Raw genomic sequence first — 51,995 nt, 5'->3', positions numbered from 1 at the left:
ACGTGCCCGATACCTTCGCCGACACCTCGGCGCTGGAGCAGGCGGTCGGCTACCGCCCGACGACGACAGTGACCGAAGGGGTGGGGCGGTTCGTCGAGTGGTACCAGGCGTATTTCGGGCGGGGATAGACAAAGTCTTTGCAAGATCACGGCTGGCAAACTCGCCTCAGGCCACGGTCCAGTGATGCTCGATGGCTGCGCCAGCTCCTGCCAGCACGACACCCACGGGGATTGGCCGCCCCCGCAATTCGCACCACAGCAACATTGATCTTTGATGGGTGATGTTGCGGTTCCGCTCGCCCGCCATCCGCCATTCGCGTTCGTTTATTTCATTGGGCAAAAAACTACCGACAGCGGACAAACTGCCTCGCTATTCGAATGATGCGGTAGCGTCACATAACGCGCATGTTTCCTCCAGCCGGAGGCGCTTCATCCCCGCGCCGCCGGTTAGGCTCGACGGCCGCCCGCCCCCAAAAAGCCGTCGGGCCGCCAGAAATCCCGATATCCTACTCGCCTCCCCTCCTCGCCATCACTGCGTAAACGCCTTGGACATCTGATCCGCAAAGGGTTTCAACAGATAAGACCAGACATTGCGTTCATCGGTGCGGATATGAACCTCGGCGGGCATACCTGGCCTCAGCACCTTCGCTTCGGTCAGGCAGTTCGATTTGCTTTCGACCTTGATCCGCGCCGAGAAATAGGAAAGCTGACGTTGCGGATCTTTAATCAGATCTGCCGAGATGTGTTTCACTGACCCTTGGCAGACCGGAGTGGTTCCCACGTCGAACGCCGGAAAACGGATCGATACCGGCTGCCCTGGCCGGACGTCGTCGACCCGCGACGGAGGGATCAGCGCGTCCACCACAAGATCGTCGGCATCAGGCACGATGGTCATGAGCATCTCGCCAGGCGCGATAACGCCGCCGACGGTATGGACAGCCGATTCCTGTATTGTTCCGGACTGCGGCGCGCGGATCGTTGTCTTGGTCAATTCATCCTGGGCCACAATCCTCCGTTCGTTGAGTTCGGTCTGCTTGGCTTCCGTCTCGCGGAGTTCGGTCGTCACGTCAGTGCGCCTTTGGTCATCCAGCTGCAGCATCTGCAACCCCGTTTCGCTAATGCGCGCCTGCGCTTCAGCTACTGCGGCAGCGAGGCGCCCCGATTCTCCCCTGGCCCGGGTGGCATCCAGCCTGATGTTGCTCACCCTCTCCTTGGAGACGAGTTTTTTGGCGTAGAGGGAATCAACGTCGGCGAAATCCTTATTCAGCAGAGCAACCGATTCATCCACCGCGCTCTGTTGCGCTTTAAGACCGTCGATCTGACGTTCAAGTTGCTGGGATTGGCTTCTCAACTGTGCCTTCTGCCCAGCCAAAGCCGAGGCGCGCGTTTCAAAGAGGGCGCGCTCGCCGTTGACGAGCGCAGCCAGCTCCGGTTGGTTCATTCGCGCCTTCAGGCCGACCGGCAGCTGCATTTCCGCCAGGCCCGTGCGCTCGGCCTCCAGCCGGGCGAGGCGGACGGTCGCGCGATCGAGATCCTCACTAATGATTTGCAGGTTCGCGCGAGTCAGCGTGTCATCCAGCCTGACCAGCACGTCGCCGGCTCGTACATGATCTCCGTCCTGCGCGAAGATCCCGCCCACTGTGCCTCCGGTTTGATGCTGGACCTTCTTGACGTTGGTTTCCACCACCACGGTGGCCGGTGCAACCACAGCGCCGGCGATGTTGGTCAATCCCAGCCACAGGCCGCCGCCAAGGACCAGCAGACCTGTAATCACCAAACCGAATATCAGGTTGGCCCGTATACCGTCCGGCAGATCTGGCGCGCTCACGGCAGCCCGTTTGCTGCCACGAAGGGTCCGAGCATACGATGAGAAAGCGACGAATGTTTCGAGCAGAGCTTCATGCATGTCCGGCAACACCCGGTATCGGCGCCAAAGAAGATGGCCGAGGTGAAACAGGCGGTGAAGGTCGGAGCACGTTCGCCAAGACCTGCTCGCGCGAGCCAAAGGCATGAACCGTCCCATTCGACATAACCAATACCTGATCGATGTTGGCGAGAGCCGAAGGACGATGCGCAACGACAATGACGATGCCTCCGCGCTGACGCACTGCCCGTATGGCGCCCGCCAGGGCAGCGTCCCCATCTACGTCGAGGTTCGAGTTCGGTTCGTCGAGCACGACAAGAAACGGCTCGCCATAAAGTGCTCGGGCGAGACCCACGAGTTGCCTCTGCCCTGCCGACAGGGCCGCTCCGCCCTCGCCGATGCGGGTCTGAAATCCCTGAGGGAGTTGCATTATCATTTTCTCGACGCCGGCTGCTCTTGCCGCCGCAAGGACGCCTTTTGGATCCGTCTTGCCTCGGAACCTCGAAATATTGTCTGCTACTGTGCCGTCAAACAACTCCACATCCTGCGGCATGTAGCCGATATGGGCGCCGAGCTGTTCCGAGTTCCATTGATCGAGAGAGGCGCCGTCCAATCTCACCGAGCCATGGAGCGGCTTCCACACCCCGACCAACGAACGGGCCAGCGTCGTCTTGCCGGAGCCGCTCGGGCCGACGACGGCCATTCCAGCACCCCTCGACAGGTGGAAGCTTACATTTACAACGGTCGGTCTTGTCAGGCCGGGCGGCGCGACTGTCAGTTGCTCGACGGCAAATCGTGTCTGTGGGCGAGGCAATTCCATCGGGTCGTCCTGACTGCCAAATGCAGCCATGACAGCTGCTAGCTCGCTATAGCTGCGCCGGGTCGATAGAAAGCCTCTCCAGTTTGCAATCGCCGCGTCAACCGGGGCCAAGGCCCGGCCGAGCAATATGGAAGATGCGATGATCACCCCAGGAGAAGCTTCACCGCCGATGACCAGGTAAGCACCGAGCCCCAGAACGCCGGATTGCAGACCCATGCGAAGCGCCTTCGAGAAGGAACTGGCGCCACCGACGACATCCGAGAGGCGTTCCTGCTGACCAAGATATGCGCGGCTGACGTCGCTCCAGCGTCGAGCCAGTCGACCAGAAAGCCCCATTGCATGAACGACCTCGGCGTTGCGCCGGGCGGAGTCGGCAAGCGCCCGTTGCGACGACAACTCCTCGGAGGCGCGCGCGGCCGGACCACGGCTAAAGACTTCCGCAACCGCCGTCAGGAGGACCACGGCGATCGCGCCGACGGTTGCCAACAAGCCTAGCAAAGGATGGAGCAAATAAATGATCACCAGATAAAAAGGAATCCACGGAGCGTCGAAGATGACCGTCGGTCCCGTTCCGGAAAGAAAGCCGCGCAGTCGGTCAAGATCGTGCAAAGGCTGCAGACGGCCTGCATCACGCCCTGCCTTGAGCGGCAAGGATAGGGAGATGGAGAACACCTTTTGCTGCAAATTCCTATAGAGACGGCTACCGATGCGGACCAGCACGCGAAGCCGCACGAAATCCAGGAGCCCGTGGACCGCATACAGGCCCAGCATGCCGATCGTGAACCCCACCAGGGTGGGAACGCTCTGCGACGGGAGAACGCGATCGTAGATCTGCAACATATAGACCGAACCGGTCAGAGCGAGAATGTTTATCACTGCCGAGAACAGCGCCACGCCAAGCAGCCCAGGCATGCAGGCGAGAATGGCGGAACGTAGCTCGGGAGAACCGGCCCCCGATGTTTTCATGACCAGCGGTCGTTCGCGCGACACTGCCGCGCCGTTACTTCCGTAAGTTGTGATGGCTCAAACCTTTCTTGATGCGCATAGCAGCCGCTATCCGTCGCCCCCCTTATTACGCTCTGCTTACATACGTCGACTTTGAGGAAAATGCAGCGGATTCGTGGCGCAGGACCAACAAAACGCGACCCGCAGCGTGCACAGGCTGGGGATAACTTCCCCAAAAAATGGCAATTCGCGCTAGTAACGCAGTCCAGAATCGAACACGCAAAAAGGGCTTATGTCCTTGCTTCCACACACTTTCAAAGACGCCGCGGTGGTTGGCACAAAATACCTGATGCGGAGCAACAACTTAGATCAATCAAACCTTTTATCGTTCTGTATTTTGTATTTGATTTCGTCGTGATTACACCAATCACCTGAGCAGACGTTGGGTTTAACCGAATCAACCAAATGATCTTTGGTTGACACTCCATTACGTACGATAGGGCCATGGGTGCGGCAGTGAAGTCCGGCATCCAGTCCCCCAGACTTCAGCGGCGGCAAGTGGACGACCGTCAGGACGGCGCGCAGCATGCGTCATTCAAACGGACGAGGACAGTGATCGAGCCTGACCGTATTCTGGGTTTAGCTCATGCGCAGGATGGCGACTGGATAAAAGGCTCGTTCACCTCGGGGCGCGCTGGCCGACGGGCTCGAACCCGCCTCGGCTGGCGGACGGCTGCCAATCTGCCCAAGAAGGCGGATCGCGCCTTCACCATCGTCGTTATCAGAGCGGAGGCTGCGGTAGTCGGTGCGTTATCCGCAAACAATGGAAGAGTAAATCGAGGCGACCGAAATGAGAATTGCGACTGCGCTTCGGTTCGCGATTTCCTATTTCAAAATGTCTTCGAAGGGTCGCCTAAGCCGATCGCATGGCGATATCGGGCTGAATTCGAAACGTAGTGGGGTGTTGCGTGGAAAAGAAGTATCGAAAATTAAGAAGAGCTGTCTGGGAAACTATATATAGGGTCAGCTTGATAACCCCGAATTTTTACGTTCTGAACTACCCCATAGCAGCCGCCGGATTCTTTAACGGAAACCACAGGTTCCCAAGACGGGTTTCCAGCCAATCTGCTACGATAAATGACTTTATCTTTGACAGAATGATACGGAATAGATGGGGTTATCTAGAGAAGATATGCGTTGATAAGCATTATGCTAAGTACATAGCTGGTGGAATCGCAGGTCTGAAAATCCCAAAGACGATTGCTGTATTCAAGATAAATAGAAATACAACGGCAGATGATATCCTACTTTGGATCGAGCCTTTCATCGGACGTCATTTCGTGATGAAGCCGACCCATTCCTCCGGAAAAGTTATGTTCCTCGACAAGCCGCTCAATAGGAAAACCATAGAGGAATTCTTAAATTTTTCTAAGAGATCGTACTTCAATGTTGGACGAGAGACGCAATATTATAAAATGGAAAAGAAGATAATTATCGAAGATAATATTTCTACCGGAGGAGAATTAAGTGATTACAAATTCTTCTGTGTTTGCGGTAAAGCAGTTTATCTTCAGGTCGACGTCGGTAGATTTGTTGATCATAAGAGAGCTGTCTTTTCTCTTCCGGATTTTAAGCAGATTGATGTCATGTACGGTTATGGCATACCAGGAAACGTAGAAAGGCCGGAAAATCTCGAAAAAATGATTGAGATTGCGGAGAGGATATCTAGAGATGTTGAGTTTGTCAGGGTTGATTTGTACAGCGTTAATGGCGACATATATTTTGGAGAGATGACTTTTTCTCCATGCGCTGGATCGGATTATATTTCAAACGAGAGTTGGGCCATAGATTTTTTAAATAGGGTCAAGGCAGAAAGTGTTCCTAAAGCAGCGATAGGTGGCCGCTTCACGCCGCAAGCAGCACGATCTTTCGACCGCCAAGTCGGCGGCTGAGCCGCAAGGGCTTAGACGAAAGCCTCGGTTCATGTGCCGAGGCCCCCCCATCGGCTTTCCTCTAATTGGGGATAACCCTGTCGGGAAAGGCGCATATTTCCCCAATCACGCGGCTCAACAATGAGCCGGATGAGAGGGGCTTATGTTGTTGTTGCGGCACCGTTTTAAAAGACTTCGGTTGCCCGAAGCGGGACATTTCCTGCTATGCAGCAATCCTGTCGGCGATCAAAGATTCTATCCAGCGTGTGTCGTATTTGATTTGGGCCTAATATGCGCCGTCAACTAAGCAGACATGGGGCATAACCGAATCAACCAAAGGATTTTTGGATGACACTCCACTACGCGTCCGGTGGATCAGCCGCCGAGATCGCAACCGCCGGATTCAATCTGGCTGATGTTCAATACGTTTCGCAAGTCAATGCTTTACCGGATGGCATGAAAGGCTTGGTTTATCTCGGTGAGCACGACGGAGTAACTTCGTCTTTCATCGATAAAGTCACTCCCTTCATAGGTAATCCGGATGTGTTCGGGTTTTACCTTAGCGACGAGCCTGATCCGACAGGCAAGTGGGGCAGCTACGCAACCGCTGCAAACCTAAAGGCGGAATCCGACTGGATCCATTCTCATTTTCCCGGCGCCAAGACCTTCATCACCATGATGAACTTGGGCACGGATGGCTCCCCGAGCTACATGAACCCGAACGACCCGGCCCACGCCGCTTACAATCCGGCGAATACGGGCATCGATTTCTACGGTATTGGCTATTACCCCATCAACAACACTTCGGCTCCAGACTACAGCCATATCGACAAGATGGTTGCGGCTGCCGGTGAAGCGGGCATCCCGATCGACAAGATCATCCCGCTTTATCAGGGGTTCGGCGGTGGCAACTGGGAAACCAGCGCTGGCGGCAAGTTTGTCATGCCCACCGCTGCCCAGGAGCAGGCCATGATTGATCGTTGGGCCGCACTGGTTCCGTCGCCGGCCTTCGACTATACCTATAAATGGGGAACGCAGAATGGCGACACCGCGCTTGAAAGCGCCTCGGAACTGAAAGCCTTTTTCCTTCAGCACAATCTCGAGGGCACCCATGCCCCGGTCTCGCCCCCGGTTAGTGATCCTGTCACGCCGCCGGTCAGTGATCCGGTCGGCACACCGACCACGCCTCCAACTCACGCCGGCGCCCCTGCTCCCGCCGCGCCGGCCCCGTCGGGCAGCGATCATGTCTTCCATGGCACGCGCGGCGCAGACGTCTTTCACGCAACCACGGGCAATGACAAATATCTTGTCAACAATGCTCATGACAAGGTGATGGAAGCGCCAAACGGGGGGTTCGACAAGGTCGCGGCCTCGGTGAGTTACGCTCTTACGGCGGGATCACATGTCGAGCAGCTCTCCACCGCCAATTCGGGTGGCAGGGCGTCCATCAACCTGACCGGCAACGAATTCGGTCAAGCCATCTATGGGAATGGCGGCGCCAACAAGATCAATGGTGGCGGTGGCGCCGACAAGATGACCGGCTATGGCGGCAATGACACCTACTCCGTCGACAATGCTCACGACAAGGTGGTGGAGCAGAAGGGCAGCGGCATCGATAAAGTCCTCGCCTCTGTGAGTTTCGCCCTATCGGCTGGCTCGCACATCGAACAACTCGCGACCAGCAAGGCGTCCAGCAAGGCCGCGATCGACCTGACGGGCAATGAGTTCGCTCAGACCGTCAAAGGCAACGCCGGCGCCAACAAGATCGACGGTGGTGGCGGAGCCGATAAGTTGACCGGGCACGGGGGCAGAGATGCCTTCGTGTTCAGTACCGCCCTTGGCGCTGGAAACGTTGACAGGATCACTGATTTCAACAAAGCCCAGGACAAGATTCACCTCGATCATTCCATCTTTGCCGGTCTCGATCAGGGGAGCCTTTCGTCGGATGCTTTCTTTGCCGGCAAAGCCGCGCATGACAGTTCCGATCACATTATCTACAACAGTTCGACGGGAGCTCTTTCTTTCGACAGCGACGGCGTCGGAGGCGCAAACCAGATCCATTTCGCGAGCCTCTCTCCGCATCTGTCGATTACCGCATCGTCTTTCCTGGTCACCTGAACCAGCCCAACGAAGAACTGCTTTAAGAAGTCGGCGAGGCCCCTGGGCCTCGCCGTCAGATATTCCGCTTGTGCGGAACAGGGGCTGACGTGCGGATTCGGTACTGAAAATCCGACGACGCAGGCCGAGGGCCGACTCATCGCGTGACGGCCCGGCGCAATCAAGTGTCAAAACTTTTGCCCATCGGCGAACCGCGGGGAGCTCAGGCACCACGCCGCCGCAATTGGACACTCGGAACCTTGGACAGCCAAGGTGATGCGGACCAGCCACTCGTACCGGCTCAGGCAAATGCCGCGCCCACGAGTCACATGAGCGCTCCGATAACCGCGAGGGAATCTCGCCTCGCTGGTCGCTGCCCTTCCAAACATCACGGGTGTCATTCAAACGGACGAGGACAGGCATCTGGTGTCCCCCTAGCGTGCACTCGGGCGGCATGCGCTCAGAGGTGGTGAAACCGGGCGATGGCAGCATCGAGAGCCGATCGGTTCCTCGACTTGACTGCCATGTGCGTGGGAGAGGCAGATGAACCCGCACCTGGTCTGCGTGGGAGGCGAGGATCACGCCTTGAGAGTTCCCTTCCTCATCGCGCTGCGAGAGAAAGGCTTTCGCGTTACGGCGGTCTCGAGCGGTTCTCCCGTACCGTTTCTGCGGCATGACATTTCGCATCACAGGTTCTCCTTCGATCGGTTTGCATCTGGCGGCGGGGAATGGCACGCTCTAGGAACGATGCGCCGATTGATGCGGGAGCTTCGGCCCGACATCATCCAGAGTTTCGACACCAAGCCTAATCTGTTGACGCCCCTTTCCATGCGGGGAACAATCCCGGTCATTCGCACCATCAACGGGCTGGGCTGGACGTTCTCATCGCTGGCGCCTCGCGCTTTGGCTCTGCGTCCGGTCTATTGCGCACTGCAATGGCTCGCGTCTTCGTGGACGGCAGCGACCGTTTTCCAAAATCGCGATGACCAACTGTTCTTCGAGCGCTTTCGGCTGATCGGTCGCGGGAGCGCACGACTGATACGCAGTTCCGGAATCGATGTCGATGCGTTCGCAACGCTGCGTCATCTCGGGTCCTCGGCAACGAAAATGCGTAGGGAACTCGGTCTCCAGTCCGCCGAAGTGGTGATCTTTGTCGGCCGCTTGACCCGTCAGAAGGGTGTGGGAACCCTCCTCAAGGCGGTTCCTCGCATCGTGGCCGAAAGACCCGCAGCACGGTTTGTGCTTGTCGGTCCGCGAGAATCCGAAGGCTCATTCGCAATCGACAAGTCCGAGATCGACCGGCACGCACCTCATGTGCTGGCCTTGGGTCCACGACGCGATGTCGCTGATCTCCTTGGCATGGCCGATGTATTCGCCTTTCCCACCCAGTATCGCGAAGGAGTACCGCGTGTGTTGCTGGAGGCAGGGCTTGCGGGACTGCCAATCGTGGCTTCCAGGATGCCAGGCTGCAGAGACGTCGTCGAAGACGGGTGGAATGGCTACCTGGTTGCACCGCATGATGCCGATGCCCTTGCCTCGCGAACAATAGACTTGCTGTCCGACCGCGCGGCGGCCAAGGCAATGGGCGCCCGTTCCGCTGAACTTGTGCGGGAGCGATTTGCCCTGCCGTTGGTGGTCGATCAGTACTGCGACCTGTACGAAAACACACTCCGCGCGGGGCTTCCGCGACCGCTCCCTGCTGTCGCACTTGAGGGCAGCCTCGCAGATCACCGGGGCGGAGCACGTCAATGATCCGGGACGCCTTGCTCGCCCTGGGAGTTGCGATGTCCTATGCGACGCAACTCGGCGTTCCAGGATTGCCGCTCGGCTATGGCGAATTGTTCATCGCGATCTGGATCGTTCTGGCGATTGGACGAATATTCGCCGGGGGTCGTCTCCAGGTCACACCCGCTTTTGTCCAACTGGCGAGCTTCTGGCTGATCTTATCGCTGGCTTTGGGAATCGGCACGATCGTCGGCTACCTGACCACCGTCCTTTACCTGACCGGGCTGGTACATGACGTGATGGCCTACATGCTGCTGGCCGGCTTCACATGCCTGGCGGCCGCGGAGCCCGACGCCGATCGTCACCTTCGCCGCAGTGCATGGTGGGTGATCGCCATCGCCAATGGGAGCTTCGTGATTCAGCTGGGATTGGCATTTGGGGTAGCCCACCAGTCCGGCGTCGACCCCTGGTTCTGGGACAGGTTCCGTGGCTGGTCCGAGAACCCGAACCAACTTGCGCTCTATTGCGCGCTTTTTGGCCCCCTGGCTTTGCACCTTGCCACGACCACCCGCAACCCATGGCGCCGTTTGCTCGCACTCTCCAGCCTGATCCTGACCTTTTATGTCGGCCGGCTGACGAAGAGCGACACCTATCTCTACACCAGTATCCTGAGCTGCCTCGTCTTTCTCGGATTGCGGCTTCGTGCATGGATCGAAACGAGCGGTCGCGCCAGCCTGTCTCGCCTGGCAGCAATTGTGCTGTTGTCGGGTTCCTTGCCTCTAGCGCTGGCGATGACGCCGTACGCGCTCACCGAAGAGGCCAGCGTCGCCCATTTTGCCAAGAGCCTTACCAAGGACCAGGGTGGGGAAGCGACACTCGAAACGTTCGAACTCCGGCTCTATCTGTGGGAGGAGGCCGTGGAAAAAGGGTTGAAATCCGGGTCCCTGGGACTGGGCCCTGGGCCCCACCTCGAGCGCCCGCCCGTCGCCGACCGTCAATTTCTGCAGCGACCCTTCGAGGCCCATAATACCGTTCTCGACCTTTACCTGCAGGGCGGATTGCTTGCTGTGATGGCATTGGTCTGGATCGTGGGAGCCGCAATGTCGCTTGCCTGGCGAGCGGGATTCGACGCGTTGCTGGTGCTCTGTGCGTCGACGATAATCTTCAGCATGCCTCACCTGATCATCCGCCATCCGATCGTGTGGTTTTCGCTGGCTTTCTGCCTCGTAGCCGGAAATCCGACCGCACTTCGGCGCCAGCTTGCTGAACCGAGGGTGTCCTAATGTGCGGGATCGCGGGAATTCTATTGGCTTCCGATGCCCCAGACATAAAGCCGCTCCAGGCGATCGGGCGGATGACCGCGTCGCTGCGTCACCGGGGTCCGGATGGAGAAGGGCTCTGGGCGGATCGCGAAGCTGGAATCGCACTGGGCCACAGGCGATTGGCAATTGTCGACCTGTCAGCCGCCGGGCACCAGCCGATGCATTCCGCCAGCGGCCGGTACGTGATCACCTTCAACGGTGAGATATACAATTTTCGCGATCTGCGTTGCGAACTCGAGGGTGCGGGCCAAACCTTTCAAGGTGCCAGCGACACTGAAGTGATGCTCAGCGCAATCGAGCATTGGGGGCTTGAGACCTCCCTTAAACGCTTTGCCGGAATGTTCGTGTTCGCGTTGTGGGATCTGAAGACAAGAAGCCTTTATCTGGCCCGCGACAGGATGGGTAAAAAGCCCCTCTATGTTGCTTCGACCCGAGACGCATTGGTTTTCGCCTCTGAGCTGAAGGCGATCAACTGCTTTCCGGGCTTTTCTCCCGACCTTGATCTTGATGCCGCGGCGGCAATGCTTTCAACGGGATGGGTGCCGGACCACCGCTGTATCTGGCGAAGCGTGTTCAAACTGCCGCCCGGTTCTGTCCTTTCCGTCACCGCGGCGAATTTTGCCGAAGACCGCAGCGCGGACCGTCTTTCCCAACGCGTTCACCGCTGGTGGTCACTGGCTGACGTTGCTGCCGATGGGCGACGGAACCCCGCCACCGGCACCGACGAAGATCTGGTTGACGAACTGGACAACCGGCTTCGGCTGGCCGTGCGGGAACGCATGATCGCCGACGTCCCTCTAGGCGGCTTCCTGTCGGGCGGGATCGACAGCTCAGCCGTGATCGCCTTGATGCAGGCTCAATCCTGCAAGCCGGTTCGCAGTTTCACGATCTCGTTCGCAGAGGGCGGTTTTGATGAAGCTCCATACGCAGCGGCCGTTGCCCGTCATCTGGGTACCGACCACTCCGAACTTCACCTCTCGCCCAGCGCTGCACGTGACGTCATTCCCGAGTTGCCGCAGGTCTGGGATGAACCCTTCGCCGATGAATCGCAGATACCGACCTTGCTCGTTGCCAGGCTCGCTCGTCAGCACGTCACCGTAGCGCTGTCGGGCGACGGCGGTGACGAATGCTTCGCAGGATACGGCCGCCACTTCATGGCGGAGCGGCTGAAACGACACCTGCGCCTGCCCCGACAACTGCGCCGAACCTTGGCGGCGGGGGCAGGTTTTTTCGCACGCGCAGGACGTGACGATGTCGTTGGCAAACTGCCGCTCTCTGCGAGCGCGAGGCATTTTATCCGGAGCGACCGACTGGAACGTCTCGCCCGGCTGCTCACGGCATCGAATGAAGACGAATTGTTTCAGCGGCTGGCGCGGCCACAGGCTGAAAACCTGGGACGTCAGCGGCCGACCGAACCAATCCACGGCTACGGCGGTCCGCCGCTTGACGACCTGCTCTCCCGTCTTCTGTGCGATGACATGGCGGGATACTTGCCTGGCGATATCTTGGTGAAGCTGGACCGTGCCACCATGGCCAACAGCCTCGAGGGCCGGTGTCCTCTGCTTGACCACCGCGTTGTCGAATTCTCCTGGCGGCTGCCATCCAACATGAAAGTTCGTGATGGCGCCGGCAAATGGATCCTTCGTCAACTGCTACGCCGCTATCTCCCGCAGCATCTGATCGAGCGTCCGAAACAGGGCTTCGATGTCCCTATCGCTGCATGGCTGCGGGGTCCGCTGCGCAACTGGGCCACCGATCTTCTCGCCGACATGCGAACCGAAAGCAGTGACGTATTGGACGCTGCGAAGATCGACGCCTGCTGGCGCGATCACATTGATGGCCAAAACCGGTCGCGCGAATTGTGGTCGGCGTTGATGTTCCAGGCCTGGCGGAGCAACGCCAACCGGCAAGCACAGCAAACCGGCCCAATTCATGAACCCGATCTGGCAGGAGTATAATATGGTAGGTTCCGCAATCAGCCCGATCCAGCTGCCACGAGTCAATCAACCACCAGCACCGGTTCTCGAAGGCAGAGTGCACGTGCGGTCATTGCGCGAATATGTCGAGCCGCCCACCGCGTCGCGCCAACTCTTCGTCATCCTGGCAAGGCGAAAATGGTCTATTGTTGGCTTCGCTGTGTTGGGCGGCCTGCTGGCGGGGTTGCTGGGAAGCCTTCGACCGGTTCTCTACGAGGCAACTACCCAGCTTATCATCGACGCCCCATCGCGCGGTTCACTGCCCGTCGGCGCCCCGTCTTCGCAGGACCTCGTTGATTCAAGCATAGATGACCACATCACGATGCTATCGTCGCAAGATCACCTGCGCCGCGTCATGGCGGCACTGCGCAAGACAGGTGCGGCGGACACCGGACAGGACAATTCCGCCACCAAGGATTCCCGGCTTGAGCCGTCTGCCATCCCTCCCCCGAGGACACGCTCACTTGCCGGTGGTCTACTGGACCGGCTGTGGCCAGGAGCGGACAAAACAATCAACGATTCACAAGCCGAGGATGCCTCCGAGTTGAGAGCTTTGCGGCGAGGAATGCGGGTCGGGCAGGAACTGCGATCGAGAGTAATCTCCGTCGCTTTCGCCGATGACAGTCCCGCGCGGGCGGCGCTCGTGGCCAACACATTCGCTCAGGTCTATGTCGACAATCTAATAAGGAGAAGGCAGGCGTCCGACCAGCAAGAACTCGATGCGATCACCACCAGCCTGCCAAGGCTGCAAAACGATCTGCAGGCAGCGGCCGACCGCCTTGAGAAATATCGGCTGAGCCACGGAGCCATCGACCAAGGCTCGGCGGACAATGCAGCCAGGGAACGGGCCGACCTCAGCCAGCAATTGTCGATGTCAAACGCGGATCTCGCCGCTATGGAAACTCGGCTGCGACATGTTCAGGAGCTTCGAGAGCAGGGAGCTTCTTTCGCCTCCGTGGCCGAAGCTATTGGCGGGCCTGAACTTGCCGACCTTGCGGCTCGACAGGCTCGCGCGCCTGCGGACCCGGAACTCAGAAACGCTACTGAAAGCAAGGTCGAACAAGGCATAGACAAGATTGCTGCGGACGCGAACATTTTCCGTGCCCAGATCGCCACTCTTGAAAGCCGGAAGGCCATTTTGGATGCGGTCATGGCCGACACCGCCAGCCGGCTTTCCGGGTTGCGGGCTCTCGAGCCGCAGGTCAGTTTGCTGACCCAGCGATACAACGAACTTCTTGGCCGGCAACAGGATTTGACGCGGCGTATCGGAGTTCCTTCGGCTGGAATTTCCATCCTATCGGCGGCGTGGCCGCCGACCATCCCGCAGACCTTGCCTGCCATCTTCCTTGTCCCGCCAGGGATGATTGTGTTCGCTATTCTGGGGGCGATTTTCGTCACGATGCGCAATCACTTCGATCGGACTTTCCGCGGCGAGGCCGAGGCGGAAGCGATCCTCAAGGTTCCATGCATGGGGCAGATTCCCGAAGCCGGCAGGGTGCATGCCAAACGACTGCGAACCCTTGTCCTGGGCGAGCGCAGCTCCGCCTATAGCCGCGCCGTGACGTCGTTGCTAATTGCTGCGGCGCCCAATGCGCTGAGGGCTCGTTCGTCGTACACGGCGCTTGTCACCTCCAGCGTCCCGGAGGATGGGGGGACCGAGCTCGCATGGAGTTTAGCGCTGGCCGGCACGCGGATGGGCGGTCGAGTCCTCTTGATCGATCTTGAACGCAAGGGCGTTCAACTCACGCTCGAGTTCCTGCATCAGTTCAGCGAGCGCAAGAGCCGCCATTCCTTCGCTGACTATGTCTGCAATCGCAGCAACCTGGAAAATGCCGTGGCCAGTCTGCATGAAATCGGCATCGACGTGATGACCGCTGCTCCGTCGGACGATCTGCTGGCGGTGTTGTCCTGCGAGGATGGGGGCAAAGTGATGGCGGATCTGCACTTGACCTACCGCATCGTCATCATAAACCTGCCGTCGGCGCTCGGGCGGCCGGAAGCCAAATTTCTGGCTGGATGGGCTGATGCGGTGCTTTTCGCCGTCCGGTGGAGGAAAACGCCACGCACTCTCGCTCGCGGGGTGCTGGAACTCCTTCAGGGCAGCGGTTCTCTGGCGATACCTGTCGGCAGCGTCCTCACGCAAGTGAACTTGAAAAAACATGCCGGATATCGGCTCGAGGATAGCGCCGATCTCTTGCGCGAGCAAATAGCATGATCAAGCACAGGCTCGTCCTTGGGCTGCGGACGATCCGGGGCGGTTCATCCAGGGAGCGGCCAGGACGATTCACGGTGCAGCCTGTCCGCAGAGCGCGTCATTCAGGTGAATGATGGCAAGGTCCGGTGTGCATCGTAGGCTGCGGCAATCCCCGATATGTCTCCCTCGGAAGCGCGAACCGATGGCACTAAGCGACCTTCTGAGACCCAAGATGGTTCCCGCGGCCGAGACAGCCATCATCGCTGTTCGGCCGAGCACGATCGGTTCGATCATTCGTGCAGCTGGTGAAGTGTCGGCGATGGCAATTGCCGGCCAACTCACTCTTCTTGCTGCAATTCCGGTTTTGGCGCGGCTCTATTCGCCTGCGGATTTCGGCATCTTTACGATTTATCTGTCGATCGTGAACATCCTCGCCGGGGTCGCAGCATTGCGCTTCGAGGCGTCACTCTATGGGGTGAAGGGGAGCGCGCAGGCCTATGTGACGGTCAAGCTTATCCTTTTGGCTGTCTTCGTGACGACCGTTCTGGCCTTTTCGGCCGGACAGATGCTGTCGAACCTTGCTCCCAATCGCCTCGGCTCGCTCGCCTGGCTCATTCCGATCGGAATGGGAGGCGCAGGTCTGGTCGAGGCCATGAACTGCTGGAGCCTGCGTGCCGGCCTTTTGCGTGACTTTGCCCTTGGGCGGCTGATCCTGCCGGCGAGCATGGCTGCACTGCAATTGGCTTTCGGCTTCGCCAACCTCGGCGGTGAAGCGATGATCCATGCCCATATTCTGAGCCAGTTCGTCTTTATCGGGTATATCGGTTATCGGGTGACGAGCTGGGAGGATATGCGCGGCATCGCACGGGCACCTTGGCGTGCGGTGTTCGAAAAGGCTCGGCGGGAATACAAATTTCCTCTGTTCGATATTCCCGCAACACTCGCGAGCATAGCGATCAACAATCTTCCGGCAGTTCTTGTCGGTGGGCTGTTCGGCACCGCATTTGCCGGATATTTGGGCGTAGCAACGCGCCTGGTTACCGGTCCAGTGACGCTGATCGCTTCACCGCTCAGCAATGTTTTTGTCGCCGAAGCAAACCAGAACAACAATCGTGGACACCTGCTTGGTGTGGCACGCGGGCTTCTCCTGCTGGCCGCCGGCTTTACCGCCGTGCCGATATTGCTGCTTGGACTCGCTGCGCCCTATGTGGTCGTTCCGCTCCTGGGCGAGCCTTGGATGCCCACTGCGGAAATCATGACCGCACTGGCGCTGATGGGCGCGGCACAAGCGTTGTCGACTCCGCTTAGCGATGTTCCCGCTCTGTTACGTCGGCAAGGAACAAGACTGGTCATCGACCTCGCACGAGCGGTTCTCGTGTTTGGCCCGCTGCTCGCCGGCGCCCAGGCGGGCTGGCAGCCAGTCACCGTCATCTATTTCATGGCCGCCGGCGGCGCGTCGGGTTTCGCTCTGAAATTGGCAGCATCGCTGTATCTGCTGACTCACGACCCTCAACCAGCAGGCGCTGCAACGTGCATCCAACATGAATGTCTCGAGGAAAAAACACCATGAATTCGTCGTCGGTTGACAACCTTCAAACGGCAGTTGCGGTCACCCAGCATGACCGTGCCGATGTCTCATGGTCACGCCCTTTTATCTCGGTCGGGATACCAACCTTTCGCCGACCGGATACGATCCGCAGGGCGATCGACAGCGTCTTGGGCCAGGATTACTCCGATTGGGAGTTGGTCGTGAGCGACGACGAGGGACCGGAGGGCGAGACCTGGGCTATCGTGACCGACTATGCACGAAGCGAACCTCGCATCCGCATCATCGAAAACAGCCGAGGTCGCGGTCAGGTAGAGAACACCAATAACGCTATGCTGTCTTGCTCCGGGCGATGGATCAAGTTGCTGCATGACGATGACTGGCTTGCGCCAGGTGCACTCAGGACATTCGCCGAAGTTGCCAAACAGTACCCCTCAGTCGCCTTCATGACGTCAGCCGCAAACATAATCGAGGACAAGCGAGTGCGATTTCGCCAAGTCCCCAAGGAGCAGGAACCGATCTCGCTTTATTCCAGCCAGCAGTGCCTGATGGACCTCTATCTGGTGCGCGCGACACGCTGCCTGGGGATTATTCCATCCACATTGTTGATCAACAGCGACGTCATTCGTGCCGGCTGCTTGATGCGCACGCACAAAGAGATTCCGGCCGGAGTGGATCAACTGTTCTTCGTGGATCTAGCCAGCCATGGGGACATGGTGGCGATAAGCGATCCGCTTACCTTTTACGATGCAACGAACCATCCAAGCATTACAACGTCAAAGAGTTTCCGCGAGGTCGACGAAGTGACCCTCGCCGTCAAACAGCTTAACTGGAATCTCATCAAGGACCGCAACCATCTCCCGCCTCCCGAGACATTGCTGCGGGCATTGCGGGTTGCTCGTATTCCCATGAGGTTCCACCAGCAGTCCTGGTTGACCACGTTCCTGGATGGGATTCAGATCTTCCGACCTTCCGTCATGAAGGTGGCGGGCTGGCACGTGCTTAACCACGTGTTTGCAATCCGCCCAAGATTGGGCCGGGTGCGCACACGACGGCGGTAGGGTGAGGCTGGCGGACAAGCGCGCCGGCAACAGATTGCGCGCGCACAAGCCTGTGCGCGCGCATGGTACGGCCGTTACCTCACGGCAAGACGCATATGCGCCCAAGAAGAGCTACCAGTTCCGCCTGGCGCCGTGTATCGGTCTTGGCGAACAGCGACGCCAGCTGCGACCTTATCGTGGTCCGGCTCAAGCGCCGCTTGCGGGCTATTTCCAAAGGGGCATCCCCCTGCGCCAAGCGCAGCGCAAGCTGCGTTTCGGCACTCGTCAGGCCAAACATTCTTTGCAGCGTCTGGGGATTTGGCCCGGACCTGTTTTCACGATCCAGCAGCGCCACGATACTTGTCGCGTCAGGCGTTGCTATGCCCTTCTCGTTCAATATCAGAGGCCTGTCGCCCATGCCGCGGATCACCACCCATGAAAGCGTGCCAGGAAGAAAATTGCCCGGCACGTTTGCGATCAGCCGTCTCAGAGCAACAGACACTTTGCCGGCCGTATCAGCTGCCTCGCCCTCGCGCTCCAGGGTGTTTTGAGCAGCTGAATTCCACTCCATGACCTTCCTGTCGCTGTTCAGGATCAGATAGCCACAACCGATGCGATCAAGCATTCTCACAACAGATGCAAGGCTGCTCTGCCGTGATTCGACAGCCACGCCGTCGAACCTTTGTGGTGCTTGATGCCAGGCGGAACTATGGCCACCCTGCGTTCTCAAGGCGGAAACGGGCTTTCCCCCGAAACTTCCATATTGGCGACCAAGAACTCCATCATCCTGCCTACCAACCAATGCCATTTTCTTACCTCCCGCAAAACGGCAACGCCTCCCAGTCAAAAGGAGGTGCCTTAAACATGTCAGTCAGGTCGCTTGGAGAGTTGCGGTCCGATCCGCCCCCGACATCGGACAAAATGCGCGCTACAATCCCGGGGAACAATCCTGCGGTCGGACTAGTCTGTACGCTTTTCGGTCTAATCTCGACGGACTAGTCAGAAGGTTATAGTCTGGCATATGCGTTTGCATTCGCTCAGTTTGCATCCGAACAGCTCAGGCAAGTTGCTAACCCACCTTGCCTCGATGTCGCTTCTGATCGCGACACTTGCGGTCGAGACAGCGCTGCCCGCCTCCATGGCATACGACGTCGGTTTTTTTGAGTTTATTCCCACCATTATTGCCATCTCATATCTCGAAGATCGCCTGATCGCCCTTGCGGCAACGTTTGTGATGGTGGCCGTCGGCTTGTTGGCGCGGGATATCCTGCACAATCCAATCGACGTGGACGTTTGGATTCGGGCCATTCTGCTGCTGGTTGCAGGGGGGATGATCGCCCTGACTTTCCACCGGCAGAGGCAAGACTACCGCACCCTTTTGCAGGTTGCCGAGGATAGACTCGTGGCCTTGGAGGCAACCGAAAACAGTTATCGCTGGGCATTCGAACGTGCCGCCATTGGCTTTGCCAACATGAGCGAGAACGGAGAGTTGCAACGGTCCAACAAACGTCTTTGTGAGATGACAGGGTATGCCGAGGAGGAGCTTTCTAGTTTGCCAGTCAGGACACTCATCCATCCTGAGGACAACCACACTTTGGCGGAAGCGTTGACTCGCCTCAAAGACACGACTTCGTTCGGCTCGGAGATCCGTCTCCTGAGAAAGGACGGCACGGTTTTGTGGACAAGATTGGCACTGTCTTTAGCCGTGCCAGCCGATGCTCTCCCTCAAAGCATCTTTGTAATGGTGGACGACATATCGGGAGAGCGAACCGCCCGCGAGGCACTCCGGGCTCAGAAGGAATGGTTGGACCTGGCGCTATCGTCCAGCCGGTTGGGAACATGGCGCATAGATTTCGAGAGCGGGTTCGTGAACGGCTCAGCCGCGTTCTGGGAAATGATGGGACTGGCACCCGCGCCGAGCCGTCCATTGCAGGAATTGGCCGCGGTCGTTCACCCGGCCGATTTGCCTAATCTGACGGCCCCGCGAGAGCTTGCATCAGGCGCCAACTATGACGCGGAGATCCGCATCAGGCGAGCTGGCGGGCATATCCGCTGGATTGCTCTTCGGGGACGGGACGAATTGCGCGATGGTCGTGCACAGCGAATAGGGGTCGCCGCGGATCTCACCGATCGGCGCATAACCATTCTGCTGCGGGCTGCGGCGAAGAAGCGAGAACGGGCCATGCTTGAACAGCGCCATAGGCTCAACAATCTGTTTCCGGTGATCACGGCGCTTGTGAATATGGTTGGTGCCCCCGACAACGATATCGCCCGCTATAAGCAGACACTGATCGAAAAAATCGGCGCACTCCAGGCGACGCATCTGCTTCTTTCACGCGATGGCAGCCTGTCGGCTTCCCTGCGCGATCTCATCGTTCAGGAATTGCAGCCCTATATGGGTACGCACAACATTTCGTTCAGTGGACCAGAGGTTAAAATGGCTGAGGGTTCGGCTGAGAGCTTCGCAATGATCGTTCACGAGCTTACGACCAATTCCGTGAAGCATGGGGCTCTCGGCACTCCGGCAGGCCGCATCGAGGTCGTGTGGCAATTCGCAGCCCAGGAGCCCGGCGCCGACATAGTGTTTGAATGGTCGGAATCGGGAGAGCGCCGGGTCTCCACCTCGGCTCGGCGCGGTTTTGGGTCGTTGATCATTGGAGTCGACGGTGAGCCTATCGTGGGCCACTCTTCCAAGCTTGAGATGCTGGATCACGGACTGAAATATTCGGTCCGGCTGCCGCCAAAAGCAATCGGCGCTAGTTGATGTCTCTGGCGGCCCATGTCTTCAGCAACACCGCGGCTTCCGTCCGATTTCGTGCTCCAAGTTCGCGCAGGACGGCGGCAGCATGAATCTTCGTCGTCGCTTCTGCAATTTCAAGAGAGCGGGCAATCTCTTTGTTCGAGTAACCTTCGGCCATCAATCTGAGGACTTCCTTCTGTCTAGACGTAAGCCTGCCCAGATTGTTGGCGCTGATGGTTCTGTGGGGCATTTGCGTGGGAGCCCCGGATGGAAGGCGTACCGGCTCCTTCGACCTTTGTGAAAGAAGTGCCGGGACGTAAATACGGCCGGCCAGGATTTCGTTCACCGCCAGGACCACCTCCTCGTCCGTTTGGGACTTTACGATATAGCCATGAAGTCCAATCGAAAGGGCAGTCAGAATCTCGGCGCGTGAATCGGTCCCCGAGACAATTGCAAACCGTGTGTCGGGATGAGCCGGTAAGACGTCGCGAAGATCATCCTGACCGGACAGTCCCGGCATGTTCAGGTCGAGGATGGCGAGATCAACGGGCGCCTGATCTTCAAGCAGGCTTATGACGGTATCAAAACACGCCGCTTCGAATATTTCCAAGTCTGGAATGCCGGCCATCAATGCCAGCCGCAGCCCACGACGATACAAGCCGTGATCATCGGCGATGATAATACGATACATGAACCACCCACCTTTGGCAGCCCGCATGTGTCCCTAGCTGCCGAAACCTCCCTTTGGATGGACTGTACGGTGACCCAACATAGATCAGCCGCCCGCTGATCCCCCGTATGTCGACGCTCGCGCCGCCCATCTGCACATTTCAACCTGCTAATGTAGCTTACAATCGCACACATTTCAGGCCAGATAGCAAAGTGTTTTTTTCGTACGAACGGTAGCGATGCCCTTCCGAGAAGGTCGTTACCGGCGCGGACATGCGCACAGTGGTTGCCAATCGAGCGGCTACAGCTCCCGGCTCTGATTGATCGCCCTGCCGCGCCCATGCCCTGCCAGCTGGAATATTGAAATCAAAACGCCGGGAAAGTGCCATTCAAATGCACGACGACGCCTTCTCGGGCGCCACTTACCATCGCTGCACTCCGGAGAGGCGAAACCAACACTGGCGTACCTTCCGGCCGGTGGGGCTGGACCCATCACACCGCGACAGTCGTATCAATAGGAGGACGAGATGAAAGCGGTCATTCAGTGCGGTGGAATGGGAACACGCCTTCGGCCGTTCACATCCATTTTGCCCAAGCCTCTCATGCCGATCGGTGCTCGACCGGTTCTTGAATTGCTTTTGAAGTGGCTGCGACGGAACGGCATTCAGGAAGTCTACGTCACGACCGGCTATCTGGGGCATTTGATCCGCACCGTATGCGGAGACGGATCACAGTGGAATCTAAGGATACGCTATACCCAGGAGCTGGAACCTCTCGGCACTATCGGCCCGCTCTCCCTGATCAGGGAGGAACTGGACGAACCGTTCATTGTTCTCAATGGGGACGTACTTACCGATCTCAGTCTCAGCCGGTTTGTGGCGTCACACCGCACTCACACCGATCCAGTCACCATAGCCACTGCTTCCCGCGTCATCAAGATGGACTTCGGCGTAATCGACGAGATCGACAATACTGTGAAAGTATTTCGTGAAAAGCCGACTCTATCTCATCTCGTAAGTATGGGAATATATTGCATGAATCCAGATGTTTTCCGCTTTATACCTGACGGCATCGCCTTCGGATTCGACGACCTCATGCTGCAGATGATGCAAAACGGCACGAATGTGCACGTCTACAAACATGACGGGCTTTGGCTGGATATCGGACGCGTTGAAGATTTCCAAAACGCACAAACCATTGCCTGGGAAGAGCAGTCCGCATCGATCGAGGTCTCGGCAGCGGCCGCTTGAGGGCTGAACGCTCGACCGCGCCAACATGAGGAGGTCGTAATGCTCTTGGTCAGCGCTCCTATTCTTGGCTTTCCGGAAAAGGCGGCCCTGGCCAAAGTTGTCGACAGTGGGTGGCTGACGATGGGGGACCAGGTACGAGCCTTTGAAGAGGCCTTCGCGGCCGTTCATGATGCGGTCGATTGCGTTGCCGTCAGCTCTTGCACCGCCGCCCTGCATCTCATTCTCCATGCACTTGGGATTGGGCCTGGAGACGAAGTGCTGGTTCCCTCGCTGACCTTCGTGGCGACCGCGAATGCAGTGCTCTACGTAGGAGCAACACCGGTATTCGTCGACATAGAGTCGGCCGAAGTGCCACTGATGTCTCTAAGCGACGCGGAAGCCAAGTGCACTGGACGCACCAAGGCTGTCATTCTCGTCCACTTTGCCGGCTACCTCGCCGACCGGGAAGAATGGCAGAGATTTGCCCGTGTGCGAGGACTGCATATCGTCGAAGATGCCGCGCATGCTCCCGGCCTTAAGGAGGTGGGGAGTTACGGTGCGGCCGCGGCCTTTAGCTTCTACGGCAACAAGAACATGACCACCGCGGAAGGTGGGGCCGTTATCGCCCGGGATGCACAGCTCCGTGAAGCGATCCGCCAGGCTCGCGGACATGGGATGACCAGTGGCACCCATCAGCGGCTGAACAGCCGCACGCCGCAATACGATGTGACGATGCTCGGTTTCAATTATCGCATGGATGAATTGCGCGCCGCTATTGGCTTGGTCCAGCTTCAGAACCTGCAGGAATGGAATGAAATCCGGCGCATATTGGTCGTCCTCTATCGACGTCTGATCGCAGACTATTGCTCAGCCGTAACAGTCCCGTTCGGCAAACCGCGGACCTCGGCCTACCACATCATGCCTGTCCTCCTGCCGCATGACGTCGACCGGCAAACGGTGATCGACCATCTGCGAACGAAGGGGATACAGACCACAATCCACTATACGCCCGTGCACCAGATGACGCTTTATCGCCAAATGTTCACTGAAATCCATCTGCCGAAGACCGAGGACTTCGCGCAGCGGGAATTGACGATTCCACTACACCCGCAAATTACGGCAAGTGCGATCGAGTCGGTGGTTGTTGCACTAGCCACCGCGATTGAAAGCAGCGGGCGTGCGGGAGCCGCGGCATGAACGCACTCGACGTGACGATGCATCGGCCCGCCGTAGCTGGAACCAGCCACGGAATTGCCAGACGCGCGATGGACATCATCCTCGCTGCAGCAGCGGGAATGGTACTCGCTCCACTGATGCTCCTGATTGCCGTTGCACTCTTTGTCGAAGGTGGTTGGCCGGTGTTTTTCGTACAGACGCGCCTGGGTGCCGGCGCAAAACCGTTTCGCATGTACAAGTTCCGCAAATTCAAGACAACAGCCGATCCTTTCGGCCTTGCGCTGACCATGAACGATGACAGCCGCATGACGCGGGTAGGCCGTTTTCTCGCGGCAACGAAACTTGATGAGCTGCCCCAACTGTGGAACGTTTTCACGGGGGACATGGCAATTGTCGGGCCGCGGCCGGAAAGCCTTGCCTTCGCCGATTGTTTCCGCGGCGGCAATGAAGCTGTCCTACAGTGGAAGCCTGGCCTGCTCGGCCCAACCCAGGTTCTCTTCCGTCACGAAGCCTGTTTTTACCCGCCCTCCCTTGATCCGCTCCTGTTTTATCGAGAGGTCCTGTTCCCGGCCAAGGCAACGATCGACCTCGCCTACTATCCGCGGCGCACGATTGCATCGGACCTCGTCTGGATAATGCGGGGCTTCAGGGCGGTTTTCGGCGTGTCCCTGCCTCCCGCGGCAAGTGGGTAGAGTTGGCAAGTGAGGAGAGTTTGGCATGAATGGATTGTTGTTCGTTCGCCAGTTTGACGGCTCACATGATCGAAGGAGTGCACGGTCGTGAACTATCACGGCAGGAAGGTCCTGGTCACGGGTGCGGATGGATTTATCGGATCCCACCTCACGGAAGGGCTGGTGCGCGAAGGTGCCGATGTCACGGCACTGGCCCTCTACAACTCGTTCGACAGCCATGGCTGGCTGGATGATTTGCCCGACCACGTTCGAAGCCAGTTGCAGTGCATTCGTGGGGACGTTCGTGACAGCGCCTTCATCAACCGGATCGTGCGCGGCCAGGCGGTGGTGTTTCATCTGGCTGCGCTGATTGCGATTCCCTATTCCTATGCGGCTGCCCAATCCTATGTGGAAACCAATGTTCTGGGCACCGTGAATGTCCTCGAAGCGGCACGCCACTGGGAAACCGAGCGCATTGTGCATACGTCCACGAGTGAGGTTTATGGCACCGCTCTGACCATGCCGATCCACGAATCCCACCCGTTGCAGGGACAGTCCCCCTACTCTGCATCCAAGATCGGGGCGGACATGATGGCGGCGTCCTATGCCAGGTCCTTCGATGTGCCGGTGGTCATCCTGCGACCCTTCAATACATACGGGCCGCGCCAGAGTGAGCGGGCCATCGTGCCGACCATCATAAGGCAGGCTCTGGACGAGAACTGTCCGGCGATCATGGTCGGCGATACCAGCCCTATCCGCGACCTTACCTTTGTGGAAGACACTGCGGCGGCATTTGTGGCGGCAGGGGCGGCCGAGCTTGAATTTGGCCATGCTTACAATGCCGGCAGCCAGCGCGCCGCCAGTGTCTCGGACGTTTTGGAGTTGGTGCTCGAGTTGAGTGGCACCAGGAAACCGGTCCGCCGCGATGAAAGCCGGATGCGGCCGCAGAACTCCGAGGTTCGCGCGTTGCTCGCCGATTCCTCGAACCTTGAAAGTAAAGTCGGATGGCGGGCACGTACGAGCCTGCGTGATGGTCTGGAAAGGACCATCGAGTGGTGGCGCTCGCGCCTCAGCGAAGGCCGCGTCCGGCGCGAAATGGGCTATATGACATGACCTTTCCGCGGCTCATACCAGCCATGCTGTTGATGGCCGCTCTGCTGGCACTGCACACAGCCGGAAACCGGCCGAGCGGTGCGGCAGGCACGGAGCCGTCAATGGATCTGCCCGCTTACCTGAAACCTGTCACTGATCCGGCGACGGGGATCAGCTTCACTCGGATTACCCGGCCCGGAGCTCTTGGCAGCGGAATTGTCTGCGGCAAGATATATTGCAGTCATCGTTACTCGATCGCGCAAGCCTGGAATGCAGATCAGAGCCTCCTCGTCCTCATGAACGGCTGCAACGGCATGTGTTTCCTCGACGGGAAAACCTACCTCCCTTTGTTTCATCGCAACAAGTCGGGTGAGTGCGAATGGCGCCCTCGAAAGGCGGAGATGATGATCTGTGTCGACGGTCAAAAGATCTCGACCTGGGCTCCCCGCACCAATCGTGAGGACATAGTGTATGCCGCAACGAAATATCGGGATCTCGAATTCGGCCCGTCCAAGGGAAATCCTAGTCGTGACGGCAACCGCATTGCCGTACGCGCGACCCGCGATGACGGAGCTGCCGTCGTCTTCGCATACGACATCGACCGGCGTCTGAAATACCCGGACATCGATCTCGCCCAGGTTGCCGGAACGACCAGTTCCTGCACCATTTCTCCGCTTGGAGAGAACATCCTGTGTTTCCAAAACCTGGTCGACGGCACCGAGCAGCGAGCCATTTTTGCAGTCGACGGCACCCTGCGCCAGAGGTGGAAGGACCATCATCGGCCCGGCCATGGCGATTTGACTCTCGATGCGGATGGCAGCGAGATTTACGTCGGAACCAGCAAATCCGCTCCGGACGAATATCAGGTGATCAAGCGTCGGTTGTCCGATGGAAAGGTCACGTCGCTCACGAAGTACGGTGAGGCCGAGCATACGTCGCTGCGTGCTTTGGACAGGCCCGAATGGGCATTTATAAGTTACGGGGGCAATCCCGATGAGGTTCGGAGCCATCCAAACTGGGCGCCATACACGCGCGAAGTGATCGCGCTGCGTGTTGACGGCCGTCAGGAGGTACGACGCATCGTGCAGACGCGAAACGCTCCATTTGACTATTGGAGCGAGACACATGCCTCACCGTCCCCTGATGGGTCGCAAGTGATCTGGTCGAGCAATTGGGGGGTGCCTGGTGGGCCGGTCTACGAATTCGTCGCCCGTCTCGATTGGCCGCAGCAGCCGAGCTTGAATTAAAGGGAGATTGCCATCAATGGCCTTCGTTAGCCGAATTTTCTTTGCAGCGCTTGCCGGCTGCCTGGCCCTGGATATCGCAGCCGCGGCTGAAGCGCCGGTGGCCTACAAGCTTTCCCCCGGCGACACGGTGGAGATAGGAATTGCCTCCATAGCGGAACGAACGCAACGCGCGATCGTCCAGATGGATGGCTCGATCGCGCTGCCCGAGTTCGGGATGATCCCGGTTGGCGGGTTGACGCCGGCCGAATTGCAGACACGCATGGAAGCGGTGCTGCCAACCAAGATCGTCCACCAGCGTCTGCCTGATGGACGGGAGCAAATGATCGTCATCAAGCCGAGCGACGTCACGGCCGTGATCGCGGAGTACCGGCCGATCTACGTCACTGGCGATGTGCTGACGCCAGGGCAGCAGGCTTACCGGCCACTCATGACAGTCCGGCAGGCGATTGCGGTCGCCGGCGGTTTCAGCCTTCTGCGGTCGCGGGCAAGCCAAAGCGGACCTGATCCCGTTGATCTGCGACGCGACTACGAGTCGATCTGGGGGGATTACATCAGGGACTACTTCCATGGCGCCCGTATCCGCGCCGAACTTCAGAACCAGGCAGAATTTGACATGCAGCCGCCGCAAGGTTCGCCCCTGTCGAATGCATTGATATCGGCGGTCGCGCAGGCGGAAGCGGAGGGCCTCAGAATTTCGCTGAACAATTTTCAACAGGAGCAAAGCTATCTCGACAAGACCGCCAAGGATGCCGAGGCTGAGGTCGAGGTTCTGCTCAAGCGCGAGCAGACGGAAGCGGCCGCGGTGAAACAGGATGAGGACGATCTGGCGCGGGTCACCAAATCGTTCGAATCGGGCAACCTGACCAACAGCAGGCTCGCCGACGTCAGACGTGCCGTGCTGATGTCGTCGAGCCGGGCGCTCGAGACCTCGGTTGAACTCATGAGAACGCGGCGCCAGCAGGAAGACTTCGTCAGGCAGCAGGAACGCAATGAAAATCAACGAAGGATCGGCCTTCTGAACGAGTTGAGGGACACCGACCTTCGCCTCGCCGAGACCACTGCAAGACTCCACGCAGCCAGCCAGAAGCTTCAGCCATCAGGGGCGTCCGCTCTTCCACTGCCGGTCGCCGGCGAAACCTTCCAGGCGCGGATCACAATAACCGGCGGGGCCGGCGACGCGTCGAGAAGTCGACCGGTCGACCAGGACACTGAGGTCGCGCCTGGAGACACCATCGAGGTGAGGTTCAGCAGCGAACTGCAGAGCGCGGCGATCCAGTAGTTGCGCGGACATGAAGCGAGCCGGAACCACGTGGTTGATGGCTCGCCTCACGGCATGGGACCGGGCGCCTGAGAAATCAACATGGGAAAATCAAGAAAGCAGGTTTGTCGTGATTGGTGAAATAAATGTCGCCAGCGCCTACAGCACCGGCCGCACCGACTTCATGGGACTGAAGTTGGTTGTCGCGCCCGGCGTGCTCGTCCCTCGCCCGGAGACGGAACTGCTCGGTAGCACCGCCCTCAATGTGCTTCGTGAACTTAATCGACCGGTACCGCGTGTCGTGGACATGTGCTGCGGGGCAGGCAATCTCGCCTGCGCCATTGGATACAAGGTCCCCACCGCGCGCGTCTGGGCGAGCGATCTCACTGACAGCTGTGTCGAAACCACCTGCCGGAACGTCGCCCATCTTGGCCTGGCCGGACGCATTTCGGTGCTGCAGGGCGACCTGTTCAATTCCTTCTCGGGTCTGGAGCTCGAAGGCACGATCGATCTGGTCGTCTGCAACCCGCCTTACATCTCCGAGAAGCGGCTCGAAAACGACCGCGCGCATCTGATGGAACTTGAACCGCGTGAGGCCTTCGCTGCCGGGCCCTACGGCCTGAGCATTCATATGCGGGTGATCAAGGAGGCGCAGCGCTTTCTGCGGCAAGGTGGCATGCTGCTTTTCGAGGTCGGGCTTGGCCAGGACCGGCAGGTCATGAGTTTGGTTGAGCGTTCCAAAGCCTATGAGAGCATTCGCGCGATTGCGAACAAAGCCGGTGAAGCCAGGGTGGTTTGTGCACGGGCCAAGGCGCCAGCGTGAGCCGCGCCATGGGTTTGCGCGCTCGGTTGGGACGACGCCCTTAAACCGTAGCCCGGCAATCAGTTTTCCTTGCTCACCACGTAACGTGCAATTCCCTGGATGGAATCGAAATTCTCAGGCAGAAGTTCACTGTCCTCGACAGTGATGCCGAATGTCTCCTCGACGAAGCCGATAACTTCAAGCACTCCAGTCGAGTCTATGATGCCCTGGTCGAGCAACGACGTTTCAATTTCCAGCGCACGCGGGTCGGCCACGTAGAAGTTTGACGCCAGAAAGGCGCGTATCTGATCGCTGTAGGTGTCAATTCTGTTGTTCGTGCTCAGCATTGAATTGGCCTCCGATCCAAATGATTTCCAGGTATCGCTTTATGACAGCGCTATTTTCTTGAGCTTGCCCGTGTCCGTCATCGGTAGACTGGACACAATTTGGATGGACTTCGGAATCATGAAGTTCTCCAACCGCTTCTGACATTCCATCCGCAGCTGCTTTTCGCCCATGATCGTTCCTTGCTCCATGACGACAAACGCTTTTACTGCTTGCCCCAGCAGGTCGTCGGGAACTCCAACGACCGCGGCTTCCCGTACTCCCGGGATTTCCATCAGCACGTTTTCGACTTCCCTAGGCGCCACCTTTTCTCCCCGCGATTTTATGATCTCATCGCTGCGACCGACAAAATAGAGGTAGCCTTCCTCGTCCATTCGGCAGTAGTCGCCGGTGTACAGAACCTGCTCGCCGGGCAAAGGGCCAGGCTTGAGCTTCCTCGCGGTAGCCTCCGGCTTACCCCAGTAGCCCTTCATGACCGTTGCCCCGCGGATGACCAACTGGCCGACGACATTGGGACCGACCTTTCGGTCATCCTCATCGACAATCCACATTTCGGTGTTCGGGATGGCGATCCCCACGCTCAACGGTTTTCGGGCAAGATCGTCCGGGGGAAGATAGGTGCAGCGTTTGCATTCGGTCAGGCCGTACATCGAATAGATGCGGGCGTCAGCAAACAGCTCCTGGAGCAGGCGAATGTGCTTGAGCGGCAGGGCCGCGGCCGTGTTCGTGACATACCTTATGCTTGCAAAATCATCTGCCTTCAGCGTCTTGAGATCCGACAGCGCGGCAAAGATGGTCGGCACGCCGGGAAAGCCTGTAACTCTCTCCCTTTCGATGATCGCAAGTATCTGTGCGGGGAAGGCAAACGAGCGCTCGAGGACCAACCGCGCCCCGGTACGGAATGCCATTATCATCTGATAGAGGCCGTAATCGAAGGCCAGGGGCAAGACATTGAGGATCACGTCGTCTTCGCCAAGCTCGAGGTACGAGGCGATAGACGTGCAGGCTGCCATCATGTTCCTGTGTGTCAGCATCACGCCTTTGGGTTCGCCGGTCGAGCCCGACGTGTAGATGATGGCTGCGAGATCGATATCGATGCGGCGGCGAGCCGGCGCTTTGCCGTGGCCGGCAGCCGCCTCATCCCAGCGCACGGCATGCGGCAATCCCCGGAGCTCGGCGTCGTCCACCTGACCGGAGACGATGAGCCGCCGCAGCGACGGACAGTTACGCGCCGGCTCGGTAAAGATCGGCTGCAAATGTTTGTCGGTGATCAATGCCGCCGGCAGGCAATCGTTGAGCAAATACCCCAGCTTGTCGCTCTTGGTGAGCGGATTGACGACGCACACAACGGCGCTCGCCTTGAGAACCGCCCAGAAGCTGACCACGGTCTCGACGGTGTTGTCGGCGAAGATCATGACGCGGTCACCGGGGGCGACCCCGGACGTGACGAGATGATGGGCGACCGCGTTGGAACGTGTCTCAAGCTCATCATAGGCGAGCCGGTGCCCGCCGCACACCAGCGCCACCTTGTCGCCGAGCCGGCCGGCCGAATGGCTGAGGTAGTCGTGCAGCAGAGGGACGGCGCCATGCATCATACCAGCACCTCTTCCCTGCGCAGGTGATCGACATCTATCCTGAGGTCGACCGCACGCCCGCTCGAAGGGCGGCTTGCGACAAACTGCTGATGGAGGAGTTGCGTCGACAGCACGCCGACCAACGCCATGTTGTCCGAGTTGGACAGATCCCCATCGCCGGTCTTGGCAGCGCATTTGCCCAGCAGGCGCGCGACCGAGTTCGGATCAAAGACATTCGCCGCGCGCAGGGCAGTCTCAGAGAGTGCTTCGCGGACATAGGCGGGTGCGCCATCGCCCATAAAGCAAAGTGCGTTGGGCGCCCGGTAGGGTTGCTTCTTGCGGGCCACGACTTCCGCGGGCACGATCGATTTCGCCACACGCTTCAGCACGTGTTTCTCATCCAGAATGCGCAGCTTGTAGTCGGCCGGAAGCGAATTCGCCAAGGCTACGAGCTTATCGTCCAGGAACGGGAAGCGCCCCTCGACGGAGTGGGCCATCAGCATCCTGTCTCCTTGCGAGGAGAGCAGGTAGCCCGACATCAGCGTCCTGATCTCAAGATACTGGTCCTGCGCGAGAGGACCCCATCGTTGAAACTCTTCGGGCAGGCGGCAGAGCAGGTCCGCCACCACGTCGTGACGCGCCGTTTCGGCGTGCATGTCGGCCGAGAACAGCCGTTTGATGGCGCTGGTGGTGCGCCAGCGGGTATCATGCGCGAAGCCGGGCGCGCCAAATGCATGGATACCATGTCCAAAGAACTGGCGCGCCATCGCCTGCTGCTTGACCGGCGAGCGGCTCAGATAAGGGTAGAGGCGTTCCAGCAGTCGCGCGCGGCGGGCGGATGCGGGCTGCCGCCCCCAGAAGCGGCGGACCTTGCCTTCACGGAACAGGTCGTAGCCGGCGAACATCTCGTCGGCCCCCTCGCCGGTCAGCACGACCTTGATGCCATGTTCGCGCACCAGCCTTGAGAGAAGGAACAACGGCGCCGGCGCGGTCCTGAGCATCGGACGCTCGGCGTGACGGATCACATCTGGGAAGATGTCGGCGATGTCACCGCGCGAAACCATCACCTCGTGGTGTTCGCCGCCACTCGCACCGGCAACCAGCCGCTGGTAACGGGTTTCATCATATTCGGCGTCAGCAAAACGCAACGAGAAGGTCTGGAACGGCGCGCCGGCGAAGCGCCTCCCGAGCATGGCGACAAGTGAGCTGTCGAGCCCGCCGGAAAGGTAGCAGCCGACCGGCACATCCGCCTTCACCATTCTAAGCGCCGTCGCGGCCTGCAAGGCGCTGCGCACTTGGTCCACCGCATCGTCCAGTGAGCCCGTGAAGGTGCCGTGGGCCGGGTCCGCGAGTTCGGGATAGCAAGGTTTCCAGAAAGCGTGCTCGCGAACGCTGCCATTGTCGTACATGCGGACATGGCCGGGGGTAAGTTCCTTTACTCCCTGAAATACGCCTTGCGGCGGTACGACCGTCCAGAGCGTGAAAGTCTGGTCGACCCCCACCGGATCGAAGGCCCGCGGTATTGCGGGGTCGGCTGCGAAAATGGCCTTCACTTCGCTGGCGAAATGCAGGCGGCCAGCGTGTTCGCACAAATGCAGCGGGCAGATGCCGAACCGGTCGCGCGACAGGACGAGGCGGCCCGTCAGCGAGTCCCAGATGGCGAGTGCCCACTGCCCGTTCAGCCGCTCGAACGCGGCCACGCCCCAGGCGCGGTAGGCATGCACGACGACCTCCGTATCGCTGCGGGTGCGGAAACGATGTCCCAGGGCCATGAGTTGTTCACGCAACTCGACGTAGTTGAAGATCTCGCCGTTGAACACGATCCAGGTGGTATCGCCTGTGTCGGCGAGAGGCTGCTGTCCGGTCGAGAGATCGATGACCGACAGGCGGGTATGCGCCAGCCCCGCTCGCTTGTCGCGGTAAAGGCCGCTTTCGTCCGGACCTCGATGGGAGAGCGCGGCCGCCATTCTCAGAAGCGCGGCTCGTGACGGAGGCTCCGCAGCCGCGTTCAGCGCCACAATTCCGGCGATGCCGCACATGGGTCAATCCCTGTCCATCGCAGCGGACAGCTGCGGCCGTGCGTGAAGGTAGCGTGCGGCGCGGCGTTTGCTGACGATATCCTTATAGACCTTCTCGACCTGCTCGGTCGTGAGGCCGGCGGCGGCGGCGACCGCGCCGGCCGAAATTCCGTGATTCATGCCGTAGAGGCACAAATCCATCAACTGATAGGGCAAGGCGAAGTAGAACTCCTCCTGGGTTTGCGCCATGGAAAACGTGTCCGTGGTCGGCGGCCTTGTTCGGACCTCCGTGTCAATCCCGAGATATTCCGCCAGCTGGTAAACCTGGGTCTTGTAGAGATGGACGATAGGCATCACATCGGCGACGCCGTCGCCCTGCTTGACGAAGAAGCCCTGGTCGTATTCGAGCCGGTTTGGCGTGCCTGCCACTGCATAGTTGAGGCGGTCCGCGTGATAGTATTCAGTCATCTTGCGAACCCGCTGCTTGTAGTTGGTTGCAGCGACGATCTGCAGGTAAGCCGCCGGCGACAGACGCACGGTGTCGATTTTTCCGTGCGGATCCTCGACCGTAAGGCGCGTGATATTGAGGCCGCTGCTCTCCAGCACCGATGCCATGACCAGCTTGCATTTCCAGCCTTCGCCATATCCAGGGACGGCAGTTCGGATGGCCTCGATCTGTCGGGCGTAGGCGCCAATGCCTTCGAGCGCCGGCTCGATATCTTCAAGGATGGTGTCGATGCCAAGCTGCCCAGCGACGCTGCGGCCAAGCCTCAACGAGTCGCCTGACGAATCGCGCTCCGGCATGAACAGGCCCAGTACCTTGTCCTTTCCGAACGCCCGTGCGCACACCGTTGCGACGACCGAACTGTCGATGCCTCCGGAGAGCCCGACGACCACTCCGCGACGCCGTTGTGTGCCGAGAACCTGTTCGCGCAAAGTCTCGACGATGCGATCGATCTCCAGCCGGGCATCGAGCGCCAGCACATCGCTGCTGAATTCGCTTATCAGGTCGATGACACTGCCTCCTGTTTGCGTGACTCGATTGAAGAGTAGGTCTCGGTCACAGCGTTTTCGATGAGTGGGCGATTGACGGTCAGATGAGGCTCCACGACCATGTCGATGTGGGTGCCGGCGATCGGAATGACGTCCAGATGGACGAATGCCCGATCCCACCCGAGTGCAAGGGGCATTCCGGGCCGCGCGCAACGGAACAAGGTGCCGGTGATCGGCAGTATCGGCCTAGGTTCTGTCAGCCATTGGAAGAAGGCGCGCGCGCGCAGAACTTCCTGCAGTTCCAGTTTGGTTCTGAAGCTCGTCGGATTGAACTGACCCTCGGCATAGCGGTCGAGGAAGCCGGCAAGCCGGGATTCGCAGTGCATTTTGACCGCGACCTTGGCAAGCGCGCGGCACGCCACCCGACTAGCCGATATACGATTGGTTCGGATCCGGTGAATTGTCCGGGTAATGGTCTCCCAACGCTTGCTGCGCTCGCCAACCAAGCTGGTATCCAGAATGCCCGTGAACGCTACCGCTCGCCCTTGATCAAGCAGACGCGCGGCAACCTCAAAAGCGACCGCTCCTCCGAGCGAGTGGCCAAGCAGGCGAACACAGCCGGTCGGCTGCACGCGGTTAATATGATCAATTGCAGCTTCGACCATTGCGGCGACAGTGTTCTGACCTTGCAGGATCATGCCCAGGGCCGGATATCTGATGGGAGACACCCTGGCGACCTTGCTTATTGCTGATGCGAACGACGCAAGGCTCGGACCATAGCCGACCGACCCGGGGAAAAGGAAAAGCAGCGGAGGCTCGTGTTTCCAGGCGGGCGCGTGCTCTCCGCCTCCTTGAGCGGAAATGACCGCTGCAACCATCTCATCGAAGCTCATTCCAACCGTGAAGGCTTCCAATCCGAGCTCTTGCCCGATCGCGCTTTCGATTTCCATCACGCAATGCAGCAGCTTCAGCGAATCTCCCCCCGCTTCATCCCAGCACCCCAGGGCGACCCGCGTTTTAAGGACCTTGGTCCAGGCACGCCGTACGATCTGATGAGCAGGAACTTCATTTCCCGCATGGGCGATTTGCGGTAGGGGCGTTGTTTCCCGCACCGAAAGGTCGATTGCAGCCAGCATTGCCATGTCGATCTTTCCGCTGGCCAGTCGCGGTATCTCGGCGCTTGCATGGAGCCGCAGCGGGCAAAGCGCCGGCGGCAATTTTGTCCTGGCAAGTTGGCGCAACTCGTCGCAAAAACTGGCTCCCGTCCCGCCGTGCGGGACGGCGAACGCAACCAGTTCATTCGCCGGGGTGACGATAACGACGGCATCCTTCACCGACGGCGCGCCACGCAGAACCCGTTCGAGTTCGGCCGGCTCAACGCGCCGCCCATTGACCTTTATCTGGCGCCCTTTGCGACCGATGATCCGCAACAGGCCATCACTCCCAATTTGCACAAGATCGCCCGTTGCAAAGATACGAAGCGTCTGGTCGGCGGGATCTATTTCAAACGGAACAACTGCCCCGTTTTCCCAATATCCGAGTGCGACATACGGGCTTCTGATCAACAGTTCTCCGATCTTGCCGGGCTGAACCGGGTAACCCTCTTCATCGACAATTGCGAAGCTGATTCCCGGAAGCAGCCAACCGACGGGAGCTGAGGAATCGAATTCCGGCCAATCGTGCGGCAAGAACCACTGCGATCCAGTCGTTTCCGTCGATGAATAGCCGATCTGCACCAGGCAAGTTGGCGGGACAGCCTTGCGCACCAGGCGGATGTCGGCCGAGGACACCTTCTCGCCTCCAATTCGGGCAACCCTGAGTGAACCAAAGGCGTCTGCGGGCTCATCCGCCAGGAGAGCGCGAAGCAATGCCGGCACTAGATACGTGATCGTTACGCCTTCCGATTGCATGCGGCCGCGAACCGCGCGCAGGCCGACGGCTTCGACCTCCACAAGCTGCAACGTGGCACCCGTCAGAAGAGCAGCAAGGATTTCCCGGCAACCGGCGATGGTTGCCGGGCCGGTCAGGGGCAGGAAAACATCCTGCGCATTGATGTGGCACGCGTCGACATATTGCTGCACTCGGCAAAGCAAGCTCCGCTGGCTGTTGACAATCCCCTTGGGGCGGCCCGTGCTGCCGGAGGTATAAAGCACGATTGCCGGTGCATCGACAGAAACGGTACGGTGTCCAACTGGACGAAGCGTTGCCTGCAACGATTGCGCTATCTCGATCCGGGCAACGTGCTGGGGCAGATCAAGGCCGTGGATGCCTTTATCGCCAATTATGGCGGAGAGCCTCGCGTCGGCGACGATTTCGTTGATGCGCGAGTCCGGATCTCGCACGTTAAGCGGTACTGACGGTCGACCGGATGCCATGCTGGCCAGCATTGCAACGGTGTACCAGACCGAGTTGGCCTGAAGTATTCCAACCGCATTTCCGTCGGGAACGACGGCTTCAATCCGGCTGGCCAAGGCCTCGACCGCCCGAAAAAGCTCGGAATAGGTCAGTCGGTTGGTGCCGTCGCTGGCGGCTAATTTTTCGGAATAATGCCCGGCGACTTCCCTCAGGTGATCAAAGACTGGAATGTCGACGAAGCCAGTTCCCATCCGTTGATGCAGACGTAGAACGGGCCCGCCCTCGTCAAGAGCATGATCGGGAACTTTTGACCATCGACAAGAGACCACCGCTTGGTAGTCAGTCTGCACCGTTCGAATCACCCTCGAAGATTCTAAATGCGCCAGAGACATAAGGGCCCCACGCTAGGATTGTTGCCGCTTATCGCCCCGCGGCATGATCTTTTCATCAATCATTCGGATGATGCGCCAGGCGGTCTTGATCGCTTGAATCGTTCGAAGTTGAGCATGCCAGCCTGCGCCCGCCCGGGCTGTGGGACTACCTTACCGAGATGTCGGGCTGTGCGCTGCTGTCCGCTTCGCCGGCGCCTGAAACGAAGCAATATACGAATACTTCTCCTCCAAGCTCATCCGTGACACGAACCCAGTTGTTTTCCCATGTCCGCAGGGTTACCTGGCGTCCTGTTGATATAGTCGCCGCCGTGAACGGGCTGGACGCATTGACATTACTCGCCGCAACTACGTCGTCCCCTTCCATTTGCTCTACCAGGTATGTTTGCATCACTGCTCCTGACTGCAGGGCATGGCCGGCTCAATTGCGTGTAGCTGGAGGCATGAACTCCCAACCGCAGGGAACGGATTTCGTTCCATGCAACAGGCAACACTACCGCCGGCAGTCAGCGTTCAGACTGCCCCTGGCAGGACCATGGCCTAGCCGCTGAATGACTTGGTCAGGACTGAGCTATGCTTTGGCGGAGGTAAGACCCTCGCGCTGCGCCGCATACTTCTGGAACAGTGCAATCTTGTCGGGATAAGTAATCCGGATTTCGCTGTGACACCCCTCGCAGCGATATTTGGATGCAACCTGGAACCAGCGCCCGGGTTTCAGCAAAGCCAATCCGCAGCGCGGACATTTGAACGTCATTTCAAGAGGGCATAGATTCTGACACAGCGGCATTTCGCAACATCCATAAGGGATACCTAATGTTAGGCAACGACAGCCGGCCGAAATCGTTCCTGGACGCCGTTCTTTTCGTCAGGCCGATGACCAACCCCGGACGCCGGGAATCCATTTGGGGTTATCCGCGATGCCAGATTCACTGGCGCAGGACTGAACTCAAGCGCACCCGATTTCTGGTGGCGTGCGCCTGAGCGCCGATCGAACGTTGTCAGAAGGTTTTATGAGAACACTTGTTTACCGGACCTCGGCACCGAGCGTGATCGCTCGGGGCGACGACGGGCCGCACGGTCGACGACATGACCCTAATCCGGACGCTGAAACAACGCCGCGCGCAAGCACAGGCAGGACGAAAGCAGCGCAACCAGGCTGCAATCCTTGAGCATCTCGCCTATATCGTTGTGCTCGGGAGCCGCGATCCCGACCGAATTGATGGATATGGAGGCGCTGTTGAAAGCAACCGACGCATCCCTTGGCGAAATGCGTCGGTTCCAGAAGCTTATGCGTGGCGGATTTCCGTTCCCAGCACCTTCAAACATTCGCGGATGAACGCAGCAAGCGCCGTCCAGCCTTTGGCAGAAACCATTGTCCCGTCCACATAGGCCTCGGTCGGCGACAGGTCGATATAGGTGCCACCCGCCAGTGTCACCTCAGGCTCGCAGGCGCCGAGTGCTGCGACCTTCTTGCCACGCACCACGCCGTCGACAGCGATCAGGATCTGCACACCGTGGCAGATGGTAAAGATCGGCTTCTTGGCCTCGTGGAAATGGCGCACGATCGCCTGCACGCGCTTGTCGGTGCGGATGTATTCCGGGCCGCGGCCGCCCGCGCAGTAGACGGCATGATATTGATCGAGCTGCCTCTCGGCTTCCGAGAAAGTCTTGTTGATCAGCGCATAGTGGCCGAGCTTTTCGGTGTAGGTCTGGTCGCCCTCGAAGTCGTGCAGCGAGGTCTTGATCAGATCTCCGGCGTTCTTGTCTGGGCACACCACGTGGATGGTGTGACCGACGGCTTCCATGGCTTGCTGATAGACAAAGATTTCGTATTCTTCGGTGAACTCACCGGTCAGCATCAGTATCTTTTTGCCTGGCATGGCTCTTCCTCTCAGTGTTTGAGCTAGGCAGAGCGCAGACCGCGCCCTGCCTTTCGGTGAAATCGGATAGGGTTAGAATGGCGAGTCGGGGAAATAGTATTCCTTGGCGTTGGCTTGGGTGATCAACGGCGCGTCGAGCTTGACGGTGCCACGGACGGGTGCCTGGCCGATCAGGTTGGCGACGGTCATGTAGATCGCGGTCTTGATCATCGACGGCGGATATGGCGTCTCGACCGGCGTCATGGCGTCGCCGTCGATCACTTTCTTGACGATGTCCTTCATGCCGTTGCCACCGAGCGCCAGCTTGATATCGGTCCGGCCCGACTGCTTGACCGCCTCGAGCACGCCAAGCAGCATGTCGTCGTCATTGGCCCACACTGCATCGATATGCGGGTACTTGGCCAGATAGTCCTGCATCAGCTTGAAGGCCTCGTCGCTGTTCCAATGCGCGTACTGGATGTCGAGGACTTTCAGATCAGTGCCCTTGATCGTGTCCTGAAAACCCTTGATGCGCTCGTCGTCGATGACGGTCGGAATGCCGCGCAGCACAACGACGTCGCCCTTGCCGCCAAGCTTGTCGATCATGAACTTGGCTGTGTTGGTGCCAACCGCGATATTGTCGCCGGCGAGGTAAAGATCCTGGACGGAGGCGTCAGTCAGACCGCGATCGACGACGGTGATGAACGTGCCCATGTCCTTGATAGCCTTGACCGGCTGAGTCAGCTCTTCCGAGCTGTAAGGCAGGATCACCAAAGCGTCCAACTTGCGGCTGGCCGACAGGTCCTCAAGCGCGCTGACCTGCTCCGCCGCGGACGGCGACGTCTTCACGACCACTTCGACGTTCGGGAACGCGGCGTTGATTTCCTTGGCCGCCGCCTGTGCGTGATAGACGATGCCCGCCGTCCAACCGTGGTCGGCTGCCGGTATCGACACCGCGATGACCTTCTTGTCTTGCGCCATGGCCTGACCGGCCAGCAGCAGCGCGCCAAGTGCCGCCGCCGCAATCCATTTTCTACTGAACATTGTCTTCTCCCTTGGACCTACAAGAACGTTAATCCGCGTGGTCCGGACGCGGCGCTATTTCGAATTCGAAAACCGCTGAATGAGCATGGCGATGATGATGATGACGCCCTGAACAGCGGCAACGAGGTATTCGGAGACGAAGTCCGACAGCACCATGAGGTTGGCGATGAGCTCCAGGATGACGGCGCCGGCGACTGTTCCCCACACATGGCCCTTGCCGCCGCGCAGCGCGGTGCCGCCGATCACCACGGCTGTGATGACCTGCAGTTCCCAAAGCTGTCCGGTCGTCGGCGTTGCAGCGCCCAGGCGCGGCACGTAGCAGATCGCGGCAAGGGCCACGCAGGCACCCTGGACGATATAGGCCACGGTCCGTGTCCTGATCACCGAGATGCCGGAATAACGGGCGACATCCTCATTGGCGCCGACCGCCGCGCATTTGCGGCCGTATTTCATCTTGTACAGGATGAAGGATGCGACCGCGGCGACGGCGACGGATATGAGGATAGGAACCGGGATGCCGGCAACCGTGCCGAAATAGACAGGCCGGTAGGCCTCGCGCAGCGACCGGTCGATCGGTATCGTGCCGCCGTCGGTCAGATAGGTTATCAGCGCCCGGAAAATCCCCATCGTGCCCAGCGTGGCGATAAACGGTTCGATCCTGCCGACCGTGACGATGAGGCCGTTGGCAAGCCCGCACAGCAGGCCGACCAGGATCGCCACCGCCATGCCAGCGGGAATAGCCCAGATACCGGCATGCGGCGCCACCGTGTTCATGAACATGATGGTGATGCCGGTGATGAAGGCGGCCATCGAGCCGACGGAAAGATCGAGCCCGCCGGACGAGATCACAAATGTCGCGCCGACCGCGATAATGGCGATGAAGGCGCTGCGGGTGATGACGTTGGCGAGATTGGTGGCGGACAGGAAATCGGGGTTGATGAGGTAACCCACGACCAGGAGGGCCGCCAGCGCAAGGAAGGGCCCGATGTCGGTCCAACTGACATTGAGATCCAGGGGGCGACGCCTGGGTGCGGATTCGGTCATGACAGCCATTCTGTGCCTCCCTTGGCTTTTGGCCCTGGCTTGGGGCCACTGGTCGCCAGTACCGCCACGTTGCTTTCGGTCATTTCGGCGCCGCTGACCTCGCCGGTGATGCGGCCTTCGCGCATCACCAGGATGCGGTCGCAGATGCCGATCAGTTCCTGCATCTCCGAAGAGATGACGATGCAGGCCTTGCCCTTGGCCACAAGCTCCTGGATGAAGGCATAGATCTGCGCCTTGTTGGCGATGTCGATGCCACGCGTGGGCTCGTCGATAATGACCACCGAAGGATCGGTCAGCAGCACCTTCGCCAGCAGCAGCTTCTGCTGATTGCCCCCGGAAAGCTGGCCCGCTTTGGCGCCGAGGCTCTTCAGCCTGATGTCATATGCCTCCACGGCCTGTTCCAAGGCCTCCGCTTCGCGGCGCCGACCCATCGAGAGGCCCCGATGGAACACACCGAGCGCCGACAGCGTCAGGTTAGGCGCCAGGCGCTCCTGTAGCAGCAGTCCCTTGCCCTTGCGATCCTCGGTCAGGTAACCGACGCCGGCGTCGATCGCCGCGCGCGGCGATTGGAAATGGATCGACTTGCCCTCAAGTTCGACCTTGGCGGCCGCCGGGCGCAGGCCGATAATGCCCTCGAAGAGTTCGGTTCGACCTGCGCCGACCATGCCGGCGAACCCGAGGATCTCGCCTTTGTGGACCGTGAACGACACGTCCTCCGCATAGCCGGGAACGGAGGCGTTCCTCACGCTCAGCATCGGTACATCCGAAGGCGCTGCGGTCCTTTCAGGATAGAGTGCGGCCAGTTCGCGACCGACCATCAACCGCGCCATATCCATCTGGCTCAGCGTCTTGCCGGGATAGGTGCCGACCATCTTGCCGTCGCGCAGAACGGTCACTTTGTCGGCGACCCGTTGCACCTCGTCCAACCGGTGGCTGATATACAGCACGGCGGTGCCGTGAGCCTTCAGTCGCAGGACGATCTCCAGAAGGCGCTCGACCTCGCCACCGGTCAGAACGGCGGTCGGCTCGTCGAAGATAACCAATTTATAGTCGTCAAGCAGAGCACGAGCGATCTGCACCATCTGCCGGTCTGCCAGCGAGACGTCTCGCACCAGTGCCCTTGGCGAGACCGCGCAGCCGATCTGCGCCAGTTTGTCGGCCGCCAGCCGGCGCATGGTGCGGTCATCCACGACGAGGCCACGCGAAAGCTCTCGCCCGAGAAACAGATTGTCGGTGACCGTGAGCCCCTCTGCGAGCAGGATCTCCTGATGGACCAAGGCGATACCGGCATCCTGTGCCTGGCTGGGCTTGGCAAATTTCACCGCGTGTCCGTTCATCGACAATGTGCCATGGCTTGGCTCGACATAGCCGGACAGCAGCCGCATCAACGTCGACTTGCCGGCACCGTTCTCGCCAATGATGGCGTGGACCTCACCGGGCAGGATGTCCAAAGTGACGTCCGACAACACCGTCACCGGGCCGTATTGCTTGGACAATTGCTGGGCGCGCAGCACCGGTTCGAGCGAACCATGCGCATTGCTGGACAACGTGCTCCCGCCCTCCCCGGCGATATTGGCGGCAATGGACATCCGTTCCGACCTCAATCGAATGCCGGGAGCAGGCGATCGCGCGAGTGCTCTATATGGATGCGCATCGCCTTTGCGGCGGCATCGGGATCGGCAGAGCCGAACGCGGCAAGAATCGCCTCATGTTCGTCAAGTGCCTCCTCGGTCACACGTGCATGAAACATCAGGCGGAAGATGTGGAAGTGCGTGTGCTGGTGGCTCAACGTCTCTCGGATGAGTTCGTTTTGAGAAAACTCCAAGATCTTGTCGTGGAAGATCGCATCCTGCCTGGCGAAGTTCGAATAGCGTACGCGATCATCCTTGCCTTCGCGGCGTGACATCACGCCGGCGGCTTCGAGCAACACATTGAACTTGGCCTCGTCCATCATTACGGCGGCCTTTGCGGCGCCATGCGGTTCGAGCAGCAGACGCATTTCGTACAATTCGTCGAAACGGCGCCGGGTGATCTGGGGTGCAGCACGATAACCGATCAAATGCGTCTTGAGGACGAGGCCTTCGCCTTCGAGCCGGCCAAGGGCTTCGCGGATCGGCGTGTGCGAGACGTTGAATTCCTTGACCAGGCTATCGACTGTAATACGTGAGCCTGGCGGGATTTTCAGCGCCATCAACTGCGCGAAGATGGCTTCATAGACATCTTCGACGAGACTGTTGGCGCGCTGGATGCGACCAGCTCCAATAGTGGCGTCGCTTGGGTCGGGTAAGTTTGCGGTCTGCATATTTTGCCTCTTGACAGTGAGGACTGCTAACACGATGGTTCCGTCCATGCAATCCTATATCCTATACGATTTTAAAGCGGATATGTTTTAGGGGCAAGAGACACGTTCTTAGACCGTCCGATCCCAAGCCCAGTTCAATGCCTCCGTTTCCAGTCAGCCGCCGTCAAAGGACCGATCATGACCCTCTTCGCCGCCCTGCGGTTGCCGCGTGAAATCCTGTTCGGGAAAGGGCAGCGCCATGTGCTGCCGACGGTCGCCGCCCGGTTCGGCCGACGCGCGCTGGTCTGCACCGATGAGCGTTTCGCGGGCACAACGGTATTCGTCGACATCATCAAGTCCCTTCAATCAGCCTCGATCGAAGTCCTTGTGCATGACCGCGTTCTGCCCGACGTGCCACGCGACACGGTCGGCATCTGTGTCGAGGAAGCGAAGGGGTTCAGGCCGGACATGGTGATCGGCATCGGCGGCGGCAGCTGTCTCGATTTCGCCAAATGCGCCACGCTGCTTCTCAGCCATGGCGGCAAGCTCCAGGACTATTACGGGGAGTTCAAGGTGCCGGGTCCGACGCTGCCGCTGATCGCCGTACCCACCACGGCCGGCACCGGCTCCGAGGTGACGCCGGTCGCGGTGATTTCCGACCCGGACCGGACGCTCAAGGTGGGCATATCGAGCCCTCACCTTATCGCCGCAGTCGCCCTGTGCGACCCCGAACTGACAATGACCTGCCCCCCTGGCCTGACCGCGATCGCCGGCGCTGACGCTTTGACCCATGCGATCGAGGCCTTCACCGCCATGCGGCGCGGTGAAGACCCCAATCTGCCGCAACAGCATGTCTTCATCGGCAAGACTGCCCTGACCGACCATTTCGCGTTGCTCGCGATAAAACTGCTTGGCCGGAGTCTGGAGAAAGCCTGCAGCGACGGCACCGATGCCGACGCGCGTGCCGATGTCATGATGGGCGCTCTGGCAGCGGGCTGCGCATTCGGCACCGCCGGAACGGCGGCGGCGCATGCCGTGCAATATCCGGCAGGCGCCCTCACCCACACCGCCCATGGTTTGGGCGTGGCGACAATGATGCCTTACGTAATGACCTATAACAGCCGCGTCGCCGCTGACGAGATGGCAGAGATCGGCGCGGCACTTGGCTTGGAGACGAAGGCGAGAACCACCGCCCAGATGGCAGCCGCCACGATCGAGGAGATCAGGCGATTGTTCGCGGCGATCGGCATTACGCCAACACTGGCGGATCTAGGCCTCCCTGCCGACAAGCTTGACTGGACCGCCGAGCAAGCGCTCGGCATCGACCGCCTGATCAAGAACAATCCGCGTGCTTTCGATCTCGGCACGATGCGACGCCTCGTTCAGGCTGCCCATGACGGCGACCTCGCCGCCTGCGTTATGTGAAAACGGAACAAAGCGATGAATTTGAACGCTCAGCAACTCGACCAGGACGGCTATGACGTGCGCGGTTTCTCGCACGGACTCTACATCGACGGTGCTTGGCGACCGTCCTCCGACGGTCGGCTCATCGATGTCGTCGATCCCTCCTCCGGGGCGGTGATCGCGGCGGTTCCCGATGCGACAGTCGAGGACGCGACCGCCGCCGTCGAAGCCGCGGCCAAGGCGGCCAAAGGATGGCGGGAGACGGCGCCGCGCAAACGCTCGGAAATCCTTCGGCGCTGTTTTGAGCTCATGGTCGAACGCTCCGAAACGCTTGCCATGCTGATCTCGCTGGAGAACGGCAAGGCGCTGCGCGACGCGCGCGGCGAGGTAGCCTATGCAGCCGAGTTCTTCCGTTGGAATGCTGAGGAAGCGGTCCGCATCACCGGCGAGTTCGGCACCGCGCCCTCCGGCAGCAATCGCATCGTGGTCGATTATGAGCCGATCGGAATTTGCGTGCTGATCACACCATGGAATTTTCCGGCCGCTATGGCGACCCGCAAGATCGCGCCGGCGCTGGCGGCAGGCTGCACTGTCGTCCTGAAGCCGGCAAGTGAAACACCGCTGACGGCCTATGCGCTGGCAGCACTCTACAGCGAAGCCGGCGTGCCTACCGGTGTCGTCAACGTGCTGACCACGACCAGTCCCGGGCCGCTGACTTCGGCCATGCTCGCCGATCCACGCGTCAGGAAGCTGTCCTTCACGGGGTCGACGGGTGTCGGCCGAACCTTGCTCGGCGAGGCTTCAAAGCATGTCATTTCCTGTTCGATGGAACTCGGCGGCAATGCCCCGTTTGTCGTCTTCGACGATGCCGATCTCGACGCCGCCCTCGACGGCGCGATGATTGCCAAGATGCGCAACGCCGGCGAGGCCTGCACCGCCGCCAATCGCCTCTATGTGCAATCGGGAATCCATGATGCTTTTGCCGACGGGCTCCGCAAGCGCATGGCGGCACTTAAGGTGGGAGCAGGCCCGAATGCAGACACAGAATGCGGGCCGATGATCACCAGAAAGGCTGTCGACAAGATCGACCGCCTGGTCAAGGACGCCGTGGGCCGGGGAGCCAAGGTGCTTTGCGGCGGGGCGATTTCGGAGGAAGAAGGATTCTTCTATCCGCCCACAGTGCTGTCCAATGTGCCGCCCGATGCGGAGATGGCGCACGAGGAGATTTTCGGCCCGGTGGCACCCATCACACGCTTCGACACCGAGGCCGAGGCGATCGCACATGCTAACAACACGGAATATGGCCTGGCCGCTTATATATACACACGCGATGTTGGACGCGGCATGCGGGTGGCGTCGGGGATCGAGGCCGGCATGATCGGCCTCAACCGGGGACTGATGTCGGATCCGGCCGCACCATTCGGAGGTGTCAAGCAGAGCGGCCTTGGCCGCGAAGGCGGCCAGCACCACGGCATCGCCGAGTTCATGGAGGCTAAATATATTGCCGTCACCTTCTGAACCGGCAGTCATGTCAAAGGACCCTTTCCGCACGCGCGACCATGTGGCCGATTTTGACGATATCGTGGCCGACATAGTGACTCGCAGCGCCGAAAGCCGGGCGACCCTGCCGATGTCGGCTAATATCGCCTATGGCGAGGGCGAGGCCGAAAGGTTGGACCTGTTCTTTCCGCCCGGCGCGCGCAGGGATCTTCCCGTGCACATCTTCATCCATGGTGGCTACTGGCGCATGTTCTCCAGGAGCGACTATTCTTATGTAGCGAACACAGTCACCAAAGCTGGGGCGATCGCGGTCATCGTCGACTATGCGCTGATGCCCGAATTCAGGATGGCGGCAATCGTCGGCCAGGTCCGGCGTGCCAAACAATGGGTGCTGGACCATATCGTCGACCATGGCGGCGACCCTGACCGGCTAAGTGTAAGTGGTCATTCGGCGGGCGCGCACCTGGCCACATTCCTGTTCGAAAAGACGCCACTGCCATCACGCATACGTGCGGCGCTGCTGCTAGGCGGCCTTTACGATCTCAAGCCCCTTCAGACGTCCTTCCTCCAGCCGCTAATCGGAATCACGGACGAGGAGGCAGCTGCCTTCACCCCAATGACGCGGTGGCATGACCCGGGGACGGCAGCGACCATTCTCGTCGGAGATCAGGAAACGTCACCTTTTCACCAGCAGGCCGCCGACTTCAGAAAGCGCTTGCGCGCGCAGGGGCACCTTGTCTGCGACCTCCGCCTGAATGACCGAAACCACATGAACAGCGTGCGTGACCTGGGCATCAGCGGCACACAATCTGGCGATTGCCTGATAGCGATGATCGAAGGAAACGGCCTATAGGAACGGAACCTAGGGAAAGTAGAGCCCGCTTGAAAGTACCGTCACGGGGATCGCGGCACGCTATCGGCATCGGCTGAGCTTTGCGGCAGGTGAAATCCGGCAGAGGATACAACCGATGATTCCTCATCCTCTTTCTCCACACTGCATGCGGGTGGTGCCGATCGACCATCGCGACGCCCACCGCTCGGTCGGCATCATCACCGCGCGGGGCTATGTGCACCACTCCTTCTCCGAACAGCTGATGAACCTCATCCGCACCAATTTGCGCGAACTGGCAAACTGAACATCGCCTTCGGACAGGCACCTTGCACGAGCGCCGAGAATGGTGCGTTGGGAACGCCGTCATTGGCAGCCCAGCCTCACCTGAATATCAGCGCACGCTCAGTCGGTCTGGATCCAGATCGACTTGGTCTCCAGATATTCATGCAGATGTTCGATGCCGCCCTCGCGGCCGTAGCCGGACATCTTCATGCCGCCGAACGGCACCGCCGGGTCGATGGCGTGGTACATGTTGACCCACACCGAGCCGGCCTTGATGCGGCGGGCGAGCTTGTGCGCGGTGCCCAGATGACTGGTGAAAATGCCGGCTGCCAGGCCATAGGGCGTCGCATTGGCCCGCGCAACGGCTTCGTCGAGCGTGTCGAACGGCATCGCCGAAATCACCGGACCGAAGATTTCTTCACGCGCGATGGTCATCTTGTCCGACACCGCGCCGAAGACGGTCGGCGCGATGAAATTGCCGCCGTCGTAGGACTCGCCGGTCAGTCGCGACCCGCCCGCTATCAGTTCCGCGCCTTCGTCGCAGCCGGCCTTGATATAGCCCACCACCTTGCCGGCCTGCCTGGCATTGATGAGCGGGCCGATTTCGGTTTCCGCCTCAATGCCATGGCCGATGCGAAGCCTGCCGGCAAACTCGGCGACCCGGCGCACGAATTCGTCATGGATTTCGCGCGCCACGAACAGCCGCGATCCGGCGATGCAGATCTGGCCCGAATGCACGAACACCGCCATCGCGGCGACAGGAACCGTTTTGTCGATGTCGGCATCCCGGCAGACGATGATCGGCGATTTGCCGCCGAGTTCCAGGGAAACGCGCTTGAGGTTGGTCACGCCCGCCCGCGCGATGGCCTGGCCCGTCACCGTCGAGCCGGTGAAGACGATCTTGTTGACGTCGGGATGTTCTGCAAGCCGCGCACCGGCCTCCGCCCCGGTGCCGGTGACGACGTTGACGACGCCGTCGGGAACGCCGGCTTCCTGCATCAGCCTGGCGATCAGCAGCGGCGTCAACGAGGCATCCTCCGAGGGCTTCAGCACGATGGTGCAGCCGGTGGCGAGCGCCGGCGCGATCTTCCAGATCGAAGCGGCGGTCGGAGCGTTCCAGGCGATGATCGCGCCGACAACGCCCACCGGCTCGCGCCTTGTGAAGCTGACGATCTCGCCAGGGATCGAATTGTCTATGGATTCGCCATGCAGCGCGGTCGCCATGCCCGCATAGAAGCGCAGCATGCCGATGACGCGCCGCCGGTTGGCGAGCGTGCGCGTGATCGGCAGTCCCATGTCGAGAGTGTCGGAAACGCTGAGTTCTTCCCAATGGGTCTCGAAGAGATCGGCGATGCGCAGAAGCACGCACTGCCGCTCATAGGGCGAGAATTTCGACCACGGCCCTTCGAAAGCCGTGCGCGCAGCGGCTACCGCCGCATCGACGTCCGCCGCCGAGCCACGCGGCACGGTGGCCAGCACTTCGCCAGTCGCCGGGTTGAGCGCCTGCATCTCCTGGCCGGACTGTGCCGGAACCCACTTGCCGCCGACGAACATCGGCCGGAATTCGCCGTGGTAGAGCGCCGTGGCCTTCGCCCGCGGGTCGAAATTCAGCGTCATCCCTTCCTCCTCACAATCCGTGGTGACTATGCCTCCCACGCCGGTCGACCTCAAACAAGGAAAGCTAAAAGGGCGTTCAGATAATCGGACTGTGCAATGTACGCGACTCCCCGATGATGCCGGCAATGGAGGAACAGATATGAGACATGCTGGCAAGGTCGCCATCGTCACTGGCGGCGGTTCGGGATTTGGCGAAGGCATCGTCAGGAAATTCGTCACAGAAGGTGCGCGGGTCGTGTTGATGGACCGTGATGAGGCCACCGCGGCCCGCGTTGCTGCCGAAGTCGGCGAAAATGTGCGGCCAATCACTGGCGACGTCTCGACACTCGCAAGCTTCGAAGCGGCGGCAGACCTGGCCCGCTCGGCCTTTGGCGGTCTCGACATACTGGTCAACAATGCCGGCGTGGCCCAGCCGCCCCTGGCGCTCGATACGATGGACGAAGAGATGTTCGACCGGATCGCCAACGGCGGCGTCTCGCCTCGCCCGAATTTGACTTGGTGCAATGCTTCAAGGGCTGGGCGATTGCCGCCACCCGGGCCATGGCCGTGGAACTCGCACCGTTCGGCATCCGCGTCGTCGCCACCATTCCGAGCCTGAGCCACAGCGCCTGCCTGGCGGCAGGCGGTTAGCCGCCGCCGCCCATGGTCACGGACATGAAGGCCCGGAAGGCCGCCGCTGCCGGTTCGATTGATCTGTCACGCGACCAGGCCAGGCCGACATCCATAGTGGGGATGGGCTCGACAAGCCCGCGCACTTCGATGCGCTGCCCCTCCAAGGACCAGGGGCGGTAAACCATGTCGGACAGGACAGTGACCCCCATGCCGGCAGCCACGAGCGACCGCACGGCCTCGACCGAACTGGTGGTAAGGACGGCGCGGAGCGAAAGCCCCGCGGCATCCCAGTAACGGGCGGCCGTCGTACGTGCCTCGTCAACCGTCAGCATGACATAATCTTCCGCCGCCACATCGGTGAGGCTGATTTCCTGTCGCGCGAGCAGGTGATGATCAGCCGAAAGCCAGAGCCGGCGGTTCGACCGCATCAAGACCTCCTGCGCCAACTCCTTGGTGTGCTCCAGGTTCGACACCAGCATCACGGCCATGTCGATGTCCCCGCACATCAACCCGCTTTCGAGAGCGTCTCGGGGCAGTTCCAGCACCTCGACCTCGATCTCGGGATAGGTCTTTCGAAACCGGGCGTAGTGGCGCGACATGTAGTAGCCGACGACCGTGTAGGTCATGCCCAGCCGCAGCTTGCCCGCCAGACCTTTCCTATCGCGCAACGGGCTTCGGACGGCGGCAGCGACGGCCCCGGTGATAACCCGCGCATGTTCAAGAAACCGCGCGCCCTCCATCGTCAATCTTACGCCAGCGTGGTTACGCTCCAAAAGCCGTACGCCCAGGTCAGCCTCAAGCGTCTTTATCGCCGCAGTGACCGCCGATTGCGAGATGTTGAGTTCCACCGCAGCATGACTGACCTGTCCGCTCTCGGCGGTCGCGATAAAATAATCAAGCTGTTTCAAGGTGATGGTCATGGTGCGCTCCGGCCCAGAACCATTATCTGTTTTTTTGATATGACAATCAATAAACTACTATTTCACAAAAGCCTTCGCATGCGCAAAAAATGCTGCAACGCCGCAAAGACGGCAGCTTCGAGGGGTAACAATGCGATGGCGGTGACGCTAAACTGCGACATGGGCGAAAGCTTTGGCCTCTACAAGGTTGGCGATGATATGGGCATGATGCCCATCATCGACGTTGCCAATGTCGCCTGTGGTTTCCACGCTTCTGATCCGGATCACATGCACGCCGCCGTCCGCAGCGCCAAGGCGATTGGCGTCAAGATCGGCGCCCATCCAGGCTTGCCCGACATTCAGGGTTTCGGCCGGCGCGAGATGCGGATGACCCGCGAAGAAGTCAGGAACACCATCATTTACCAGGTGGGAGCGCTTGCCGGCTTCCTCAAGGCCGAAGGTGTGGAACTCCACCACATCAAGCCGCATGGCAGCCTTTACTTCATGGCCATGCAGCAGGAGGCAATCGCCCATGGCGTGTGTGACGCGGCAGAGGTTTTCGGCGTACCCCTCTTCGGCATGACGGGCACCCTGCATGAGAAGATCTATCAAGAGCGTGGTATCCCTTTCGTCGCCGAGTTCTATGCCGATCTCGACTACGATGCCTCCGGCAAGCTGATCTTGACACGCGTTCATGACGCCAAGGACCCCGCAGAGATGGCCGAGCGGTGCGTACGCGCCATCAGGGAGGGCGAGGGCACGGCAGAGGACGGCAGTTTCTTCCCCGTACGCTGCGAAACCATCTGCGTGCATTCCGATACGCCGAACGCCATCGAAATAGCCAGGGCCGTGCGCACCGCAATCGCCCCCTGGCACTGAACTCGACCGAACCCGCCCGCGCGGGCGGTTCCAAATTAGTCTGTCCGCAGTTTTCCGGAGCTTTTTATGGCCCAGATTCTTTCGCCTCTTCCCGGCACTTTTTATCGGAGCGCTTCGCCAGACCAGCCGCCCTACAAGGCGGATGGCGACGCGGTTTCCGCCGGAGACGTAATCGGTCTCATCGAAGTGATGAAGTCGTTCCACGAAGTGAGGGCCGAGACGGCCGGTACGAACATCCGCTTCATTGCCGACAATGAAGACCCCATCATGGCCGGCGCACCTATTGCGGATCTCGACTGATGCTGAAAAAGCTTCTGGTTGCCAACCGGGGCGAGATAGCGGTCAGGATCATCCGGGCCGCGCAAGATTTGGGGATCACCACCGTGGCGGTGTATTCGGCCGCAGACGCCGAGTCGCTCCACGTCCAGCTTGCGGACGAAGCGGTCAACATCGGCCCACCAGCAGCAAAGAAGTCCTATCTCAATGTCGAAGCAATTCTGAAGGCTGCCCGCGACACCGGTTGCGACAGCGTTCATCCAGGCTATGGGTTCCTTGCCGAGAATGCCGCGTTTTCCGACGCGGTCACAGGCGCTGGATTGGTCTTCGTCGGCCCGTCGGGAGATGCGATCCGGATGATGGGAGACAAGGTCTCGGCGCGATCCGCCGCCGCCGCTGCAGGTGTCCCTGTGGTGCCTGGCTCGGCTGGCCGGGTCGAGGGCCTCAAGGCTGGCCACGAGGTGCTGACCGCAACCGGTTTTCCGGTGATGATCAAGGCGGCGGCAGGCGGCGGTGGGCGGGGCATCCGCATCGCCAACTCGCTCGCCGAGTTCGAACAAGCCTTTCCTCAAGCCGAAGCAGAAGCCCTCGCCGCCTTTGGCGACGGTGGCCTCTACATGGAAAAGGTGATCGGCAAGGCCCGCCATATCGAGGTGCAGGTGCTGGCAGACGGAAGCGATGCCATCCACTGCTACGAGCGGGAGTGCTCACTGCAGCGGCGACGCCAGAAGGTTTGGGAGGAGGCGCCGTCGCGCGCACTTTCAGACAGGCTGCGCGAGGAGCTCTGCGCTTCGGCGGTCGCCTTGGCCAAGGCGGTCAAATACTCTGGTGCCGGCACGGTAGAGTATCTTTATGACGATGAAGCAGATCGCTTTTACTTCATCGAGATGAACACCCGTATCCAGGTCGAGCACCCGGTCACCGAAGCGATCACCGGCATCGACCTCGTTGCGGAGATGCTTCGCATCGCCGGCGGCGAGAAGCTGCGGATCCGGCAAGGCGATGTCTCCGTCAAGGGGCATGCGATCGAAGTCCGGCTCAATGCCGAAGACCCGGCGAAGGAGTTCGCTCCATTCCCGGGGCAGGTGGCCGAGCTTCGCATTCCCGGCGGTCCGGGCGTACGCTTCGATTCGATGCTCTACCAAGGCTATCAGGTGCCGCCCTTTTATGATTCGCTGCTTGCCAAGCTGATCGTGCATGCAGAGACGCGCGAGGCGGCGATAGTGCGCCTGATCCGCGCGCTCAACGAGTTGAAGATCGGCGGGCTCAAGACCACCAAGCCGCTGTTTCTTGCGCTGGCCGCCGATCCGGCGGTGCGGGCGGGAGACGTGCATACCCGCTGGCTGGAAGGCTGGCTCATCGAAAACGCCGCAGCATTAGCGGGTTAAGGAGGGACCGATGTCGATACGATTCAACTTCGGCGGTGACGAACATATCTTCGGCGAGGTG

At 59.9% G+C, this 51,995-nt stretch carries 43 protein-coding genes and 1 pseudogene (1 of these 44 only partly in view); 28 read left to right on the top strand and 16 right to left on the bottom strand.

Translation table 11 applies throughout. The features are described 5' to 3' along the window. Positions 1 to 128 (top strand): annotated as a pseudogene (locus EOA13_RS38780) (capsular biosynthesis protein CpsI); the annotation flags it as partial. Positions 129 to 528: 400 nt separating this feature from the next. Here EOA13_RS38780 and EOA13_RS17425 read toward each other — a convergent pair. Then, the gene (locus EOA13_RS17425) at positions 529 to 1,905 is read right to left on the bottom strand and encodes an HlyD family type I secretion periplasmic adaptor subunit (RefSeq protein WP_127294387.1); all 1,377 of its coding nucleotides are present in this window, start codon (positions 1,903 to 1,905) and stop codon (positions 529 to 531) included. Further along, positions 1,898 to 3,649, bottom strand: a complete 1,752-nt coding sequence (locus EOA13_RS17420) for a type I secretion system permease/ATPase (RefSeq protein WP_164780130.1) — start codon at positions 3,647 to 3,649, stop codon at positions 1,898 to 1,900. The genes EOA13_RS17425 and EOA13_RS17420 overlap by 8 nt, the downstream gene beginning before the upstream one ends. 141 nt (positions 3,650 to 3,790) lie before the next feature. Between EOA13_RS17420 and EOA13_RS17415 the strand changes: the two genes are divergently transcribed. The 10 genes from EOA13_RS17415 to EOA13_RS17370 all read left to right on the top strand — a co-directional run bounded on the left by EOA13_RS17415 (position 3,791) and on the right by EOA13_RS17370 (position 17,480). Then, positions 3,791 to 4,063 carry a hypothetical protein gene (locus EOA13_RS17415; RefSeq protein WP_127294383.1) on the top strand — a complete coding sequence of 91 codons (273 nt, stop codon included), beginning with the start codon at positions 3,791 to 3,793 and terminating at the stop codon, positions 4,061 to 4,063. Positions 4,064 to 4,132: 69 nt separating this feature from the next. Next, positions 4,133 to 4,585, top strand: a complete 453-nt coding sequence (locus EOA13_RS17410) for a hypothetical protein (RefSeq protein WP_127294381.1) — start codon at positions 4,133 to 4,135, stop codon at positions 4,583 to 4,585. An 11-nt stretch (positions 4,586 to 4,596) separates the two neighbouring features. Then, complete coding sequence (locus EOA13_RS17405) at positions 4,597 to 5,580, top strand: ATP-grasp fold amidoligase family protein (RefSeq protein WP_164780120.1); 984 nt, start codon at positions 4,597 to 4,599, stop codon at positions 5,578 to 5,580. Between the two features lie 327 nt (positions 5,581 to 5,907). After that, the gene (locus EOA13_RS17400; RefSeq protein ID WP_127294379.1) at positions 5,908 to 7,677 is read left to right on the top strand and encodes a calcium-binding protein; all 1,770 of its coding nucleotides are present in this window, start codon (positions 5,908 to 5,910) and stop codon (positions 7,675 to 7,677) included. A 522-nt stretch (positions 7,678 to 8,199) separates the two neighbouring features. Further along, positions 8,200 to 9,408: a glycosyltransferase family 4 protein gene (locus tag EOA13_RS17395; RefSeq protein WP_127294377.1), complete on the top strand. Its 1,209-nt coding sequence runs from the start codon at positions 8,200 to 8,202 to the stop codon at positions 9,406 to 9,408. Beyond that, positions 9,405 to 10,664 carry an O-antigen ligase family protein gene (locus tag EOA13_RS17390; protein ID WP_127294375.1) on the top strand — a complete coding sequence of 420 codons (1,260 nt, stop codon included), beginning with the start codon at positions 9,405 to 9,407 and terminating at the stop codon, positions 10,662 to 10,664. The genes EOA13_RS17395 and EOA13_RS17390 overlap by 4 nt, the downstream gene beginning before the upstream one ends. Further along, positions 10,664 to 12,661, top strand: coding sequence for an asparagine synthase (glutamine-hydrolyzing) (asnB, locus tag EOA13_RS17385; protein WP_127294373.1), 1,998 nt, complete (start codon positions 10,664 to 10,666; stop codon positions 12,659 to 12,661). Before EOA13_RS17390 ends, asnB (EOA13_RS17385) begins: the two co-directional genes overlap by 1 nt. Before the next feature lies 1 nt (position 12,662). After that, positions 12,663 to 14,894 (top strand): exopolysaccharide transport family protein, encoded by a 2,232-nt coding sequence (locus EOA13_RS17380; RefSeq protein ID WP_127294371.1) that lies wholly within the window; start codon positions 12,663 to 12,665, stop codon positions 14,892 to 14,894. A 211-nt stretch (positions 14,895 to 15,105) separates the two neighbouring features. After that, positions 15,106 to 16,443 (top strand): lipopolysaccharide biosynthesis protein, encoded by a 1,338-nt coding sequence (locus EOA13_RS17375; protein WP_245490410.1) that lies wholly within the window; start codon positions 15,106 to 15,108, stop codon positions 16,441 to 16,443. Then, entirely contained in the window at positions 16,440 to 17,480 is a 1,041-nt protein-coding gene (locus EOA13_RS17370) for a glycosyltransferase family 2 protein (protein WP_127294367.1), read from the top strand. Before EOA13_RS17375 ends, EOA13_RS17370 begins: the two co-directional genes overlap by 4 nt. 79 nt (positions 17,481 to 17,559) lie before the next feature. On the opposite strand, the gene EOA13_RS17365 is transcribed toward EOA13_RS17370, so the two are convergent. Continuing rightward, positions 17,560 to 18,267 (bottom strand): helix-turn-helix transcriptional regulator, encoded by a 708-nt coding sequence (locus EOA13_RS17365; RefSeq protein ID WP_127294365.1) that lies wholly within the window; start codon positions 18,265 to 18,267, stop codon positions 17,560 to 17,562. A 213-nt stretch (positions 18,268 to 18,480) separates the two neighbouring features. Here EOA13_RS17365 and EOA13_RS17360 point away from each other — a divergent pair, with 213 nt between their 5' ends. Continuing rightward, a complete protein-coding gene (locus EOA13_RS17360; RefSeq protein ID WP_127294363.1) occupies positions 18,481 to 20,223 on the top strand; it encodes a PAS domain-containing protein in 1,743 nt (580 codons plus the stop codon). On the opposite strand, the gene EOA13_RS17355 is transcribed toward EOA13_RS17360, so the two are convergent. Beyond that, the gene (locus EOA13_RS17355) at positions 20,216 to 20,890 is read right to left on the bottom strand and encodes a response regulator transcription factor (RefSeq protein WP_127294361.1); all 675 of its coding nucleotides are present in this window, start codon (positions 20,888 to 20,890) and stop codon (positions 20,216 to 20,218) included. The two genes, EOA13_RS17360 and EOA13_RS17355, sit on opposite strands and share 8 nt — an antisense overlap. A 505-nt stretch (positions 20,891 to 21,395) precedes the next feature. Here EOA13_RS17355 and EOA13_RS17350 point away from each other — a divergent pair. From EOA13_RS17350 to EOA13_RS17320, 7 genes are all read left to right on the top strand, one after another. Then, entirely contained in the window at positions 21,396 to 22,118 is a 723-nt protein-coding gene (locus EOA13_RS17350) for a sugar phosphate nucleotidyltransferase (protein ID WP_023808950.1), read from the top strand. A gap of 39 nt (positions 22,119 to 22,157) precedes the next feature. Beyond that, the gene (locus EOA13_RS17345; RefSeq protein ID WP_127294359.1) at positions 22,158 to 23,294 is read left to right on the top strand and encodes a DegT/DnrJ/EryC1/StrS aminotransferase family protein; all 1,137 of its coding nucleotides are present in this window, start codon (positions 22,158 to 22,160) and stop codon (positions 23,292 to 23,294) included. After that, a complete protein-coding gene (locus tag EOA13_RS17340; protein ID WP_127267500.1) occupies positions 23,291 to 23,965 on the top strand; it encodes a sugar transferase in 675 nt (224 codons plus the stop codon). The genes EOA13_RS17345 and EOA13_RS17340 overlap by 4 nt, the downstream gene beginning before the upstream one ends. 87 nt (positions 23,966 to 24,052) lie before the next feature. Further along, positions 24,053 to 25,057, top strand: coding sequence for an SDR family NAD(P)-dependent oxidoreductase (locus EOA13_RS17335; RefSeq protein ID WP_127294357.1), 1,005 nt, complete (start codon positions 24,053 to 24,055; stop codon positions 25,055 to 25,057). Between the two features lie 101 nt (positions 25,058 to 25,158). Continuing rightward, positions 25,159 to 26,283, top strand: coding sequence for a hypothetical protein (locus EOA13_RS17330; RefSeq protein WP_348629759.1), 1,125 nt, complete (start codon positions 25,159 to 25,161; stop codon positions 26,281 to 26,283). A 16-nt stretch (positions 26,284 to 26,299) separates the two neighbouring features. Next, positions 26,300 to 27,562, top strand: a complete 1,263-nt coding sequence (locus EOA13_RS17325; protein WP_127294353.1) for a polysaccharide biosynthesis/export family protein — start codon at positions 26,300 to 26,302, stop codon at positions 27,560 to 27,562. Between the two features lie 109 nt (positions 27,563 to 27,671). Next, positions 27,672 to 28,364, top strand: a complete 693-nt coding sequence (locus EOA13_RS17320) for a class I SAM-dependent methyltransferase (RefSeq protein ID WP_164780129.1) — start codon at positions 27,672 to 27,674, stop codon at positions 28,362 to 28,364. A gap of 59 nt (positions 28,365 to 28,423) precedes the next feature. Here EOA13_RS17320 and EOA13_RS17315 read toward each other — a convergent pair whose 3' ends face one another. The 10 genes from EOA13_RS17315 to EOA13_RS17260 all read right to left on the bottom strand — a co-directional run bounded on the left by EOA13_RS17315 (position 28,424) and on the right by EOA13_RS17260 (position 42,266). Beyond that, entirely contained in the window at positions 28,424 to 28,690 is a 267-nt protein-coding gene (locus EOA13_RS17315) for an acyl carrier protein (RefSeq protein ID WP_127294349.1), read from the bottom strand. 39 nt (positions 28,691 to 28,729) lie between these two features. Further along, on the bottom strand, positions 28,730 to 30,283 hold the full coding sequence (locus tag EOA13_RS17310; RefSeq protein WP_164780119.1) for an AMP-binding protein: 1,554 nt from the start codon (positions 30,281 to 30,283) through the stop codon (positions 28,730 to 28,732). Then, on the bottom strand, positions 30,280 to 32,301 hold the full coding sequence (gene asnB / locus EOA13_RS17305; protein WP_127294347.1) for an asparagine synthase (glutamine-hydrolyzing): 2,022 nt from the start codon (positions 32,299 to 32,301) through the stop codon (positions 30,280 to 30,282). Before asnB (EOA13_RS17305) ends, EOA13_RS17310 begins: the two co-directional genes overlap by 4 nt. A gap of 3 nt (positions 32,302 to 32,304) precedes the next feature. Further along, positions 32,305 to 33,288, bottom strand: a complete 984-nt coding sequence (gene nadE, locus EOA13_RS17300) for an NAD(+) synthase (RefSeq protein WP_164780127.1) — start codon at positions 33,286 to 33,288, stop codon at positions 32,305 to 32,307. After that, positions 33,285 to 36,020, bottom strand: a complete 2,736-nt coding sequence (locus EOA13_RS17295) for an AMP-binding protein (RefSeq protein WP_245490408.1) — start codon at positions 36,018 to 36,020, stop codon at positions 33,285 to 33,287. Before EOA13_RS17295 ends, nadE begins: the two co-directional genes overlap by 4 nt. 1,283 nt (positions 36,021 to 37,303) lie before the next feature. Beyond that, on the bottom strand, positions 37,304 to 37,897 hold the full coding sequence (locus EOA13_RS17280) for a DJ-1/PfpI family protein (RefSeq protein WP_013533129.1): 594 nt from the start codon (positions 37,895 to 37,897) through the stop codon (positions 37,304 to 37,306). Positions 37,898 to 37,969: 72 nt separating this feature from the next. Further along, the gene (locus tag EOA13_RS17275; RefSeq protein ID WP_127294343.1) at positions 37,970 to 38,920 is read right to left on the bottom strand and encodes a substrate-binding domain-containing protein; all 951 of its coding nucleotides are present in this window, start codon (positions 38,918 to 38,920) and stop codon (positions 37,970 to 37,972) included. A 54-nt stretch (positions 38,921 to 38,974) separates the two neighbouring features. After that, a complete protein-coding gene (locus tag EOA13_RS17270) occupies positions 38,975 to 39,964 on the bottom strand; it encodes an ABC transporter permease (protein ID WP_245490411.1) in 990 nt (329 codons plus the stop codon). After that, on the bottom strand, positions 39,961 to 41,553 hold the full coding sequence (locus EOA13_RS17265) for a sugar ABC transporter ATP-binding protein (protein WP_127294339.1): 1,593 nt from the start codon (positions 41,551 to 41,553) through the stop codon (positions 39,961 to 39,963). Before EOA13_RS17265 ends, EOA13_RS17270 begins: the two co-directional genes overlap by 4 nt. An 11-nt stretch (positions 41,554 to 41,564) precedes the next feature. Next, the gene (locus EOA13_RS17260) at positions 41,565 to 42,266 is read right to left on the bottom strand and encodes a GntR family transcriptional regulator (RefSeq protein ID WP_127294397.1); all 702 of its coding nucleotides are present in this window, start codon (positions 42,264 to 42,266) and stop codon (positions 41,565 to 41,567) included. 177 nt (positions 42,267 to 42,443) lie between these two features. On the opposite strand from EOA13_RS17260, the gene EOA13_RS17255 reads away from it, so the two are divergent. The 4 genes from EOA13_RS17255 to EOA13_RS17240 all read left to right on the top strand — a co-directional run bounded on the left by EOA13_RS17255 (position 42,444) and on the right by EOA13_RS17240 (position 46,285). Then, entirely contained in the window at positions 42,444 to 43,670 is a 1,227-nt protein-coding gene (locus EOA13_RS17255) for an iron-containing alcohol dehydrogenase (RefSeq protein WP_127294337.1), read from the top strand. Between the two features lie 15 nt (positions 43,671 to 43,685). Further along, the gene (locus tag EOA13_RS17250; RefSeq protein WP_127294335.1) at positions 43,686 to 45,167 is read left to right on the top strand and encodes an NAD-dependent succinate-semialdehyde dehydrogenase; all 1,482 of its coding nucleotides are present in this window, start codon (positions 43,686 to 43,688) and stop codon (positions 45,165 to 45,167) included. A gap of 10 nt (positions 45,168 to 45,177) precedes the next feature. Beyond that, entirely contained in the window at positions 45,178 to 46,002 is an 825-nt protein-coding gene (locus EOA13_RS17245; protein ID WP_164780123.1) for an alpha/beta hydrolase, read from the top strand. 115 nt (positions 46,003 to 46,117) lie between these two features. Next, positions 46,118 to 46,285, top strand: a complete 168-nt coding sequence (locus EOA13_RS17240; RefSeq protein ID WP_245490407.1) for a hypothetical protein — start codon at positions 46,118 to 46,120, stop codon at positions 46,283 to 46,285. Positions 46,286 to 46,383: 98 nt separating this feature from the next. Here the strand turns inward: EOA13_RS17240 and EOA13_RS17235 are convergent, their stop codons facing one another. Continuing rightward, on the bottom strand, positions 46,384 to 47,880 hold the full coding sequence (locus EOA13_RS17235) for an aldehyde dehydrogenase family protein (protein ID WP_127294333.1): 1,497 nt from the start codon (positions 47,878 to 47,880) through the stop codon (positions 46,384 to 46,386). A gap of 139 nt (positions 47,881 to 48,019) precedes the next feature. Here EOA13_RS17235 and EOA13_RS17230 point away from each other — a divergent pair, with 139 nt between their 5' ends. Further along, positions 48,020 to 48,478, top strand: coding sequence for an SDR family NAD(P)-dependent oxidoreductase (locus tag EOA13_RS17230; protein WP_245490406.1), 459 nt, complete (start codon positions 48,020 to 48,022; stop codon positions 48,476 to 48,478). A 28-nt stretch (positions 48,479 to 48,506) separates the two neighbouring features. Here the strand turns inward: EOA13_RS17230 and EOA13_RS17225 are convergent, their stop codons facing one another. Further along, positions 48,507 to 49,412, bottom strand: coding sequence for a LysR family transcriptional regulator (locus EOA13_RS17225; protein WP_127294331.1), 906 nt, complete (start codon positions 49,410 to 49,412; stop codon positions 48,507 to 48,509). 135 nt (positions 49,413 to 49,547) lie between these two features. On the opposite strand from EOA13_RS17225, the gene EOA13_RS17220 reads away from it, so the two are divergent. The 4 genes from EOA13_RS17220 to EOA13_RS17205 form a co-directional block, all read left to right on the top strand. Beyond that, positions 49,548 to 50,270, top strand: a complete 723-nt coding sequence (locus EOA13_RS17220; protein WP_127294393.1) for a LamB/YcsF family protein — start codon at positions 49,548 to 49,550, stop codon at positions 50,268 to 50,270. Between the two features lie 66 nt (positions 50,271 to 50,336). Next, the gene (locus EOA13_RS17215; RefSeq protein WP_013533152.1) at positions 50,337 to 50,570 is read left to right on the top strand and encodes an acetyl-CoA carboxylase; all 234 of its coding nucleotides are present in this window, start codon (positions 50,337 to 50,339) and stop codon (positions 50,568 to 50,570) included. Continuing rightward, positions 50,570 to 51,934: an acetyl-CoA carboxylase biotin carboxylase subunit gene (locus EOA13_RS17210; protein WP_127294330.1), complete on the top strand. Its 1,365-nt coding sequence runs from the start codon at positions 50,570 to 50,572 to the stop codon at positions 51,932 to 51,934. The genes EOA13_RS17215 and EOA13_RS17210 overlap by 1 nt, the downstream gene beginning before the upstream one ends. A 10-nt stretch (positions 51,935 to 51,944) precedes the next feature. Further along, positions 51,945 to 51,995, top strand: the 5' portion of a protein-coding gene (locus EOA13_RS17205) for a carboxyltransferase domain-containing protein (protein WP_127294328.1). The gene runs 825 nt beyond the window's last position; the window shows 51 of its 876 coding nt (coding positions 1-51); it begins with the start codon at positions 51,945 to 51,947; the stop codon falls past the right edge of the window.

It is taken from the genome of Mesorhizobium sp. M7A.F.Ca.US.011.01.1.1 (assembly GCF_003998295.1).
GTDB lineage: Bacteria > Pseudomonadota > Alphaproteobacteria > Rhizobiales > Rhizobiaceae > Mesorhizobium.
The sequence above is the reverse complement of the archived record's forward strand: the minus strand, read 5'-3'. Positions and strand labels throughout refer to the sequence as shown.

Bases quoted from the DNA above. Each gene is read 5' to 3' on its own strand.
- EOA13_RS17425 (WP_127294387.1), bottom strand. From the start codon at position 1,905: ATGCATGAAGCTCTGCTCGAAACATTCGTCGCTTTCTCATCGTATGCT.
- EOA13_RS17420 (WP_164780130.1), bottom strand. From the start codon at position 3,649: ATGAAAACATCGGGGGCCGGTTCTCCCGAGCTACGTTCCGCCATTCTC.
- EOA13_RS17415 (WP_127294383.1), top strand. From the start codon at position 3,791: ATGCAGCGGATTCGTGGCGCAGGACCAACAAAACGCGACCCGCAGCGT.
- EOA13_RS17410 (WP_127294381.1), top strand. From the start codon at position 4,133: ATGGGTGCGGCAGTGAAGTCCGGCATCCAGTCCCCCAGACTTCAGCGG.
- EOA13_RS17400 (WP_127294379.1), top strand. From the start codon at position 5,908: ATGACACTCCACTACGCGTCCGGTGGATCAGCCGCCGAGATCGCAACC.
- EOA13_RS17395 (WP_127294377.1), top strand. From the start codon at position 8,200: ATGAACCCGCACCTGGTCTGCGTGGGAGGCGAGGATCACGCCTTGAGA.
- EOA13_RS17390 (WP_127294375.1), top strand. From the start codon at position 9,405: ATGATCCGGGACGCCTTGCTCGCCCTGGGAGTTGCGATGTCCTATGCG.
- asnB (WP_127294373.1), top strand. From the start codon at position 10,664: ATGTGCGGGATCGCGGGAATTCTATTGGCTTCCGATGCCCCAGACATA.
- EOA13_RS17380 (WP_127294371.1), top strand. From the start codon at position 12,663: ATGGTAGGTTCCGCAATCAGCCCGATCCAGCTGCCACGAGTCAATCAA.
- EOA13_RS17375 (WP_245490410.1), top strand. From the start codon at position 15,106: ATGGTTCCCGCGGCCGAGACAGCCATCATCGCTGTTCGGCCGAGCACG.
- EOA13_RS17370 (WP_127294367.1), top strand. From the start codon at position 16,440: ATGAATTCGTCGTCGGTTGACAACCTTCAAACGGCAGTTGCGGTCACC.
- EOA13_RS17365 (WP_127294365.1), bottom strand. From the start codon at position 18,267: ATGGCATTGGTTGGTAGGCAGGATGATGGAGTTCTTGGTCGCCAATAT.
- EOA13_RS17360 (WP_127294363.1), top strand. From the start codon at position 18,481: ATGCGTTTGCATTCGCTCAGTTTGCATCCGAACAGCTCAGGCAAGTTG.
- EOA13_RS17355 (WP_127294361.1), bottom strand. From the start codon at position 20,890: ATGTATCGTATTATCATCGCCGATGATCACGGCTTGTATCGTCGTGGG.
- EOA13_RS17350 (WP_023808950.1), top strand. From the start codon at position 21,396: ATGAAAGCGGTCATTCAGTGCGGTGGAATGGGAACACGCCTTCGGCCG.
- EOA13_RS17345 (WP_127294359.1), top strand. From the start codon at position 22,158: ATGCTCTTGGTCAGCGCTCCTATTCTTGGCTTTCCGGAAAAGGCGGCC.
- EOA13_RS17340 (WP_127267500.1), top strand. From the start codon at position 23,291: ATGAACGCACTCGACGTGACGATGCATCGGCCCGCCGTAGCTGGAACC.
- EOA13_RS17330 (WP_348629759.1), top strand. From the start codon at position 25,159: ATGGATCTGCCCGCTTACCTGAAACCTGTCACTGATCCGGCGACGGGG.
- EOA13_RS17325 (WP_127294353.1), top strand. From the start codon at position 26,300: ATGGCCTTCGTTAGCCGAATTTTCTTTGCAGCGCTTGCCGGCTGCCTG.
- EOA13_RS17315 (WP_127294349.1), bottom strand. From the start codon at position 28,690: ATGCTGAGCACGAACAACAGAATTGACACCTACAGCGATCAGATACGC.
- EOA13_RS17310 (WP_164780119.1), bottom strand. From the start codon at position 30,283: ATGATGCATGGCGCCGTCCCTCTGCTGCACGACTACCTCAGCCATTCG.
- asnB (WP_127294347.1), bottom strand. From the start codon at position 32,301: ATGTGCGGCATCGCCGGAATTGTGGCGCTGAACGCGGCTGCGGAGCCT.
- EOA13_RS17295 (WP_245490408.1), bottom strand. From the start codon at position 36,020: ATGTCTCTGGCGCATTTAGAATCTTCGAGGGTGATTCGAACGGTGCAG.
- EOA13_RS17280 (WP_013533129.1), bottom strand. From the start codon at position 37,897: ATGCCAGGCAAAAAGATACTGATGCTGACCGGTGAGTTCACCGAAGAA.
- EOA13_RS17275 (WP_127294343.1), bottom strand. From the start codon at position 38,920: ATGTTCAGTAGAAAATGGATTGCGGCGGCGGCACTTGGCGCGCTGCTG.
- EOA13_RS17270 (WP_245490411.1), bottom strand. From the start codon at position 39,964: ATGACCGAATCCGCACCCAGGCGTCGCCCCCTGGATCTCAATGTCAGT.
- EOA13_RS17265 (WP_127294339.1), bottom strand. From the start codon at position 41,553: ATGTCCATTGCCGCCAATATCGCCGGGGAGGGCGGGAGCACGTTGTCC.
- EOA13_RS17260 (WP_127294397.1), bottom strand. From the start codon at position 42,266: ATGCAGACCGCAAACTTACCCGACCCAAGCGACGCCACTATTGGAGCT.
- EOA13_RS17255 (WP_127294337.1), top strand. From the start codon at position 42,444: ATGACCCTCTTCGCCGCCCTGCGGTTGCCGCGTGAAATCCTGTTCGGG.
- EOA13_RS17250 (WP_127294335.1), top strand. From the start codon at position 43,686: ATGAATTTGAACGCTCAGCAACTCGACCAGGACGGCTATGACGTGCGC.
- EOA13_RS17245 (WP_164780123.1), top strand. From the start codon at position 45,178: ATGTCAAAGGACCCTTTCCGCACGCGCGACCATGTGGCCGATTTTGAC.
- EOA13_RS17240 (WP_245490407.1), top strand. From the start codon at position 46,118: ATGATTCCTCATCCTCTTTCTCCACACTGCATGCGGGTGGTGCCGATC.
- EOA13_RS17235 (WP_127294333.1), bottom strand. From the start codon at position 47,880: ATGACGCTGAATTTCGACCCGCGGGCGAAGGCCACGGCGCTCTACCAC.
- EOA13_RS17230 (WP_245490406.1), top strand. From the start codon at position 48,020: ATGAGACATGCTGGCAAGGTCGCCATCGTCACTGGCGGCGGTTCGGGA.
- EOA13_RS17225 (WP_127294331.1), bottom strand. From the start codon at position 49,412: ATGACCATCACCTTGAAACAGCTTGATTATTTTATCGCGACCGCCGAG.
- EOA13_RS17220 (WP_127294393.1), top strand. From the start codon at position 49,548: ATGGCGGTGACGCTAAACTGCGACATGGGCGAAAGCTTTGGCCTCTAC.
- EOA13_RS17215 (WP_013533152.1), top strand. From the start codon at position 50,337: ATGGCCCAGATTCTTTCGCCTCTTCCCGGCACTTTTTATCGGAGCGCT.
- EOA13_RS17210 (WP_127294330.1), top strand. From the start codon at position 50,570: ATGCTGAAAAAGCTTCTGGTTGCCAACCGGGGCGAGATAGCGGTCAGG.